This window comes from Microbacterium sp. SORGH_AS_0888 (assembly GCF_030818905.1).
Lineage (GTDB): Bacteria > Actinomycetota > Actinomycetes > Actinomycetales > Microbacteriaceae > Microbacterium.
The window spans coordinates 2,269,101-2,324,376 of record NZ_JAUTAZ010000001.1 but is presented as its reverse complement, the minus strand read 5'-3'; the positions used below and the strand labels follow the sequence as shown (position 1 = coordinate 2,324,376).

Below are 55,276 nucleotides of genomic sequence, written 5' to 3'. Positions count from 1 at the left end.
AAGGTGGTGGAGATGTCGCGGCCCACGAGCGTGTCCCCGAAGCCGAGGCCCCAGACCGTCGCCGCGAGTGAGCCCGACAGGCTCAGCGCCACGACGCGCGACGTGTCGGCGACGGTCACGGGGCGGTCGCCGCCCTGGTCGTGCGAGACCACCTGCGCCGGCAGGCTCTGCGTGCGATCGGCGTCGACGACCTCGACCGCGGCGTTCGAGATGACCGCCGTCGAGGGCCCCTGGTAGGCCTTCGGGTCGGAAAGGACCTGGAGCTCGGACAACGGGGTCGCGTCGACGGGCGCGGCGGTCTGGCCGGCGGGGGTCGCCGCGGTGCAGCCGACGAGGGTCGCCGCCACGACCAGCGCCGCGATGCCCGCGAGCAGCCGCCCCTTCACGACCGGGCTCCGTCGTCACGCGAGTCCGCGGCAGCGACACGGCGCCGAGCCCGCACGACCAGCACCGCGACCAGCCCGCCGCCGAGGAGCGCGGCGACGAGGACGGGAGCGAGCCAGGCCCACAGCGTGGCGACCGGGTCGACCTGCATGTCGTCGGCCACGGCGAGCGCGGTGACGGTCGGCTCCGGCGTCGCCGCCACGGATGCGGACGCCGGCGCAGCGCACGTGAGCCCGATCGTGACCGTCAGCGGGTCGAACGCCGTGCCGGTCTCGTAGTTGGGGAACGCGGCGAAGCCCTGCTCGGTGATCGCGGTCGGGACGGATGTCGCGGACACGCCGGTCTCGGCGATGCTCGGGGGCGAGGCGGCGAGGTCGAGCGTGACGAACGGCACCTGCGCCGAGGTGTGGACGTTGCTCGCGTTGCCGGCGAGCGCGTCGTCCATCGTGACGCCGCTGACGTCGAGGAGCAGCTGGGCCGTTCCGTCGCCGGGGAAGACGAGGGTCGGCTGCGCGATCGTCGTGTCCAGCAGGCCGTTGTGCCCGGTGAAGCGGATCGAGCCGTCGAAGTGGACGGTGCCGGTGCCGGTCGCCGGATCGAAGGTCCCGCCGGCTGCCGGCCAGCCGAAGTCGGGCGTCGTGTAGGTGGCGGGCGCGGTCGGCGTCCATGAGCCGTTCGCGATCGTGCCCGAGATGTAGGAGCGGAACGACTCCTTGAAGCCCCAGCTGAGCTGGCCGCCGTCGACCGTGCAGGACGCGGGCTCGGCCGCCGTCACCGGCGCCGCGACGGCCGGCGCCACGGCGAGACCGGGCGCGAGGAGACCCGCCACGAGCGCCGCGGCGAGGAGGAGGAGAGGACGTCGGCGCATGCGCGACTTCCGATCTGCGAGAGGGACTCGGGAAGGATAGGCAAGCCTAACCTTCTATCGACTTTACCCGAGGCGCAGGGAACGACCCATACCGGGTCAGTAACGAAGCGGCAGGAGGGCGGCGAGGTCGGCGCGCGTGCCGGAGGCGTGGATACGGCCGGTGGCCGCGGCATCCCCCCACGACTCCGCACCGGTCGCGAGCGCGATCCAGGTCTCGGGGTCCAGCTCGACGACGTTCGGCGGCGTGCCGCGGGTGTGCCGCGGTCCCTCGATGACCTGCACGGCCCCGAAGGGCGGCACCCTCACCTCGACCGTGTGTCCGGGCGCCTTCTCGGCCAGCAGCTGCAGCAGGTAGCGCACGGCGGTGGCACGATCCGCGCGGGCCGGGAGTCCACCGGCGTCCCTCCGCTCCGCCAGCGCCGCGAGGGCGCCGCGTCCGTCCTCGGTCGAGATCCCACGCGCCATGGCCTCCACGGTACGCGCGGATAGGCTGGCGGGGTGAGAATCCTGGTCCTCGGCTCGGGCGCGCGCGAGCACGCCATCATCCTCGCCCTCCGCGACGAAGCGGCGCACCACGAGGTGTTCGCCGCACCCGGCAACGCCGGCATCGGGCGCGACGCGACGCTGCTCGAGATCGACCCCGACGATCCGGTCGCGGTCGCCGACTACGCCATCTCCGGCTCGATCGACCTCGTGATCATCGGGCCGGAGGCGCCGCTCGTGGCCGGCGTCGCCGATGCGCTCCGCGAGCGCGCCATCCCAGTGTTCGGACCGGGCAAGGCGGCCGCGCAGCTCGAGGGCTCCAAGGCGTTCGCGAAGCGCGTCATGGACGCGGCGGGCGTGCCGACCGGGCGGGCGGTGCACGCGCACAGCCGAGCCGAGGTCGAGGCGGCCCTCGACGAGCTCGGGGCGCCGCACGTCGTGAAGGCCGACGGCCTCGCCGCGGGCAAGGGCGTGATCGTCACGACCGACCGTGACGCCGCCCTCGCGCACGCCGAGACGTACCTGCCGACCGGGCCCGTGCTCGTTGAGGAGTTCCTCGCCGGCCCCGAGGTGTCGCTGTTCTTCCTCAGCGACGGCGACACCGTGCGCCCCCTGAGCCCGGCGCAGGACTACAAGCGGCTCGGCGACGGGGACGCCGGTCCCAACACCGGCGGCATGGGCGCGTACTCGCCGCTGCCGTGGCTCGACGAGCGGTTCGGCAGCGAGACGGCGTTCGTGGACCTCGTCACGCGCGAGGTCGCGGAGCCGGTCATCCGACAGCTGGATGCCGAGGGCACCCCCTTCATCGGATTGCTCTACGCCGGGCTCATCGTGACCGAGCAGGGCGTCAAGGTCATCGAGTTCAACGCCCGTTTCGGCGACCCCGAGACCCAGGTCGTGCTGCCGCGGCTCGTCGACCCCCTCTCGGAGCTGCTGCTGGCCGCGGCCACCGGCACCCTCGAGGATGCGCCGCGTCCGAGGTTCGCCGACACCGTCGCCGTCACGGTCGTGCTGGCCAGCGAGGGCTACCCGCAGGCCCCCATCGCGGGACGCCCCCTCGGAGGGCTGGACGCGGCTGCGGCGGTCGAGGGCGTGCACCTGGCGCACGCCGCCACGGCGGAGCGCGACGGCGCGATCGAGGCGACCGGGGGCCGGGTGCTCAACGTCGTCGCACGGGGCTCGAGCTTCCGCGAGGCGCGCGAGCGGGCGTACCGGGCGGTGGGGGAGATCACGCTCGAGGGCGGGCAGCACCGCACGGACATCGCGGACCGGGTCGTGTGATCCGCCCCGAGCGGATGCGTCTGCGCCGAGGGGCACACCCCGGCGTCGCGGACACGCCCCTTCGGGACAGTGACGACGGGTGAGCGACTCCCTCGACCCGGGAACCCGCCGGATGCTGTGGCGCTTCGCGCCCATGATCTACGGACCGACGCTGCTGTTCGGCCTCGGCGAAGGAGCACTTCTGCCGCTTCTGCCGGTCATCGCCGCCGGCCTCGGCGCCGATGTGTCGGAGGCCGCGCTCGTCGCCTCCGTCATCGTCGTCGCGCGGCTGATCGGCAACCTGCCCGCCGGGTGGGCGGTGGCCCGCATCGGCGAGCGCTGGACGATGGGCGCCGCAGGCCTTCTCGCGCTCATCGGCGTGGGCGCGACGATCTTCGCCTCCTCGATCGCGATGCTGTGCGCCGCCGTGTTCGTGGTCGGGCTGTGCTCATCGGCCTTCGGGCTGGCCCGCCACGCGTTCATGACGATGCGCGTGCCGCTCGGATACCGCGCCCGGGCGCTGTCGATGCTCGGCGGCGCCTACCGCCTCGGCATGTTCACCGGCCCCTTCGCGGCCGCCGGCCTGCTCGCGCTCTTCGCGTCGCCGCTGGCTGCGGCCTGGTTCTTCGCCGCGTGCCTGGCCGTCCTCGTGCTGCTCGTCGCGTTCGGCACGGACCCGGAGGAGCAGATCGCGGCCGAAGGGCTCACGCCGGTGCCCACCGGCCCGCGGATCGCGGACGACCTGGCCGATGACTCCGGCGAGTCGACCACCGGCTCGATCCCCGCGGCCGAACGCGTGGGCGTCTTCCGTTCGCTGTGGCGCCACCGCGCCGTGCTGGCGCGGCTCGGCCTCGCGGCGGCATCCCTCTCCGGAATCCGTCAGGCCCGCATCTACCTGCTGCCGCTGTGGGGCGTCTCGCTCGGGCTGGACGCCCAGACCATCGCGCTGGTCATCGGGCTCACCGGCGCGCTCGAGTTCACGCTGTTCTACGCATCCGGTCAGATCATGGATCGCTGGGGTCGCCTCTGGGCGTCGCTGCCGTCGATGCTGCTCATGAGCGCCGCCTTCCTGGGTCTGGCGTTCACGCACGACCTCGACGCCCGCTTCGGCTGGTTCGTCGCGGCGGCGACCGTCATCGGGATCGGCAACGGCCTGTCCAGCGGCATCCTCATGACGCTCGGCGCGGACCTCGCCCCGCCCGCCGATCCGGCGCCGTTCCTCGGCTCGTGGCGCACGCTGACGGATGCGGGTGGCGCAGCCGCACCCCTGCTGGTCGCGGGGGCGACCGCCCTCTGGAGTCTGCCGGCCGCGACGGCCGTCATCGGCATCCTCGGGTTGTTCGGCGCCTTGGGGTTCTGGCGCTACGTGCCGCGATACGTGCCCCGCCCGCCGCGGCGCTGAGCCGGTCTCAGCCGCGTCGGCGACCCGCGCTCAGGCTCAGGCTCGATCCGACGGGCCGGACGCGCCGTCGGCATCGGCATCGCCGGTCTCGCCCGCGCCGCGAGGGGTCCCCGCGTCATCCGGCGGGAGCAGCAGGGGGCGATCGATCGTCCGCGTCACGTCGGCGGGATCGACGACGAGCACGAGGAGGGCGATCACGAGCAGCGTCACGATGAACGTGATGCCCGCGACCACGAGCGCGAGCACGAGGGCTCGCTGGATCTCATCGGCGGGGTGGGCTTGGAAGAAGCCCATCGAGACGAGCGTGACGACACCGGCGAACAGCGCCGCCACGAAGGCGAGACCGAGCAGCTGGATCGGGCGCATGAGCGCGCGCCGGGTGGGTTCTGGGGTCATGCGTGGCCGTCCTCGATCGGCGCCGGGTCCCGACGCGGCGAGAACCCGGCGATCGCCAGGTAGACCGCGACGATCGCCGCGTATCCACCGAACAGACCGACCGCGATCGTGATGCCGGTGAGGGTGAAGCTCTGGTGGGCGTCCTCGATGTAGTACTCGAGCGCATATTGGGGCGAGACGAGCAGCGTGCCGAGAGCGAGCAGCACCCCGAACACACCGACAGTGAGTCCGTCGCGGGCGACGCCGCGGGCGACGGAGTGCACGGGGGCGCGCCGGAACGCCCGGAAGCCCGCGATGCCCTCGAAGAGCCCCGTGACGAGTGCCCACACGATCACGAGCACGAAGAACATCACGGTGGAGCGCAGCGGAGGCAGGCCGCCGATCATGCCGGCGGCGGCGGAGAGCACGCCGAGCAGGACGGGCAGTGCCCGGCTGCCGGCGGGATAGACCAGCCAGGCGGCGAGCAGCAGCACGAGCCCGCTCGCGATCGCGAACCCGCTGAACACCGACAGGCCCACCGCGGCCGAGTGATCCGACGAGAACGTCACCATGACGGCTGCGATAGCCGCGAAGAAGGCGCGCGCGAGCTGCACATGGCGCACCTCGAAGGCGCGGGCGGCGGGAGCAGCGGACACAGCGGTTTCCTGAGTGACGGGAAGGATGCCCCCAGTCTAGGTCGTGCGCGCCTGCGCACGCGCTGCACACGACTCCCTCCTGATACCCCTCGGGGGTATGATGTCGCCATGGCTGAACAACGGATCGAGCTCGGACGACCGGATGTCGCGGTCTCCGCGGGCTGCGCATGTCACGGCTCCCACGGAGCCGTGACGACCTCTCCCGCGGTGGACGCGGCGACTGTCGTGACCGACCTTCCGGTCGACGGAATGACCTGCGACCACTGCATCCGTGCGGTGACGACCGAGCTGCGCGCGCTGCCGGGCGTCGACGCGGTCGAGGTCGAGCTCGTCGCCGGCGGGACATCGCGCGTGCGGGTGCACAGCGAGCGACCGCTGGATGCGGCTGCCGTGGCGGGGGCGATCGACGAGGCCGGATACACTCTCCACGCCTGAGGCACCCCGGCGCCCGGCGCCCACACCGCATCAGGCCATGTCGCGAGATCAGGCAGGTTGCCGCGGCTTTCGGCCTGCCTGCGCCACGTGGCCTGATCCGACGACGATCAGCCATCCGGTGACGAGTGTCCATCCGAGACGATCGGCCGATGCCGAGACTCGCGACGGCGGCGCATCCCCATCCGACGCGGCGCCCGCGTACGATCGCAGCGTGGACTTCGCTGGGCTGCACCCGGATGCCGTCGCCTTCTACGCCGAGCTCGCCGGCGACAACTCGAAGCGGTGGTGGGCGGCGAACCGGGACCGGTACGACGAGCACGTGCGCGGTCCGTTCGAGGCGCTCGGCGCGGCGCTCGAGCCCGAGTTCGGGCCGGTCAAGATCTTCCGCCCCTATCGCGATGTGCGGTTCAGCGCCGACAAGACACCGTACAAGCTGCACATCGGCATGGTGACTCGGGCACCGATCGCGCACTACGTGCAGTTCTCGGACGAGGGGCTGCTCACGGGCGGCGGGGTGTACCAGGTTCCGACGCCAGCGCTCGCGCGTTTCCGCCAGATCGCGGACGATGCACGCACCTGGGGCGACCTGGAGGCCACGCTCGACGAGCTGCGCGAGCTCGGCTTCGAGCCCATGCGCGACGACGAGCTGAAGACGGCGCCGCGCGGCTTCACCGCCGCTCATCCCCGCATCCATCTCCTGCGGCTCAAGCGGCTCGCCGTGGGCCGGAGCGAGGAGGCGGCGGATTGGATGTGGCAGCCGGACGCGGCAGAGGCGATCGCGCAGCGGTGGCGCGCGGTGTCGCTCTGGTGCGAATGGCTGCAGGAGAACCTCGAGGAGGAGCTCGCCGAGGCCGCCTCACCGGTGAGGCGCGGGCGAGGCGGCTGAGGGCGAGAGGAGACCGTCATGGGCGAGGACGTCGTGCGCGGGGCGAGGGTGCTCATCACGGGCGGCGCGCGCGGGATGGGCGAGCTGTACGCACGGCGAGCGGTCGCGGGGGGCGCGCGCTCGGTCGCCCTGTGGGACATCGACGCGCCGGCGGTCGTAGCCCTCGCCCGGGACCTGTCGGCGTCGGGCGTGGATGTGCGCGGCTACCGGGTCGACGTGTCGCAGCGGGACGACATCGGCGCGGCCGCGCAGACGCTGCGCGCCGAGCTGGGGGTCCCCGACATCCTCGTCAACAATGCGGGCGTCGTCCGCGGTGCGCCCTTCTGGGAGCACGACCCGGAGCGCGACATCGAGGCGACGATCCGGATCAACACGCTCGCCGCGATGTGGCTGACCCGCGAGTTCCTCCCGGAGCTGATCGCGGACCGCGACCGCGCCAAGCGCATCCTGAACATCGCCTCGGCCGCAGGGACGCTCGCGAACCCGAACATGAGCGTGTACGCGGCGTCGAAGTGGGCCATGATCGGCTGGAGCGAGTCTCTCCGACTCGAGCTGGCGCGCGCAGGCCACCGGCACATCTCCGTCACGACGTTCTGCCCGAGCTACGTGTCGACCGGCATGTTCGCGGGCGCGCGAGGCCCGCTGCTGACGCCGATCCTGACCCCGAGGCAGGCGACGCATGCAGCCTGGCGCGGGATGCTGCGCGGCACGCCGCTCGTCCTGCGTCCGTGGACGGTGAAGCTGGCGATGGCGCTGCGGGGAGCACTGCCGACCCGTGCGTGGGATGCGGTGGCCGGCCGGGTCTTCCACGTCTACTCCTCGATGGACCACTTCACGGGTCGCGCGCACTGACCCCGCACGCAAGGGGCTGCACGCCGGACCCGATGGGTCGTACTGTGGGCGCACAGGTGAGCGGAGAGGGAGACCGTGTTCGGTGAGAGACGGCGCGAGCAGCGCGAAGAAGAGGCAGCGGTCGCCGAGTCGGAGGCGCAGGCTGCCGCGGCTGTCGAGGCGAGCGAGGCGGACGACTCGTCGGTCGACCCCGACGAGGAGCTCGAAGCCGACGAGGAGCCGCTCCCGCGGGAGCGGTGACCGGGGATGACACAGGATGCGGCGCGTGCGCCGAGCGAGGCTGACTGGGCGGCTATCGGCGCGGCGCCGTTCGTGCTGCTCGGCACCTACCGCAAGACCGGTGAGCTCGTGTCGGTGCCGGTCTGGATCGCGCCCGACGGCGACGCGCTCGTCGTGACCTCGGAGCGCGAGACCGGGAAGGTCAAGCGTCTGCGACGCGACCCACGGGTGCTGCTGCAGCCGTGCGGGCGGGCCGGGAAGCCCGCACCGGAGGGCCCTGTCGTGATGGCGACCGGCCGGATCCTCGGCGCCGCCGACGAGCATCCGGCGGCGGGCCGCGCGTTGCGGGCGAAGTACGGCTGGCAGTACGGAGCGATCCTCGGTGTGGAGCGGTTCGTGCGTCGCGTGCAGCGGCGCGCCGGCGATCGCGTCATCCTGCGGATCGAGCGGCTCTCCGCCGAAGAGCCGCCGGAGCGATGATGCCGTGCAGCGGGATGCTGCCGAGCACCGTGAACACCATGACCTCGAGCGAGGCGAACGCCTCGTCGCCGCGATGCCCCAGCGTTCGAGACGGTGAGCGACCACGGACCACAGCGCGACGACCGATAGGCCCGTCAGGAGGATGAGCGGCACGGGGGTGACTTCTTCTCTCGGTGCGTGTCTGTCACCGGCGCACCGCCTCAGAAGGGCGGAGGTCCATCCCGGCCGGTGGCGGTACGGCTCGCCCCGGGCGGCGCTTCTTGATCGTCGGGGATGAAGGTGACGGGGGGTGCGGGGACATCGGTGTACACGCGTCCGGAGGGGGAGGTCCAGTGCAGGGTCCCACCCTCGTGCTGGGTGACGTGCCAGGGGGTGAACTGTTTCATGGAGTGGTGGCGCTGGCACAGGTGGGCGAGGTTGCCCCGGTGCGTCTTCCCCCCTTTGGCCCAGTCCCGGGTGTGGTCGAGTTCGCAGCGGATCGCGGCAAGGCGGCACCCGGGGAACCGGCAGTGCTGGTCTCTGGCGCGCAGGAACCTGTCCAAAGACGCGGGGCGTTGGTACGTGTCGACCTCCACCACCGACCCCGTCACCGGGTGGGTGAGCAACCGCTCCAACGGGTGCGCGGTCGTGCCGAGCAGTCTCCGTGCCGTGACCGGGTCGATCGGTGCATGGCCGGTCAGATCCGCCGGGCCGTCGTCGGTGGCAAGGGCGGTGAGCGCAGGGACTGTGACCTGCACTCTCGCGCGGATCGCGCCCAGCACGCCCGGTCCGTCTCCTTCGCGGGTGGGATCCGCGTACGGGTCACCGGTCAAGAGCATGTCGGTGAGGATGTCCGCCCGGATCTGATCCATCCCCCGCTCGTCCGACGCGACCACATCCGTCGGGACCAGGCTCTCGTAGAACCCGTTCGGAGAACCGTCGCCCGCACCCCCTCCGCTCGCCTCGCCTCCATGCTGGCCCGCACGCTCATCCGAGCGCTGGGCTCTGCGGGCCCGGGCCCGGGTGCGGGCGTCGTCGACCGCCCGACCCTGCGCCGTCAACCGGTCGTACACCGCATGCGCCAACAACGACGGGAGCGTCGCGATGAGCTCCGCCATCCCCTCCCCCACATCCGCCACCCGCACACACCGGGTCTCACGAGCCTGCGCGTGACGTTCCGCGAAGGACCGCGGATGCAACCGCTCCGCCACCACCGCCAACCGCCCCCGGGCACGATTGGGCGTCTCCGCCTCGCACACCCCCACCGCAGCCTCCGCGAACACGAGCCGTGCCGCCGCAGGCAGGGGAGCACCCAGCTCGGTGATCACCGCCACGTGCCCCCGGGTGATCCTGCCCGCTTCCCACGCCGCCACCACATCCGGGTACGACGCCACCAGATCCCCCGCCTCCACGACCTGACGCTGCGCCCACCGATCCGTCACCCGCAACACCCCCGCGACCTCCGCCGCCACACCTCGAAGCGCGATGTCCTGCGCCACGACGGCGACCGGCTCGCCCGCGGTCAGGCGATCGACGAGATCCCCCGCACGCGCCAGCGCCCGCGCACGCGCCGCCTCACCCGCACAGATCACCGCCTGCGCCGACTCCAACTCACGCACGAGCGACGCCAGCTCCGCCCACTGCCCGTCGGTGAAACCGACTCCTGCGCTCCGCGCCATCGCGCGTGCCCCTTCCCTCTGCGTCACCACACCCCGACGGCGCGAGGAACGCGCTCGCCGCCCCGATCCGCCGCGGGCACTCGACGAACCGGAAGGAGGAGCCGGAAACCACCGTCCCCGACCTGCACCCACACTCCCACCAACCACCGACATCGAACCGAGACCCCCGTCCCGGGAGGAGAGCCGGCAGCGCTCCGAGGCCTCACCCGAAGAACGTCTCCGCCACCACCGCCACGGCGAAGAGCAGCAGGACCACCCCGCACGCGAGCTCGACGACGGCGTTCGCCGCCGGACGCGTGAGGAAGCGCCGCATCCGGTCGGCGAACAGCGCGACCGCGGACAGGTAGACGAGTCCGAGGACGCCGTGGATCGCGCCCAGCGCGGCGCCGAGCCAGACGGTCACGGCGCCGGGGCTGAACAGTCCCGGCATGACCGCGAGGTAGAACACCCCGATCTTCGGGTTGAGGAGGTTCGTCAGGAGCCCGGTGAGAAAGGCGCCGCGCGCAGTGGGCGCGGCGCCGGTGATCGTCGGTGACGGCGTGGGGTCCGCCCGTGCACGCCAGGCCCGCCGCGCCGCGCGCAGGCCTCCCATCGCGAGATAGGCGAGGTACCCCGCCCCGGCCAGCGCGACGACGGCATACACGACGGGCAAGCGCGAGAGCACGAGGGCGACGCCGAGGCCGGCCAGCGCGCCCCAGACCACGGGACCGCACACGACCCCGAGAGCCGTGACGAGGGCCGTCCGGGCGCCGGCTCGCAGACTCGTGCGCAGCACCAGGATCGTGTCCGCACCGGGCATCGCGACCACCGCCGCCGCGAGAGCGAGGAACCCGAGCAGGGATGCCGTCACACCGCCACTATGGCGCATCCCGGGGGTCAGCGGTCTGGGTCACGCGCGTTCGACGCTGCCAGACTGTGTGCATGCTCGCCGCACCGCACACCGACCGGGGTCCCGGGATCATCACGCGCTGCTCGGCCGGCGACTGGGAGGAACGACGGCCCGCGCGCCGCTTCGACGAGGCGGGCTCGGACGCGGCCTTCGCGCTCCACCGCACGCACGCCCACCCCGATGTCGAGGTGACAGCGGTTCGCACGCGCCGCTATGCCCTCACACTCGCCCTGACGATCATCAACATCGCCGCGATCGTGATCGGCGGCGGGGCGCTCGCACTGCTGCGCAACGGGGCGGACACCGACCTGTACTGGCTCGTGATCGTGTTCCCCACCGTGGCAGCCCTCGTGACCATCCCCGTGATCTGGGTCGCCGTGCTCATCGTCGCAATCGTCATCTCCGTCGTCTACGCGTCGCTGCAGGCCGTCGACACCGCGTGGTGGCCCCGCTTCTATCAAGCGCTGGCGTGGTGCGGAGTCGGGTCCCTCGCTCTCGGATGGGCCATAGCGGCGGGCTTCGTGATCCTCGCGAGCGTGACGCACGTCAGCTGAGCAGGCTCGCCGCCGCGCCCGGCCGCATCCGCCTCGGGCAGGCTCGCCGAATCAGCCGAAGCGCTCGGTGCGGATGCGCAGAGCCGGGTGGCCGGCATCCACCAGCACGTCGGCGACGTACTCCACGAAGGATGTCGGCCCGCACACGAACACGAGCGGGTGCCGCTCCGGGGGCCACGTCAGCGTCGCGAGCTCACCGGGCCGTACGCGTCCCGCGCCGCGCGCGGAGCGTGCCGGCGCGCGGCGGGTGTAGATCCACTCGACCTCGACGCCGGCGGCCTCGAGCCCCTCGATCTCGTCCCGATACATGGCGTCCTCGGGCGAACGCACCGAGCAGAGCAGCCGGAACGGCTGGTCGGTCCCCGCGACGGCGCGCGCCCGAGCGATCGAGAGCAGCGGCACGACGCCCGAGCCGCCGGCGATCAGCTGCACGGGCGAGGGGTCGGCATCCCGCCAGACGAAGTACATGCCCAGCGGGCCCTTGACCTCCAGGAAGTCACCGGGGCGGATGTCGCGCACGAGGTACGGCGACACCTCGCCGTCGACCACCTCGTCCACGGCGAGCTCGACCCGCTCACCCGGACCGAACCCGGCGATCGAGTACGAGCGCTCGGCCCGATAGCCGTCCTCCGCGGTCAGCCGCACGTCGAGGTGCTGACCCGGGAGGCTTCCCGGCCAGCCGGGGACCTCCAGCACGATCGACCGCGACCGCGGCGTGAGGTCCCGGACATCGACGACGTGCGCAGGCAGCCACGGCGTGCCCGTCACCAGTAGCGCTCCTCGAGCCACGGGTCGCCGTGCATGTTGTAGCCGTTCTGCTCCCAGAACCCGGGGTCGTCGCGCACCTGGAGGACGAGGCCCTGCACCCACTTCGCGCTCTTCCAGAAGTACAGGTGCGGGACGAGCAGCCGGGCGGGACCGCCGTGCTCGGGTGCGAGCGGCGCCCCCTCGAACTCGAACGCGACCCAGGCCTTGCCGCCGAGGAGATCGGCGAGCGGAACGTTGGTCGTGTAGCCGCCGTAGGAGTGCGCCATCGCCGAGACCGCGGCGCTGTCGATGCCGTCCAGCAGCGTGTCGACGGAGACGCCGCGCCAGTGGGTTCTGAGCTTGGACCACCGCGTCACGCAGTGGATGTCGGTGTGCACGTCCTCGATCGGCAGGGCCGTGAACTCGTCCCAGGTCCACGACCGGTCGAGCCCCGTCTCCGTGCGGACGGTGAACCGCCACTCGTCCCGCGTCACGCGGGGCGTCGGTCCTGCCGAGAGCACCGGGAAGTCATTCGTGAGGTACTGACCGGGCGGCAACTCCGGGTTCGACTCGCGGCGACGTCCCCCGAAACCCCTCGTGAACTGTGCCATCGCACCCTCCCTCGGGCGAGGCTACCGGAACCCCGGGCACCGCGGCCGGTCGGTGACGGGGTATTTCCGGCGACAACCCTCGCACCGCATGCGTACATGCGCCACACTGGCCTCATGGCGGGGGACTACACGGACGCACAATGGATCGCTCTCGCCTTCGTGTTCCTCGGGATCACGCTGATCCTCGCGATCGCGGTCCGGCGGTACGTGCGGATCCTCGAGAAGCTGTACATCCCCGCGAGCGTCATCGCGGGCTTCCTCATCCTGCTGCTCGGGCCGCAGGCGCTGGGGGCGCTGACGGGATCGTGGAGCCTGCTCCCGGCGCCCGTCATGGAGGTGCTCGCGCGCCTTCCGGGCCTCATGATCAACGTCGTCTTCGCCGGCATCATGATCGGCAAGAGCCTGCCGTCGGTGCGCACGATCTGGCGCGAGTCCGCACCGCACGTCATTCTCGGCAGCGTCTTCTCGTTCGGCCAGTTCGCCCTCGGCGCGCTCGCGGTCGCGTTCGTGCTCACCCCGTTGTTCGGGCTCCCGGATGCGGCGGGCTCGATCCTGGAGCTCTCGTTCGCCGGCGGTCACGGCACGATCGCCGGAATGGGCGCCCTCCTCGACGACGCGGGAGCGCCCGAGGTCATCGACATCGGGCTGGGACTCGCGACGATCAGCATGATCACGGGCGTCGTAGGCGGGTCGCTGCTGGTGAACTACGGCATCCGCAACCCCCGCATCGACGTCGCGCGGACGCGCCCGGTCACGAGCGTCGCGATCGACCTGCGCGACATCGCGCCCAACAGCGGCGACACGCGGGAGAAGGATGTCGGGCTCGGCTCCGTCAGCCGCAGCTTCGGCGCGATCGCGCTGGCCGTGGCGGTGGGCCTGCTCATCCTCGAGCTGCTGCGCTCGGTCGCGCACGTGTTCGGGTCCGACGTCTTCGACAGCTTCCCGCTCTTCCCGTTCACGGTCATCGGCGGCTTCCTCGTGCAGCTGGTCCTCACCGCGACGCACCGGGAGGAGCTGGTCGAGCGGCGAACGGTCAACGACATCACGGGGCTCTCGCTCGACATCCTCATCGCCTCCGCGATCGGCACGATGTCGCTCGCCGCGCTCGGCGCCAACATCCCGAGCCTCGCGATCCTCACCGCCATCGCGTTCGCCTGGAGCGTGGTGGGGATGCTCTGGCTCGGTCCCCGCATCCACCGCACCGACTGGTTCGAGCACGCCATCGCGGACTACGGGCAGTCGCAGGGGAACGTCGCGACGGGATTCGTGCTCGCCGACATGGCCGACCCGGCGCGCGAGACGACCACGGCGCGCGCCTACGGCTACAAGCAGCTCACGTACGAGCCGCTGCTCGGCGGGGGCCTGCTCACGGCCTTCAGCGTGCCACTCATCGTCGAGATCGGATCCGCGTGGTTCGGCGCGATCTGCGTCGTGATCACGGCCGCGCTCATCGCGTGGGGGATGCTGCGAGACCGGCGCCGTGCGCCGGGACGACAGGAAGGAGCCGTCTGATGTGGCAGCAGAGCACCGACCCGCTGGGATCCCTCTGGTTGTCGGCGCTGACCGCGGCGCTGCCGATCCTCGTGTTCCTGGCGTGCCTCGTGGTCTTCCGGCTCAAGGGGATCATCGCCGCCCTCATCGCCCTGGCGGTCCAGATCGCCTTGGCCCTGTGGGGTTTCGGGATGCCGCTCCCCTCCGTCGCGGGCGCCGGGCTCCTCGGCGTCCTCACCGCGCTCTGGCCGATCGCATACATCATCGTGATGGCGGTGTGGCTGTACCGCACGGCGGTCGCGAGCGGGCGCTTCGACGTGATCCGGTCCTCGATCAGCGTCGTGTCGCCGGATCAACGCATCCAGGTGCTGCTGATCACGTTCGCGTTCGGCGCGTTCCTGGAGGGTGCGGCCGGGTTCGGCGTGCCGATCGCGATCTGCGCCGCCCTGCTGGTGCAGCTCGGGTTCCGGCCGGTGAAGGCGGCCATGATCTCGCTCGTGGCCAATGCGGGCGCCGGGGCCTACGGGGCCATCGGCATCCCGGTGCTCGTGGGGGCGCAGGTCACGGGGATCGACGTCATCGAGCTCTCCCGCGCGATGGTGCTGCTGCTGCAGCCGCTGACGCTGCTCATCCCGTTCCTCCTCGTCGTGATCCTCGACGGGTGGCGAGGACTGCGCGAGACGTGGCCGGCGACCGTGACCGTGACGATCGTGTTCAGCGGCATCCAGGCGGGTGTGCTGTGGTTCCTCGGTCCGGAGCTCGTCGACCTCGGGTCAGGACTCGGGGCGATGGCGGCGCTGTTCGTGCTCGGCCGCGTCTGGCAGCCGAAGCGCGTCTATCGCGAGGCGGGAGCGCCGGTGCCCGCGATCGAGCGCCCGTCGCTCCGGGAGACGATCGCCGCGTGGAGCCCGTTCTACATCCTGACCGCGTTCATCCTGATCTGGAGCCTCCCCGTGTTCAAGGGGCTCTTCGCCGCGGACGGGCCGCTGGCGGCCACCGTCCTCACGGTGCCGATCCCGAGCGTCACGAACGCGATCGTCGGCGCATCGGGGACCCCCGTGACCGCCGCGTGGAGCCTCACCCCGATCAACGCCACCGGGACGGCGATCCTGCTCGCGGTGTTCGCGTCGTTCTTCACGACGCGCGCGCTGACGGCCGGGATCCTGTGGCGGGAGCTGCGCGGCACCGTGAGGGATCTCGCCGCGGCGCTCGCGCTCATCACGCTGATCCTGGTCCTCGCGAACATCGCGAACTACTCGGGCGGGTCGGCGTCGATGGGCACGGCTCTCACCGCCGTGGGGCCGCTGTTCCCCCTGCTCGCCCCGATCATCGGCTGGATCGGCGTCTTCCTCACCGGCTCGGTCGTCAACAACAACACCCTGTTCGCTCCGCTTCAGGTCGCCACCGCCCACGGTCTGGGAGTCGACCCGGCGCTGCTCGTCGCCGCGAACACGGCGGGCGGCAACACCGGGAAGGTCATCTCCCCGCAGTCGATCGCGATCGCCGCGGGCGCCGTGGGGCTCTCGGGGCGCGAGAGCGAGATCCTGCGCGCGTCGATCCTCTACAGCCTCGGGATGCTGGGCTTCATCTGCGTGTGGACCTTCGTCCTCTCGCTCCTCCCGCACTGACGTCCCGGCTCGGCGGATGCGGTCAGGCCCCCGTCCGCTCGAGTCGGCGCCAGAGCGCCTTCAGCACCTCGATGACCAGGAAGAGCGCCACCGCGCAGGCGATCATCAGCAGCCACGAGGATGCCGCGATCGGCGCCGAGCCGAACAGGTCGTTCATGAAGGGCACGTAGGTGTAGAAGGCCTGCAGCACCACGAGAGCAAGCGCGGACCACCAGATGACGGGGTTCCCGCGGAGGGCGTCGAGCGTGAGGCTGGAGCGCGAGAGCACACGGCAGTTGAACAGGAACGCGAGCTGACCCAGGGCGAGCATGAGCACGGCGTCCGTCCGCGCGGTCTCGAGCGACGCCCCTTGGGCGATCGCGGCGTAGAACACGGCGAGGGTCGCACCGCCGATGAGCACCGAGACGATGAGCACGAAGCCCAGCTCCCGACCGGAGATAATCGAGCCGCCCGGCGGGCGAGGGGCGCGGCGCATGATCCCCCGCTCGGCGGGCTCGTAGGCGAGCGCCAGCGACAGCGTGACCGCCGTGATCATGTTGACCCACAGCACCTGCACGGGCGTGAGCGGCAAGGCCAGGCCGAACACGACGGCCACGAGGATCACGAGCGACTGCGCCCCGTTGGTCGGGAGGAGGAAGACGACCGACTTGCGCAGGTTGTCGTAGATCCGGCGCCCCTCGCGGATGGCGGAGCGGATCGTGGCGAAGTTGTCGTCCGCCAGGACGATCTCGGCCGCCTCCTTCGTGGCCTCGGTCCCCTTGATGCCCATCGCGATGCCGACGTTCGCGCGCGTCAGGGCGGGGGCGTCGTTGACACCGTCGCCCGTCATCGCGACGACCTCGTTCCGAGCCTGCAGGGCACGCACGATCCGGATCTTGTGCTCCGGACTCGTGCGCGCGTACACGTCGACGTCCTGGACAACGGCGGTCAGCTGCTCCTGGCTCATGGCCTCGAGCTCTGCGCCGGTGAGCACGCGCGGCTCGTCCGCGATGATCCCCATCTCGCGGGCGATGGCGACGGCGGTGCCGGCATGGTCGCCCGTGATCATCTTCACGTGGATCCCTGCCGTGTGGCAGTCGGCGATCGCCTCGACGGCCTCGGGCCGAGGCGGATCGACGATCCCCCAGAGCCCCAGGAACTCCAGGTCACGGATGTCGTCGACGTCGAGCTCGTCCCTCCCGGCATCGACCCGGCGGCGTGCGGCGGCGAGCACGCGGAGGCCCTCGCCGCTGAGCTCGTCGACCGCCGCCTCCCAGCGACCGCGGTCCAGCGGCTCCGTGCCGGCGACGCCGCGCTGCGCCGTCGCCCGCTCGAGGAGGCGGTCCGGGGCGCCTTTGACCAGGAGGACGCGAGAGCCGTCGTCGTCGGGATGGAGCGTGGCCATGAACTTGTGCGCCGAGTCGAAGGGCAGCGTCGCGAGCCTGGACGCGTCGGAGTCGTCGACACCGCCCTTGAGCGCCGCAACACGCAGGGCGCCCTCGGTGGGCTCTCCCACGAGGTGCCACCGTTCGCCGTCACGGGTCAGATGGGACTCGTTGCATCGGGCCGCGACGGCCAGCAACGCGTCGAGATCGGGGCCCGCGGCATCCGTCTCGGTCCCCGCGTGCACGATACGACCGGCGGGGTCGTACCCGAGCCCCTCGACCTCGTACGCGGCGGCCGGAGTGACCATCCGGCGCACCGTCATCTCGTTCTTGGTGAGCGTGCCGGTCTTGTCGGAGCACACCGAGGTGACCGAGCCGAGGGTCTCCACGGCGGGGAGCTTGCGCGTGATGGCATTGCGTCGCGCCATCTGCTGCACGCCGATCGCGAGGGTGATCGTCACGAGCGCCGGCAGCCCTTCGGGGATCGCCGCGACCGCGAAGCCGATCGTTGCCGAGATGAGGTCGGCGAACGGCATCCCGTGCAGGAACCGGCCGATGGCGAGCATGACCGCGGCCATGCCGAGGATGACGAGGGTCAGGACCTTGCCGAAGGCGGCGAGCTGCTGGGTGAGCGGGGTGTCGAGCGCGCCCGCTTCGCCCACGAGGGTCTGGATCCTGCCGATCTGGGTCGCGGCACCGGTGGCGGTGACGACGCCGATCCCCTGGCCGGACGAGACGATCGTGCCGGAGAACAGCATCGAGGTCCGGTCTCCGACGCCGGCCTCGGGCGGGACCGGGTCGGTCGACTTGGCGGCGGGAACCGACTCGCCGGTCAGTGCCGACTCGTCCACCCGCAGCTGCGTCGCGTGCGTGAGCCGCAGGTCGGCGGGCACCTTGTCGCCGGGCGCGAGCTGCACCACGTCACCGGGCACGAGATCGGCGGCGGGGATCATGCGCCACTCACCGTCCCGCCGCACGCGCGCCTCGCTCGAGAGCATGCCCTGGATGCCGGCGAGCGCCTTCTCGGCGCGTCCCTCCTGGACGAACCCGATGACAGCGTTGATGATCGCGACCGACACGATGACCCAGAAGTCGAGCCAGTCGCCCATGACCGCCTTGATCGCGGCCGCGCCCAGGAGGATGTAGACGAGCGTGTCGTCGAAGTGGGAGAGGAAGCGGAGGATCGCGGGCTTGCGCGCCGGCTCGGGCAGGACGTTCGCGCCGAAGCGGCCCCGCCTCTCGTCCGCCTCGGCGGCCGTCAGCCCCTCCGCGCGCGTGCCGAGCCCGCGCTGCACCTGATCAGCCGGCAGGCTCCAGGGACGGTCCTCGTCCGTGACCGCCGTGTCCGTGCCACTGTTCGTCGTCACTCGTTCCCCCATCAGAACGGGCGGGAAGCTCGTCGCTTCCCGCTTCCGAGCCATCGACCGGCACCCTTCCGGCCGATGAGCGATTCCCCCGCAACGCAGCGGTCTCGGGTCCACGCTAGCCCTCCGCCCGCGGCGGCGTGTCATCGGGTCTCGCTAGCCTTGCCCGCGTGACGGATGTGACCACCGCCTACGCGGACCGCGCCGCCGAGTACGCCGAGGCTCTCGGATCGATGGACGCGGTGCATCCGAGCGACCGCCAGCTCGTCGAGACCTGGGCGGCGAACGCGCCCGGGCGGCTCCTCGACGCGGGCTGCGGCCCGGGGCACTGGACGCATCACCTCTGTGGCCGCGGCGCCGACGTCCGCGGCGTCGATGCGGTGGCGGAGTTCGTCGCCCACGCGCGAGCGCGATATGCGGGGACGCGGTTCGACCTCGAGAGCATCGAGGCGCTGAGCGACGCCGACGGTGCACTCGGCGGCATCCTGTCGTGGTTCTCGACGATCCATCACGCCCCCGCGCAGATCGCCGCGCCGCTCGCCGAGTTCGCGCGCGTCCTGCGACCGAGCGGGCTGCTGTTGCTCGGCCACTTCCACGGCGAGCGCGTCGAGTCCTTCGATCACGCGGTCGTACGCGCCTACCGCTGGCCGACCGCGGAGCTGACGGGCGTCGTCGAGTCGGCGGGGTTCGCGACCGTCGAGACGCATCTGCGCACGGAACGCGGCCGGCGGCCGGTCGGGGCGATCCTGTGCGAGCGGGTCTGAGGCGAGTACCCGCTCGAGGCCGGGCGGCGTCAGCCGGTGCCGGCCTGGTCCGTGGTCTCGCCCGCGATGGACTCGGCGAGCTGCTGCCGCCGCTTCGCGATCGCGGCATGGCCGGCGGTCCACGCCATGACGACGGCGACCGCCCCCGCCCTGCGACGGAGATGCGGCTGCTCCCCGCCGCAGGGCTCGTCAGTCGCGAGCGACGATGCCCAGCGCCTGCGCGAGCGCGACGGCGTGCTGCTCGGCCTGGCGCTCGCTGATCGTGGCTCCGGCGAGGCCCCGCACGTCGGTGAACGCGAGCGCCTCGAGGCCGCGCAGGTCGACGTCCCGCGCACGCAGGCTCCGGGTCTCGACCTCGTCGGCCCGGGACCCCTCGAACCGGACGCGGGTCAGGGCGGCCTGCGGCACATCGAGCGTTCCGATGACGCAGTCGACGATCAGCAGGTCGGAGACATCCGCGGAGGGCAACGACAGGTAGTCGATCCGCAGGCCCCGCAGGGTCACGCCGTCCCATTCGGCCCGCAGGGCGTCGAGCGTTCCGATGCGACCGCCGTCGACGACGACGTTGCGCCACCGACTCTCACGGGCCACGACCTCGACGGCGCCGAGCCCATCGACCGCCACGTCGACGAGGGTCGCACCCGTCAGGTCGAGCCGCCCGAGCGAGGATGCGGCCATGCGGGACTCGGAGATGTCGCTGTGCGCGGCATCCACGTCCGCACCCGTCAGCACGATCCGCGCGCCGTCGACCTGCATGCGCGAGGACAGGCGGGCCCGGTCTTCGAGGATCGGCGGGATATCGGGTGCGTGGTCACGGGGCGAGGTCAGGGTGTCACGACGACCGGCCATACCGCGAGTGTAGGCGGAGGCGCGGACACCGCCGGGGACTCCGTCTCCCTGGCGCCGGGATCACGCGGCGTGCTCGAACGCGCCAGACCGATGAGCACGACCATGTCGCCGGGACCGCCGCGAGGACGACGTCATGGAAGGAGATGTTGCCGTTGCGCCGGGGCCCTCGTCGGTCGCCATCCGTTCCTCATAGGCCGCCGGACGCGGACGCGGTCGTCGCTCGGGCGAGCCCGTCGAGGATGACCCGGATGCCGAAGTCCCGGCGCGCATGCTCGTCCGGACCCGTCAGGGCCGCCGCAAGCCCGGCGACCCGTGGATACGTCGCGGCGTCCGCACTGCCGTAGATCGTCCTGGCCCGCTCCCGCTCCGCGGTCCCGTGGTCGGCGGCCGTCCGCTCGATCGCGGTCGCCGCCGCGAACTGGGCGAGGAGGTCGATCCCGAGTGCCGCCGTCCGCTCCTCGATGCCGCCGAGATGAAGGAGCGTGAGCTCGTGCTCGGCGAGGCGCAGGGCTCCGGGACGGGTCGGGATCGTGACCAGCGCCACCGCGCCGAGACCCGGGTACGACTGGAGCGTCTCGATCGTGTTGACGACCGTGTCGGTCAACGCCCGCTGCCAGCCGCCCTCGCTCGGGTCGACGAGCACGACCTCGGCGTAGGCGTCGTCCAGGACGTGCTCGAGCAGCACATCGCGATTGGCGAAGTAGGCGTACAGCGACGCCGGTCCGGTCTGCACGGCGTCGGCCACCTGCCGGAGCGAGACGCCGTCCACACCGCGGGCGCGGATCAGCTCCTTGGCGGCCGCGAGGATCGACTGCCGCGAGAGCGGGGCCTTCGCAGGACGATCCCGGCGCGACACGGGTTCGGAGGTCGCGGACATGAGCCCACCCTACCGGGTTGACACGATCGATGTTCTAGACGAACATTGTTCGCGAACAGTGTTCGTCTAGAACGCGTGAAGATGAAGGAGGAACCATGTCGGTCCTGGTTGTGGGAGCGAGCGGTGCCGTGGGCGGCGCAGTCGTCGAGCGGCTGCTGACAGGCGGCGAGCGCGTGCGAGCGACGAGTCGCGACCCGCAGAAGCTCGAGCTGCCGGACGAGGTCGAGACGTTCGCCGCAGACCTGGACGACCCGGCGTCCTTCGGCCCGGCATCGGCGGGGGTGGAGCGCGTCTTCCTCTACGCCGACCTCGAGGATCCGGGCGCTCTCGTCGCTCAGCTCTCAGAGTCGGGCGTGCGGCACGTCGTGCTGCTGTCGTCCTCGTCGGTCACGTTCCCCGGCGCCGAGGACGACTTCAACGGCTCGCGTTTCCTGCGCGTCGAGCGTGCGATCGAGCAGTCGGGCCTCGCGTACACGTTCCTGCGTCCGGGCGGCTTCGCCAGCAACGCGGCCCGGTGGAGCTGGAGCGTGAAGTCGGACAGCGCGGTGCCCCTGCCCTACCCGGATGCGGTGCAGGCTCCGGTCCATGAGGCCGACATCGCCGATGTGGCCGCCGTCGCGCTCACCGGAGACGCACTGCTCGGGGCGACGCCGATCCTCACCGGCCCGGAGCGGCTGACCCTGCGGGAGCAGGTGGCGACGATCGGCTCGGTGATCGGGCGATCGGTGTCGGTGATCGAGCAGACGGAGGCCGAGTCGTTCGCGCTGTTGTCGCAGTACGTGCCCGAGGTGTGGGCGAGGCAGATCATCGGGGACTGGCGGGAGGCGGTCGGGACGTCGCCGGCGATCTCGGACGAGTACACCCGCATCACGGGCCGCACGGCTCGGAGCTTCCGCACCTGGGCCGAGGATCACGTCGACTTGTTCCGCTGAGCGGCATCAGCCGCGCTCCGCGGGACGCCCGGCGAGGACGCGCTCCATGACGACGACGCCCGGTCGCCCGGCATCGGACGATTGCGCCACGAAGCCCGCGCGGACGTACACGCGGATGGCGACGAGGTTCGTCGAGATCACGTGCAACCGCAGGCGCTCTGGGGTGAGACGACCCGCTTCCGCGGCCGCGAGATCGACCAGGTGGCGCGCCAGGCCGCGGCCGCGTCGCGCCGGATCGACGATCACCCTGCCCAGCCAGGTGACGGCGCCCTCGACGCGGAGGTCGAAGTGTCCGACGAGATGCCCTTCAGCGTCCACGACGACGTAGGCCGCAAGCGCGTTGGCCTCCGTCACAGCCCGCAGCTGCGCGACGGTGAGAGGCCACGACAGGCGAGCGCCTGAGAAGAGGAGCAACGCGTCGGCATCTGCGATCCAGCTCACCATCCGCTCGAGATCGTGGTCCTGCCGGGGTCTCACGGTGAGCTCGGGCGGACTCTGCATGTCGTCGACGGTAGCGGTGGAAGGGCCCGAGAGCCGCGGAGAGACTCGCCTGCCGGGTCGCCGAGCCCGACCAGGCCCACGCGTCATTCCCAGGTCGCCGTGTCCGGATCGACGCCCTCCGCACGTGCGCTCTCGTCGATGGCCCGGCTCAGCCACGCGGCCAGCCCCGGCCGCACCGCGTCGTAGTGCGCCGTGAAGCGGGGGTCGGCGGCGTACATCCGCCCCAGGCAGACCTGCATCCGGCGGGTGATCGGGAAGTACTGCGAGAACAGTCCCCGGTGACGCTCGACGAGACCGTTCGCCACGGCATCATCCCCAGGTTTCGCCCCCTCCTCGACAGCGGCGGCGAGGTCGGCCTCGAAGGCTGTCATCGCCTGCGTCAGCGCCGCCCAGTCGTCGGCCGAACGTGCGGCCGCGCGCTCGGCGTACTGCTGCCACTGCGTCGACGCCCCGTAGGCCTCGCGCGCCTGGGCGGGCCAGTCCGCGTCCCACTGAGCGCCGAAGATCGCGCGCTGCTCGTCCGAGGAGAGCAGGATGCCGCGTTCTTGCGCCTCGATCATGCGAGCGAGATCGTCGTCGAGATCGTGCAGCTGAGCGATGCGCTGCGCGAGCCGAGCGCGCTGGACCCGCAGCTGCTCGGCGACATCGCCCGACGGTTCGTCGACGATCGCGCGAATGGCCTCCAGGTCGAGGCCGAGCTCCCGGTAGACCACGATGCGCCGCAGCCGTTCGAGGTCGGCGTCCGTGTACAGCCGATACCCGGCGGGCGAGCGTTCGGCCGGGCTCGCGAGACCGATGTCGTCCCAGTGGTGGAGGGTCCGCACGGTCAGGCCGAGGCGCGCCGCCGTCTCGCCCACAGGCACACCGTCGTCAGACATGAGACTCATTGTCGTCGGCGTCGATCCCCACCGCGCGCAGGTTTCGTCCCTCGACGCTGTCGGGGTCGAACACCTTCGCGGCCGTGAAGATCACGCGTGCGTTCTCGGGCGTGATCACCTCGATGTCGCGCGTGTTCCACGCCGTGTCGCGCGGTTCAACATCTGCACCGACTGCCCGCAGCGCCTCGGCGATCGGCTCGATCTGGTCGAGCACGCACGCGAAGCTGACGCTCACGGCGGGGGCGGTCGCGGACCGCGGACCGGCGACGAGGAGGACGTCTTGGAAAGCCCACCGCCTCAGGTGCATCATCTGCCCGGGGATGCCGAACAGGTCGAAGAAGCCCAGTCCGCGCGTCCAGAAGTCGACGGATGCCGGGAGATCCGCCGTGGGGATCGTCACGAACATGGGCATGCCGTAGATCCCGCGGAACACCGGGGGAGCGACGGCGTCGGGCCCCGGAGCCGGGACGGGGCTGATGTGGAAGGCGGCAGGAAGGTCGTTCATGAGCCCAGGATCGAGGCTCACGTCGCGTGAGGGTCAACCCGGCTCCCTCAAGGAGGGCCGCGGCACCGGCGGCCCGCTCGTGACCGCGCTCACAGTCGCGGTGGTGGAGGCGGCCGAGGAGCTGGCGGCACGGTCGGCCGGCGGACGTCTGAGCACACCGCTCCTCGGCGTGCTCGACGAGGCCGCGAACGTCTGCCGGTGGCGCGAGCTTCCGAACCTCTACTCGCACCATGGCTCGCGCGGGATCGTCCTGATGACGATACTGCAGCTGCCAGTCGAGCTCGACGTCGACATCGTCGGGCCGCTCGATGCTGACGGCTTTCACGGCGTAGGCTGCCGCGCCGAGCGCGTGCGCACCCATGTGCGCGACGCCCGAGGCCTGGGCGGCGGCACTCGCGGCAGCGATCGCGCCGGGCGACGTGACCGAGGCAGCCGCGCGGCCCGCGACGAACCGACGCCGGATCTCGCCCGCCGAGTCGAGCTGACCGCGGGCGTAGGCGCGCGCCCTCGCGATCGCGTCGCGCGGACGGTCGTCGTTCGGGGCCTCGCGGCGGTCGCATCGACGACGTCGTGTCCCACGGAGCGCGGGCGATCTGCGGTCGGCGCGCCCTCACAGCGTGTAGGTGGCGAACTCGACGAGGTTCCGGTCGGGGTCGCGGACGTAGACGCTGTCCATGGGCCCCTGCGCGCCGTTCCGCCGGACGGGACCGACCTCGATGGCGACGCCGGCCGCATCCACTTCGGCGATGATCCTGTCGATCGTGTCGTGGACGATGACGCAGAAGTCGCCGCTGCCCGGCGTGGGGTGCGCGGCGAACGGCGGCAACGGCTTCGCGACGGGGTGCAGGTTGATCTTGTTCTGTGCGAAGCGCACGGAGTGCCGTCCGTCGTGCTCGATGTACTCGAACCCGAGCCGGGTGTAGAAGGCCACGGAAGCATCGACGGACTCGACGGTGAGGACCAGATGGTCGAAGTGTGCGAACTGCATGCGGTGACGTCCCTTCGGTTCTCCGGTCTGTGATCGGCGCGATCCCGGCTCCGTCGCGACCGCCTCAGCGGCGCCGTGTCGCTGGCCTGCCGCGATCGTAGTCTGCCGCCCGGACCCCGAGCGGCTCCGGGCACCGGTGGCCGACGACGGATGCGCCGGCATTGAGGACGAGCGAGATACGGCGTCTCGCCCCCTCCAAGGGGACCCGCGGTCCTCGGCATGCACCCACAGCAGATCGACGGATTCCACTCCCAGCCGTTCGAGGGTGCCCGCCAGGCCGGAGGCGATCGCCACCGCCGAGAGCCCTCCGGCGGACTCGGGCCACCGGCGCGCGACCGTGGGTTTCTGCCACACCTTCGTCGCGATCCCGACCCTGCTCCGGATGCCGGACGTCGGCGCAGCCACTCGCCGATGACCCGTTCAGTGGCCCCTCCGACGGGCGGCGGCTCGAGCCGGGGAGAGTGGACCTCCCCTCGCTGATCAGTGTCACGTCCGCCACCACTGAGATGCACTGAGAGTTCGGGCCCGGAGCATCGGTACTGACGGCCGTTCCGCCCCGCGGAACACCGAATTTTCGCGATATTCGGGCACTCGAGAGGCCGGCCCCGCAGCGGTCGGCGTACAGTTTCGCCGAGTCGGGCTCGCTCGACTCCGCCGCACTTGAAGGGGGAAGACCATGACCGAAACACACGAAGCCACGTCCCGTCGCCGTCGGCGCACACCCGCCAGAGGGCGCGCGAAGGGCATCCTGGCGATCGCGGCCGGAGCCGCTCTGATCGTCGGCGGCGGCTACACCTACGCCTCTTGGTCGACGTCGACCACGCTCACCGATTCCGCGGTCCAGGCCGGTGACCTCAACCTCCAGCTCGGGACCGGGAGCTGGACTATCGACGGTGTGATCACGGATCCCACGCCGATCACCGGCTCGCTCGAGAACGTCCGCGTCGTGCCGGGAGACGTCCTGACCCTCACGCAGCCGCTGACCGTCACCCTCGTCGGCACGACGATCGCCGCCGACCTCTCGACGAGCTTCGACTCCGCGATCCCCGCCGAGCTCGCGCCCTACGTCACCGTCGGCTTCTCGGCGACAGGTTTCGGCGCGGCGCGGGCGGGAAACGTCTACCGGATAACGCCGGCAGCCGGCAACGCACCGATCGCCGGCACGGCGACCGTGACGATCACGTTCTCCGGTGACACCCCCGACCGTGTGGGCGTCACGCAGACGATCAACCTCGACAAAGTGGCCTTCAACCTCACGCAGGCCTCTTCCTGACCACGGCGGTGGGATCGGGGCGCCGCCGCCACGAGGGCGCAGGCATCATGCATACCGTCCGGATCGGCGCTGTCCTCGGCGCGGCTCTCGCCGTCTTCGCCGGGGCCGCTGCCGCGAACGCCTTGTGGGGCGTGCAGCGGGGGATTCCGGCGACGGCGACCGCGACGGGAGACCTGTCGGTGTCGGCTGGCTGGAACGGGGCCGCGCCGAGCTGGACGAACGCGATGCCCGGCTCGAGCTCGACGGCCGCGACCCTCCGCGTCGTCGTCGAGGCGAAGGGAGACACCCTGCGCTGGGCCCTCAAGGTGCAGCTGGGGGTGGCGCCCGAGTTCACCGACTGGGTCACGATGACCGCACGGGTAGGAGACTGCAATACCGGCGCGATCGTGCCGTCGACCGGGACCGGGTACGTTCCGCCGCAGGGGGGACTCGCACCCGGCGCCACCATCGACGTCTGCGTCCGGCTGTCGCTGAGCGCGAACGCTCCCTCTTCCCTCGCGGGCAAGGAGATCTCGCCGGGAGTGACGGCGATCGTGGAGCAGCGGAGCGGGTGACATGCTCTCGAGACGTCGTCCTCGCGCGCGGTTCTACATCAGCGCGTTCCTCGTCGGCGCGCTCGTGGGAGGAATGCCCCTCGCGGCCGACGCCTACTGGCGCGCCACATCGACCGCTCCCTCGTTCTCGGCGTCCACGGCGTCGCTCCCGGTGCCGAGCGTGTCGTGCAGCTCACAACCCGGCCTCCTCGGGCTCACCCCTTATGCGCGAATCTCGTGGACGACGAACGCCGCCGCCGCGAGCTACACCCTGATCGCGAGCAACGACGCGAACCCGCCGGTCGTGATCAGCCGCGAGTTGAGCGGGCCCCCGTTCGAGATGCGCGGGAGTCTGCTCTCCGCCCTCGCGGGCACCTTCCACGTGACCGTCGTGGCCCACTACGGCACGTGGACGTCGGCGCCGAGCAACTCCGTCGCGGTGGTGCAGTCCGACCCGCTCCTCGGGTTCCTGGTCGGCGGTGCGAAGTGCGCATGACGACAGCGACTCCCGCCCTGCGTCGAGAGCGACGCGGCGGCCGCCGGAGAACACGAGGGCAGCGGCTGTGGTCGATCGTCACGAGCACCGCGCTCGGCGCGCTGGTGCTCCTCGCGATGCTCACGCAGGGCGTGCCCCTCGCACTCGGCGCACAGCCGTACTCCGTGCTCACCGGCAGCATGCGCCCCGGGATCCCTCCGGGGTCCCTCGTCGCCGTGCGCGCCGTGCCCTTCGACGACATCCGCATCGGCGACATCGTGACGTATCAGCTCGAGTCGGGTGAGCCGGCGGTCGTCACGCACAGGGTCGTCGGGCGCAGCGAGGCCTCAGACGGCGAGCGGATGCTGACGACCCGAGGCGACGCGAACAACGTCGCAGACGCCGCTCCCGTCCGTGAGGTGCAGGTGCGCGGCATCGTGGTCTATGCGGTCCCTCTTCTCGGCTATCCCGGCAGCATCCTGAACGGACCCACCCGATCGGGCATCGTCGTCGGCGCCGGCGGCGCCGTGGTCCTCTACGGCCTGTTCGTCCTGGGTCGGAGCACGCGCCGCGGCCGAAAGCGGGCCGCGGCCGTCGTCCTCGCCCTCGTCGGCGTGGTGACCCCGTGGGCGGTCGTCACTCCGGCCCCCGCGAGCGCCCGCCGCGGCCGACGATCCGCTTCTCGTGAGCTCCGACGGGCAGAACTGGGTCGCCGACGGGTCTGTGACGATCGTCGACGAGAACGTCCGGCTCGCGCCGGGGGCCGCGGCATCCGGTCAGTTGTGGGTTCGCAACGACAGCTCCGATGACGCGACTGCCACGCTCGAGGTGAGCGTGCGCCCGGCGTCCGAGAGCCCCGCCGACATCGCCGCCGCCGAGGACATCAGGATGTCGGTCGACGACGCGCCCGTCGAGCCGGGGCGGGCCACCGCCCCGATCCGCGTCGAGGCGGGAGGCGAACGCCGGCTCGAGATCGAGGCGATGCTGGATTGGACGTCGCAGAACGACTCTCGGCGCGGCAGGGCGCTCGTCTCCGCGACCGTCCGCCTCACGCAGGCCGGCGAGCAGAGCCCTCCGCCCTCCGACGGTGACGGAGGCGGGACCGACGACGGCCGTGGGGATCGGGGCGCCGCCGCGCGCGGCGGCGTGCTTCCGGCGACGGGCGGAGCTGGATCGGCGTTCGCTCTCCTCGGTCTCGCAGGCGCGAGCGCGATCGTCCTCGGCCTCGCGCTCCATGGGTCGTCGCGCGCGCGCCGGCGGTAGTTCAGGGCGCCTCGGTCTGCTCCACGCCGTGGTGCGCGCGGGGCACGAGCGCGTCGCGCTGGTCGCAGTGGCGAGCACTCGACGCCGCCGCCATGCTCCGACGGCGCCGGCACAGGATCGGGCGGGCGATAGAGTACCCGCATGGAGGAGGTCGGGACGCGGCAGCAGATCCTCGTGCAGGCGGCTCGACTCTTCGGCAAGCACGGCTACTACGGGACCACGACCCGCGAGATCGCCGACGCCGTCGGGATTCGACAGCCGTCGCTGTTCTACCACTTCGCCGCGAAGCACGTCATCCTCGCCGAACTGGTCGATGCCGACCTGACGCAGACCTTCGGGCGCCTCAGAGAGGCGCGCGCCCTCGACGCCTCGTGGGCGGAGCGCTTCCACTTCTTCCTGACGATCAGCTCGCACGACTACTTGACTCTTCCGTACGATGCGCGCGGCTACTACAGCGACGCGATCTTCACGGAACCCGAGTTCGAGGGGCAGCGGCACGAGATCGCGCGTTTCCACGAAGAGGTCCGGTTGATGGTCGAGCAGGGCATCCGCGCGGGTGAGTTCATGCCGATCGATGCCGAGTTCGTGCAGCGTGCGATCACCGGACTGCAGTTCGAGGGAATGCGCGAACGCGAGACCAGTGCGTCGGCGCCGGTCGCGAATCGTCCTCTGCAGGTGTCCGACTTCATCCTCCGCGCCATCCTGGTTGACCCGTTCCGCCTGGATTCCGTCCGCGCCACCACGCAGTCGCGTCTGGATGGCACCGTCGCCTTCGCCTCCTGAGAGCGGCTCGTCCGACGCGAGCCGACGGTGTCCCGCGATTCTTCTCTGGCGGGACACCGCCGTGAAACGCGGCCGAAACACCTCCCGCCTATCAATTGATAGACGCACCACCTATCACTTGATAGCTTGCTCCGCCCGGCACATCCAAGGCGACGGAGCATCGAGCATCGACGGAGACCTCCATGCACACCATCACCCGCACCGCCGTGGCCACCGTTGCCGTCGGCATCGCCGCCCTCGGCCTGGCCGCCTGCAGCTCGGCCACCGCACCGGCCACGGATCCGGCATCCGCCGTCGCCACCGTCGCACCCACGGCGCTGCGCGCTCCGGGCACGCTGTCGATCTGCACCACCAACCTGGGGTCGCCGCCCAACATCACCACCGACGAGTCGGGCACCCTCATCGGCAGCGAGATCGATCTGGCCAAGGCGATCTCGGGTCGGCTCGGCCTCACTCCCGACTTCGTGACCGTCGACTTCTCGGCGCTGATCCCGAGCCTGCAGGCCAAGCAGTGCGACGTGATCATGGCCTCGCTGTACATCAAGCCCGAGCGGAAAGAGGTCGTCGACTTCGTGCCGTATCTCACCTCCGCGACGGGCGTCGCGGTGAAGGACGGTGCGAACAACGGCATCACGGGCCTCGACGACTCGCTGTGCGGCAAGAAGGTCATGGTCACGGTGGGCACCACCGCACAGGACCTCGCGGACACGCAGTCGACCGCCTGCACGACCGCAGGCAAGAAGCCTCTCGACATCAGCACGAACAACCAGGCCACCGTGGGCTTCCAGCAGCTGATCAGCGGTCAGCTCGACGCGTACATCGATTCGGCCGAGCTCATCGGCTACTACCAGAGCCAGGGCACGGCGGGCATCTCGCTGGTGGGGACGCCCTCGTCGCCGATCGACATCGGCGCGGCCACCCTCAAGGGCAACACCGAGCTGCACTCGGCTCTGCAGACCGCGTTCGACGACCTCGTCGCCACCGGGGACTACACGACGATCCTCAGCAAGTGGGGACAGCAGTCCCTCGCCTACACGGGAAGCAAGTGACGGTGAACTTCGACTGGGGCTTCTTCTGGAAGAACCTGCTCACACCGGGCGTCCCGTTCCTGCAGGGACTGGCGCTGACCGTCATCATCTCGGTGCTCGCGATGGCGGGCGCCCTCGTCGTCGGCCTCGTCATCGCGATGATGCGCCGGTCGACGTTCGGCCCTCTGCGGGTGGTCGCGAGCCTGTACATCTGGCTCATCCGCGGGACGCCCCTGCTCGTGCAGCTCGTGATCATCTACACCGGATTCGCCGCGGCGAACGTGTTCCGCTTCCAGGACGTCGACCTCGGCGGGATCCTGGTCAAGGCGGCCATCCAGGCGGCGATCGTCGGGTTGATCATGAACGAGAGCGCGTACATCTCGGAGATCATCCGTGCGGGTCTGGACTCGGTTCCCGTCGGACAGGCCGAGGCGGCACAGGCGCTCGGCATGTCGGGGATGTCGGCGATGCGCTGGATCATCCTGCCCCAGTCGTTGCGCCTGATGGTTCCGCCGCTCGGGAACTCGTTCAACGGGCTCATGAAGAGCACCTCGATCCTCAGCGTCATCGGCGTCTCCGAGATGTTCCTGGTCACCCAGAGCATCAGCGCCGCCACCTTCCGCACCTTCGAGATCTTCGCCGTGGTCGCGATCTACTACCTCGCGCTCACCACCATCTGGACGGTGATCCAGAGCGCGATCGAGAAGAAGCTGAACGCCCGGGCCGGCATCGTCTCGACGGCCTCGACGTGGCAGCGGCTGTTCGGGGGCCGGCGCGCCACGCCCCTGAACCCGCTCGCCCCGCTGCCCGCACAGGAGTCGTGAGTTGACCAGTCAGAGCATTGCGCCGATCGTCAGCGCGAAGAACGTCACCCGAGCGCTCGGCGGGCGCCAGGTGCTCAACGACGTCTCCTTGGACGTGCAGCCGGGAGAGGTCGTCGTCCTGGTCGGCCCGTCGGGAGCCGGCAAGACGACCTTCCTCCGCACGATGAACGGGCTCGAGAGCATCGACGGCGGCGAACTGGCGATCGCGGGCCAGCCGATGGGCTACCGGGTCACGCCGGGCGGTCGCCGCCTCGCCGCCACGCGCTCCGCGCTGCGGCGTCAGCGGCAGGAGATCGGGTTCGTCTTCCAGCACTTCAACCTCTTCCCGCACATGACGGCGCTCGAGAACATCTGGCACGCCCCCGTCCGGGTGCGCGGCGTCGACAAGCGCGACGCCGTCGCGCAGGCCCAGGCGCTCTTGGAGCGCGTCGGCCTGGGCGACAAGGGCGACGCGCGTCCGAGCAAGCTCTCGGGCGGTCAGCAACAGCGCGTGGCGATCGCACGAGCGCTCGCGATGAAACCCCGTCTGATGCTCTTCGATGAGCCGACCAGCGCCCTCGATCCCGAGATGATCGGCGAGGTCCTCGACGTCATGAAAGAGCTCGCCGCCGACCACATGACCATGGTCGTCGTCACTCACGAGATGGGCTTCGCCCGCGAAGTGGCCGATCGCGTCGTGGTGATGGATGCCGGAACGATCATCGAGATCGCGCCTCCGAGCCGTCTGTTCACCGCCCCCGAGCATCCCCGAACGCAGGCATTCCTCTCGAAGATCCTGTGACCGCCGGGCCGCCGTCGCGCGATCACCCCCTGCACTGACGCCCCACCTGCACCACCACCGAGGAAGACCCATGTCTCGTAAGCCTTTGACCGGCGCCATCGCCACTCCGCACGCCGATGCCACCCGCTCCGCGGAACGGGCCTTCGCCCGCGGCGGCAACGCGATCGACGCCGCCCTGGCCGCGGCGGCGACGCTCAGCGTGGTCTACCCGCACAACGTCAGCATCGGCGGCGACCTGATCGCGCTCGTGCGCGATCCCTCGGGGCGGACGCGCTGCGTGAACGCCTCGGGCCCGGCGGCCTCCACCGTCGACCGCGCCGCGATGCGCGAGGCGCACGGCGACGTGCTGCCGTACCGGGGCATCGACACCGTGACGGTTCCGGGTGCCATCCGCGGGTGGGACGTGCTGCGCCGGCTGGGTGGCCTGCGCCCGTGGGGCGAGATCTTCGAGGATGCCATCGCGGCGGCGCGCGAGGGCGTGCCGGTGTCACGCTCGCTCGCCGCGGCGTTCCGCGAGGAGGAGTCGGCGATCGGATTCGATGAGGGATTCCGCGACACGTTCCTCGCCGACGGCATCCCGGCCGAGGGTGACGCTCTGGTTCAGCCGGTGCTCGCGCGGACGCTCGAGACGATCGGCGACGGCGGGGCCGCGGCCCTGTACGACGGCCCGCTCACGGCGCAGTTCGTCGCGGGTCTCGAGCGGCTCGGGTCTCGCATCGGCGCGGCGGATCTCCTGCTCTTCCATCCCGAGCTGGTCGAGCCGCTGACGACCTCCTTCGGGCCGTATCGGGTGCTGACGAGCCCACCGAACACGCACGGTTTCGTCCTGCTGCGCGTGTTGCGCGATCTGGAACGGCGGAGGATCGCCGACCCGCTGGGCGCGGGCTTCGGGCGCATGATGGAGCGCTTCTTCGCGGCGAACCTCGTGCGCGACGAGCTGCTCGCCGATCCGCGGGTGACGTCGGGGGACGTGAGCGATCATTCTCGACGGCGACGCCGGGGCGCGGGGCGACGAGCCCGTGCTGCCCGGTTTCCGTCGTCCGCGTGGCGACACGGTCGGCATCGCGGTGTCGGACTCGTCGGGGTGGTCGGTCTCGCTGATCCAGAGCGTGTACCACGCCTTCGGGGCGGCGGTCGTCGAGCCGTCCACCGGCATCCTGCTGCACAACCGCGGCACCGGCTTCTCTCTCGACCCGTCGTCGCCGAACGTGCTCGCCCCGGGCAAGCGTCCGTTGCACACCCTCATGCCGGTCATGGTGACCGACGAGCGGGGTCTGCGGTTCGTGTCGGCGACGATGGGTGGACAGGGGCAGCCGCAGATCCATGCGCAGACGTTGCTGCACGCGATGTCGGGGGCTTCGGCGCAGGAGGCGGTGTCGGCTCCACGCGCCATCGTGGGGCCCCAGCGCGACGGCGACAGCCCGTCGAACGTCTATGTGGAGCGCGACCTCCCGTCGCTCGCACGCGACGCTCTCACGCACACGACGTTGCACGTCATCGAGACCCCGGATGCCGATGAGCTCGTCGGCCACGCCAACCTCGTGGCCGTGGCCCCCGACGGCGAGCTGGATGCCGGGAGCGACCCGCGCTCGGACGGCTCGGCGAGCGTCCGCACGTACCGCGACTGACGGCGGCCAGCCGGTTCCTTCTACCGCATCCAACGCGGCGGGCGTCGTCGTGTCGTCGGTGCTGCCTGGCTCGATGACGTTGAGGGGGCTCGTCGTTGACGATCTCCGAGGCTCGGACAGTGATGGAAAGAGGGGGAGCCGGCACCGTCAGGCGCGGGCGAGGAACGGGTCCATGACGGCCCAGGTCGCCTGGGGAGCCTCGAGATGGGGCAGGTGACCGGCGGCGGCGACCTCGGCGAACGAGGCGCCCGGGATCGCCGCCGCAACGGCGCGACCGTACGCCGGTGTGACGATCCGGTCACTGGCTCCATGGACGACGAGAGCGGGCACGCTGATCGCGCCCAATCGTCCGAGCAGCGTTGCGTCGCTCATCCCGACACCGGCCACGGCGGCCATGGTCTGCCCGTTGGCCTGTTGCATGGCGCGTTGCTCGTCCGTCAGCGTGGCGGGGTCGATGTAGCCGCGCTCGGCATCATGCCAGGCAGCCTGAGCCAGACCTCGAGCATCGAGCGCGAAGAAGTCCGCGATCGGCTCCCCCTCGACAACCACTCCGACACCATCGATGTCGACGACCGCGCCCACGGCGCTCGCGTACCGCTCGTCACCAGCGGACTGCACCGCCATCTCGAGCGCGATCCACCCGCCGATCGAGGATCCGATGAGCACGACGTCGCTGTCGCCCTGCTCGCGCAGCTGATCCAGGTAGAACGTGGCGAGATCGGCGACGGAGGCGATGCCGTCCGGACGAGGCGTCCCGTTCCAGCCCGGGTGGGTCGGCGCGACGACATGCATGGTCGCGGCGAGGTGGTCGACGAGAGGCGCGACCGTCCGCGGGCCGCCGCCGCCGTGGAGGACAAGGGCGGTACGCATCGGAGGCTTCACTGTGGTCACCTGCATCCTCGATTCAACATGTTTATATAAGTATGCTGATACGATAGCACGATGACGACGGACCTCGAACTGCTCGGCCGCACGATCAAGCAGGCGCAGTACCGCAACCATCGAGCGATGGACATCGCCCTCCGCGATGTCGGGGTGACGCTCGTTCAGTGGGACGCGCTCCGCGCGATCGAACGGATGCCCGGCGCGTCCGGACACGCACTGGCCGCGGCGACCTTCCAGAGCGACCAGGCATTCGGCACACTCGCGCAGCGGATGCACGCCCGCGGGTTGATCGTGCGCTCCGCGGGACACGGGCGCCGCATCGACCACTCGCTCACGGATGCGGGGCACGACGCTCTCGCGGCGGGACGCCGGATAGTCGCCACCGTGCTCGACACGCTCTTCGCCCCACTCGACGAGCCCGAACGCGCCCTGCTCGCCCGGATCCTCACTGCCGTGGTCGGCGACGAGACGGCACCGTGAGCCGTCTCGCTCGGCTACTGTGAGGCTTCGAGGAGGTTTCGTGGTGAGTAACTACGACGACCGAGCCAAGCCCGTCGGGATCACAGACGTCGCCCGTGCGGCCCAGGTGTCGGCCACCACCGTCTCCCACGCATTGAGCGGCCGCGGTCAGGTCGCGACCGCAACGCGCGAGCGGGTTCGACGCGTCGCCGAAGAGCTCGGGTACTCACCCAATCGCCTGGCCAGCGCGCTACGCAGCAGGAGATCCAACATCCTCGGCTTCGTCTCCGATGACATCGCGACGACGCCGTTCGCGACGCGCGTCGTGCTTGGTGCACAAAGTGTCGCGAGAGAGCGCGGGCAGTTGCTCGTTGTGGTGAACTCCAACCACGACGCCGAGGCCGAGGCCGACCAGCTGGCGGGCCTCATATCGGCACAGGTCGACGCGATTCTGTATGCGCGGATGTTCCACCAGGCTCCGGTAGACCTACCGGAGCCGCTGTACTCGATCCCTTGCGTACTCATCGACGCCACCGACGCAGCAGGACGGGTCGGATCCGTCGTACCCGACGAGGTCGCAATTGGGGAGTACGCGACCCGCACACTCATCGAAGCAGGCCACCATGACATCGCGCACACCACGGTCTCGCGACCGGGTCCGGGCGCCAATGGACGGGTCGAAGGATACGAACGTGCGATGCGGGATGCGGGACTCCGGCCCCGGATCGTCATGGGCGGAGATCCCCCGGACGCACGCGCCGGCCGAATCGCGGTTTCCCGCCTCCTCGCGTCCAGCGAGCCACGGCCAACGGCGCTCTTCTGCTTCAACGACGCCATGGCGATGGGCGCCTACCAGGAAGCAGGCGCCGCAGGGCTGTCCGTACCCCACGATCTGTCGATCATTGGCGTTGACAACTTCGAGCCGATTGCCGCCGGATTGCTGCCGGGCCTTACGACGATCGCCCTCCCCCACTTCGAGATGGGGGCATGGGCTGTGAACACTCTCCTCGACGCGCTCGAGGGCGGCTTCACCCCGGCGAGCCCCCCCGTCGTCGCGATCCCGGGACGCCTGGAGACGCGGGGCTCCGTCTGTCCGCCGGCGATCCGATGATCTGAGACCCCCGCTCGACTCGGCGGATCGTTATGTCGCCGTTACCGAAATCGTTTTGGGCTTTGCATCGCGCGTGGATATGCTGACCCCGCACGCCTCAAAACGATTTGGGTCCGTGCCCTTACATCGGAGTAGAGGAGAGAATCAATGAAGCTTCGAAGCAGTCTCGGCGCCGTGGCGACACTTGCCCTGGGGGCGGTGGTTCTCGCGGGCTGCAGCTCGTCGACACCGAACGACCAGACATCGGGGTCGACGGTCACCATCATGGGCGCCTTCACCGACGCGCAGGCGACGGCATTCCAGGCGGACCTCGATGCGTGGTCCAAGAAGAGCGGGGTCACGGCGAAGTACGAACCGAGCTCCGACTTCCAGACCGCGATCATCGCGCGCGCCGCAGCTGGGAACCCGCCCGACATCGCGATCTACCCGCAGCCGGGCGTGCTCAAGAGCCAGATCAACCAGCTTTACCCGCTCGAAGACATCGGGGTGGATGTCGCGGCCATCACAGCCGACGAAGCGAACGGACTGGGGACCATAGCCCAGAACGACGGGAAGACCTATGGCCTCCCGTACTCCATCAACGTGAAGTCGCTCGTTTGGTACAACCCGAGCGCCTTCGCCGCGGCAGGCTTGTCGGTACCCACGACGGACGCCGAGATGACCGCGCTCGAGAAGAAGATCGTCGACCAGGGCCTCGGGTACCCGTGGTGCGTGGGGCTCGAGTCGGGTGGCGCGACCGGCTGGCCCGCCACCGACTGGCTCGAGGAGTACGTGCTTCGCTACGGCGGGCTCGACGAGTACGACAGCTGGATCGCGGGCGACGTGAAGTTCAACAGCAGCCTGGTCACCAAGGCGGGCGACAAGGTCGCCGCCGAGCTGCTCGCCCCTGGGCAGATCAACGGTGGCGGTCCCGCTGCGGCCACCACCTCGTTCCAGACGGCGGGCAACCAGCTCTTCGTCGACGGCAAGGCCAACGGCCAGTGCTTCATGATGCGTCAGGGATCGTTCGTGGCCGACTTCTTCCCCGACAGCGTCAAGGCGCAGATCGCGAAGGGCGACCTGAGCAACATCGACTTCTTCCAGCTGCCCTCGCCGGAAGGAACGGACAATGCCATGCTCGGCGGCGGTGACCTCGTCGGCGCGTTCAGTAAGACCGAGGCGACCAAGAAGGTTGTCGAGTACCTGACCGGCAAGGACTTCGGCACGAACGGTTATGCGGGTCAGGCGATCTTTCTCTCCCCACACGGAACGTTCGATACCAGCGCCTACACGACCCAGTTCCAACGGAAGGCACAGGAGCTCCTCAAGGAGGCGAAGGTGTTCGGTTTCGACGCGTCGGACCAGATGCCGGGCGAAGTCGGGGCCGGAACGGAGTGGACGCAGCTGACCAGCTGGTTCGCCGGGCAGACCACGATGGCGGACGCCTTCACCGCGATCGACGCGTCCTGGCCGAAGCGATAGTGACGCCGGGGCGGGCCACCGAGAGACGGTCGGCGGCCCGCCCCGGGTCGGCTCCATAAACCCACGACCATCTAGGGGGTGCCCTCATGGCAATCGTCAGCGCGCTCGCGTCCGTGACCATCGGTCTCGGCGTCTCATTTCTCATCTTCTGGCTGCTCAACTGGGCGATCGGTCGCGCGCCCCGGCGATGGCGGCCCCGACTCATTCCTTACGTGTTCCTCACCCCGGGGATCCTGCTTGTGGCGGTGTTCCTGCTCTATCCGGCCATCCGCACGATCGTCGAGAGCTTCACGAGGGCCAGCCAACGGCGCGGCGAGGGTGCGTCGTTCGCGGGACTCGACAACTACATCGATCTCTTCGCGAGCCCCAGCTTCATCGGAACCTTGGTCAACAACGTTCTCTGGGTGCTGGTCGTGCCGGCGGGCGCCGTCGTGGGAAGGTCTCATCGTCGCCGCACTCACCAACCGTCTGGGGCGAAAACGCGAGGCGACGTTCAAGGCGATGATCTTTCTCCCGATGGCGATCTCCGGAGTGGCGGCCGCCGCCACGTGGAGATTTGTCTACGACTACAAAGCTCCCGGCCTGCCGCAGACCGGGATGCTCAACGCACTCTGGACAGCTGGCGGCGCCGATCCGGTGCCATGGATGACCGTGGATGCCGGTCGGCTCAACAGCTTCCTCCTCATGGTGATCGCGATCTGGCTGCAGGTCGGGTTCGCTATGGTCCTCCTGTCGGGCGCCATCAAGGGCGTGCCAGAAGAGACGATCGAGGCGGGGCGCCTCGATGGCGCCAGCGAACGCCGCATCTTCCTGACGATCATCGCTCCGCAGATTCGAGGAACGATCCTCGCCGTGTTCGTGACGATCGTGATCTTCGTGATGAAGATCTTCGACATCATCTACGCGATGACCGGCGGCCAGTACGACACGAGCGTCCTCGCGGTCGAGTTCTACAACCAGATGTTCAGCTTCCAGAACCCCGGCAAGGCGGCCGCCGTGGTCGTCGTGCTGATGATCGCGATCGTGCCGCTGATCGCATACCAGATCCGTAGCTACCGGGCACAGGAGGAACTCCGATGACCGAGACCCCGGCAATCCGCGACTCCCGCCCACACACGAGGAGCGCTCGAAGCGCCGTCCGTGGAACGACCGCGACGCGCTCGCACCCTGCCCTCACCGTCGTGACGGGGAGCATCGCCGTCTCGTGGCTGCTTCCGCTGCTGGGCATTCTCGTGACGAGCTTCCGCTCCAAAGCGGACGTCGACGCCACCGGATGGTGGAGCGCCCTCGCACACCCGCTCGGACAGTCCTGGACGTTTGACAACTTCTCACAGGCTTGGGATTCGCTCGACGTGGGCACGTCGCTGTGGAACACCGTCGCGGTAGCGATTCCGGCAACGGTGCTGCCGATCCTCGTGGCCGCGATGGCGGCCTACGCGTTCACATTCTTCAGCTTCCCAGGCAAAGAGGTCTACTTCGCCATCGTCTTGGGCCTCATGGTCGTTCCGATCCAGCTGGCGATCATACCCGTGCTTCAGTTGTTCGTCTGGTTTGGCAACATCACCGGCATCCAGATCGTCGGTGAGTACCCAGCGGCATGGATCGTACACGCGACCTTCGCATTGCCGCTGGCGATCTACATCTTCCGCAACTACATGTCGACGCTGCCGAACTCTCTCATCGAGGCGGCGCGCGTGGACGGAGCGAGCCACTTCCAGATCTTCTGGCGGCTCGTGGTCCCACTGTCCGTGCCGGCACTCGCGTCGTTCGCGATCTTCCAGTTTCTGTGGGTATGGAACGACTTCCTGGTCGCGGCGATCTTCATACAGTCCGGACCGCACGCCGTGCTCACACAGGGACTCTACGGACTCCTGGGCCAGTACGGACAGGGGTGGCCGCGAGTGGCCGCCGGCTCGTTTATCACTCTCGTCGTCCCGCTCGCCCTCTTCTTCGCGCTGCAGCGCTACTTCGTGCGCGGCCTGACCGCAGGCTCGGTGAAGTAGCTGCCGCGGCACGACATCACTCCCCGCCATACACGACATCACCTCGGATGCCGTCGCCTCGCGCGACAGGAATGGAATCACCGTGAACGCCGTCAGACCGTGCGCCATCCCCGCCGTCCGAACACGGCCCGTCGCACACCTCACCGCCCACGACACATGGTTGAACGACCCGAACGGACTGGTCTACGTCGACGGGGTGTACCACGCGTACTACCAGAACAACCCGCTCGGCACCGCATGGGGCAACATGTCGTGGGGCCACGCGACCTCGACGAATCTGACCGATTGGACCGAGCACGAAACAGCGATCCTCTTCACCGAGGACGAGCAGATCTTCTCGGGCAGCGTGGTGGTCGACAAGGCCAACACGGCCGGCTTCGCCGGAGCGGGCCAAGTTGCACTCGTCGCGATCTACACGAGCGTGCGCTCAGGGGATGTCGGTCGGAGCGAACGACAGGCACAGGCTCTTGCGTACAGTCTCGATGGAGGGATGCGGTGGACGAAGTACCCGCACAATCCGGTGCTCGACGTCGGGTCGGACGCCTTCCGCGACCCAAAGGTCTTTTGGCACGGCGACACCCAAGCCGGACGATGGGTCATGGTGGCGGTGGAGGCAACCGACCACCGCGTCGTCCTCTACACGTCAACGGACCTGATCCATTGGGAGTTCGCATCCGACTTCGGTCCCGCCCACGCATGCGGCGGAGTGTGGGAATGCCCCGACCTCTTCCCGCTCGTGGTCGACGGGTCACGGGAGACCAAGTGGGTCCTCGTCGTGAGCCTCAACCCCGGAGGGATCGCAGGGGGATCGGGCACGCAGTATTTCATCGGCGACTTCGACGGCCGCACGTTCGTGCCGGACCGACTGTCAACCAGCGCCAGCCTCGAGACATTCGACTGGCTCGACTACGGCCCCGACTACTACGCGGCCGTATCGTTCAGCAACGTTCCGGAGGATCGACGCCTGACGCTCGGCTGGATGAACAACTGGGAGTACGCCGAAGCCACTCCAACCTTTCCCTGGCGCTCGGCGCTGACACTGGTGCGCGAGCTCTCGATGTCAGGTTCGCCGGGCAGCTACGTCCTTCGACAGCGCCCCGTCCTGCCATCACACATCGACGGTCTCACCATCGTCCGCCTTCGGGTGTCGACTGAGTCCACGTCACACAGCGTCGTCGAGATCGGCGACGGGGATGCCGCGGCGCTTACCTTCACCTTCGACGGCCGCGCACGCCAGATCCGCATCGTACGAACCGACGCCCATGGCGGCGACTTCCGTGCGGGCTTCGCAAGACAGTACGACGCGCCACTGCCGCGCGGGCAGAACGGTCTAACGGACGTGCTCTTCGTGATCGACGCGACCTCCGTCGAGGTGTTCGTGGATGACGGGGCCGTCACGTTGACACAGCAGATTTTCCCGAGAGCGCCTCTCACGCACGTCGCGGTCGATGGCGACGCGAACGTTCACGGTTAAGGCGTGCGTGTCGAACGCACGCCTTAGCGCGAAACCGGCGGACCGCACGCTCGTGGGGATCGCTGCTCGGATCGTGACGAAGAACTATCCCGACGACCCGGAATCGAGACTCGACGAGCCTGGCCGGTTTCGCGTCAACATCCACGTCGGCGGCGACCGCGCACCACAGATCGTGGATGACGAGGCGAGCGCTGCTGATCCCGACGTGTTCGTTTGGCACCCGCTATACGGTGGGGCCGGATGGGTGTCGGTGGTGAACCCGGCAGAGTCGACGTCGGAGAAAGTCATCTCGCTGTTGCACGACGCGCACGAAGCAGCGCGAGCTCGCGCCTCACGTCGTTCCGGCACGTCGTGACGGGGTCACCGCAGGCACTGAGCGCGAGCGACCGGCGGGCCGTGGCGGGGTGGGCAGCGGACTGCGCCGAACGAGTCCTCGCGATCTTCGAGGCGGAGTCGCCGACCGATCCGCGGCCGCGAGACGCGATCGCTCGCACCCGCGCCTTCGCGCGGGGAGAACTGGATGCCGCTGGCGAGATCCGCCGCCGTTTCGTTGCGGGACGCGCGGCACAGGTCGTCACGACCCCGGCGGCCATCGCGGCCGCGCGCGCAGCGGCGCAGGCCGCCGGCGTGGCCCACATGGGCGCCCATGCACTCGGGGCCGCCGCGTATGCGGCCGAGGCTGCGGGACTGTCCAGACCCGACCAGGTCGACGCGATCCGCAACGAGATCCATTGGCAGCTTCGACAGCTGAGCCCGGAAGCCAAGGCAGCGTTGCGACAGCTGCCACTCCTCGGCGAAGACACGGCCGGCCCGCTCGGACCCGGGCTCCTCAGTCGAGGCATTCTCGCGACCAACATCCGCGCCATCCAAGCGGGCCTGGCGTAGCCGCGTTCTTCACCGACGTCACGACGGAAACAGCCGCGGGGTTCGGACACGACGTTCCACATGCGGCGATGTGCCAAGCCCACCGTCGCTCTGAAGCGCTCTTCGGCGGGCTCACGCGAGGAGGACGGACCAAGAGACGCGCGGCTGCCGCTGGTGCGGGTCCGGCGGAAAGTCGATATGGACACAGATCGGTTCCGGTGAGAAATGTCCCCTATGACTGTTCAATCGGTCGCGGGATGCTCGAAGAGGCGCGAAGCGTGAGGCTCACCTTCACTCGTTCGGACTCGGCGCTGGGAGCGTCACCGCCACCAGACTATTCTGGCGCTAGAATACCCTGGTGTTGACTCCTGCTGAACTGACTGTGCTGGGTTTGATCGTTGAGCAACCACGGCACGGTTACGACCTGGAACAGGTGATCAAGGAACGGGGCATACGGCAGTGGACAGATATCGGCTTCTCATCGATCTACTACGTGCTCGGCAAGCTGGAGCAGCGCCACTTCATCGAGGCTGCCGAGGGCCGTTCTGGCGGGAAGTCTCGGCGGGTGTTCCACGCCACGACGGAGGGGCGTCAGATCGCAGCAGATGAAGCAGTTGCGGTCATCGCTGATCTTCAGGCGGTGCCGCATCCGGTCCTGGTCGGACTGGCCAACCTGACGCTGGTGACGGAGCACGCCTACGACGAGGCACTTCGCAGCAGGCTGGCTCAGCTCGAGGCCAGGATCGCATCGGTCAAGGAAGCCGAGCGGTCGCAAGCCCCCCTCCCGCGCCCCGCGCGGGAGGTCTTCTCCTACTCCCTCAGCCTCCTGGAGGCGGAAAGGTCGTGGCTCGCCGGACGAGTCCAGGTATCCGATGAGTGATGAGCCCAGGCCTGTGGGGCCCCACAAGACGACCATCGACAGCGTCTCCACGGCCGGCGGCGCGCACTGCGAGACGACCGCGCTCGGCGTGCTCCTGAGCTCGACCGGACTCGACCTTTCTGAACCGATGCTCTTCGGGCTGGGGAGCGGGCTGTCCTTCATCTACTGGGACTCGAAGCAGCAGGGGCTGCCCTTCCTCGGCGGAAGGGTGAAGCCCTTCCACCTCACCCAGAACCTGGCCCAAAGGCTGGGGCTCGAACTGCGCGTGCAGGAGACCACCTCACCACGAAAGGCCTGGGATCGGGTCCGATCCTCCATCGACGATGGGATCCCGGTAGGGCTGCAGCTCGACAGCCATGACCTGGAGTACTTCGGATCGCGCGTGCACTTCGCCGGTCACATCGTCGCCATGTACGGCTACGACGCCGAGCGGGCATATCTCGTCGACACCGCACAGCAGGGCGGAGCGGTGTCCACCAGCTTGGAGAGCCTGGCGAGAGCACGAGCGGCACGCGGCCCGATGTCAGCCCGCCACCGGTCATTCACCGTGAAGGTGACGGCATCGAACCCGGATGACGGGCAGGTCGTCTCGGCGATCGTTCCCGCGATAACGTCGTGCGCCCAGGACTTCCTCGCGCCGCCGATCGCCAACCTCGGCAGTCGAGGAATCAGCACAGCCGCTGAGCGGGTGCGGACGTGGTTTGATCGAGTCGAGGACCCCGAGCGCGACCTCGCCGTCATCGCCATGCTGATGGAACGCGGGGGCACCGGAGGCGCACTGTTTCGCAACCTGTATCGAGACTTCCTGACGGAGTGCCGGGGACTTCTCGAAGGTGTACCGGGGACCGACCTCGTGGAGCAGGGACGAGATCTCTTCGCCGAGTCCGCACTGCTCTGGACGAGCGTCGCCGACCTCATCGAGAAGGCGGGAGTGACGGGCAGCCCGGACAATCTGACCGAAGCGAGTCAGCTGCTTGATGACATCGCGACGATCGAGACCTCCGCGATGACTGCCCTCAGCTCCCTGACGAAGTCGACGTCAGACCCCTCCTTACGGCGCTCCTAACCGCGTCTGTCGTATTCGGTCGGCGGCGCCTTCTCGAAGCGATTGCGGTCCTGACTACGTCAAGGCGCCTCGTCTGTGGTGGAGTGCTGCGCTGGTCGCGCACGTGGCAGACATGTCAAAAGTGTCATCTCCGGACAAGTTCTGTGGATTCCGCCGACAGATGTCCGGATTGGGCCGGGTCTAATGGGGTAGGTGTGCCAGGATCTCCGCCCCGATTCCGGCGAGAGATGTCTCAACCGGGGCACCGCGTAGCCGCCGCCTGTGGAGCTCGGGTGCGGACGGATCGCTCTTGCGTCCTCTGGCGGCTGCTCGTCTTTTGCAGGTAGACCAGCTCGACTCCTGGGTGGAGGGTTACCTGGCGAGCGCGGGAGTACCCCTCTCGCTCGTATAGGCGGATGTTGGCTTGGCTCAGGTGTCCGGTGAACAGCTCGAAGTGTTGCGCGCCGCTCGTGCGTTCCGCCTCGCGGAGGAGAGTTGTTCCAATGCCACGACCTTGCAGGTCGGGAGCAACGACAAGACGGCCGATGTGTGCGGGCATCGGCCTTCGTGAACGTGTCGAACGTGAACCGCTCGCGGGTGAGGACGGTGGCGATGTCGGGCTGGGTTCGGGAGATGAGAGTGACCATGTTCAGGAGTCCTTTCTGGGTTGGCTCGGAGGCGCGCGCGGCTACGCGCAGGGTGTTGAAGGGAGAGGGGCGGCTTGGCGCCGGGTGATGTTGCACCCGGCGCCAAGCCATCAGGGTGCTGAAGGTCACTCGGCAGCGGCGCGCGCAGCAGCCGCAACCTCGTGATCCTGCTCAGGTGAGGCGCCGCCGGCGCCGATGGCGCCGATGACGGTACCGTCCGCGTTGGTGATCGGCACCCCTCCAGCGACGAACGCATAGTCCGCGTAACGGGTGCCGAGCGCGAACAGCGGCCCACCTGGGCTGACTGCGGCTTGGAGATCCCGAGTGGGCTGCGCGAAATGGGCGGCGGTGATCGCCTTGGCGTAGCTGGTGCCGATGGACGCGAGAGCGGCCCCGTCGTCCTTGACCTGAGCGACGAGATTGCCTCCACCGTCCACGACGGCGATGGTGAACGGGATGCCGAGTTCCGCGGCCTTCGCAAACCCGGCGTCGAGAGCTGCATGAGCTTGCGCCCGCGTGAGAGAGACCGGCGAGATGATCGGTGTTGCCATGAGGGAAATGCGCTCCTGTTGATGAGGTGGGAAAGCACCGGCGCGGAGTGCGCCGGTGCTGATCAGAAGGTAGGTTTGCGAACATACTTACCCGCAAGGGCTGTTACTTCCTCAAGGGAATTCACGTGTGATTCCTGCGATCTCCAAGGAGATTCATGTCCCTGCATGACGGGCTGCGGCTGGCAGAGATGACCGAAACACGCGGCGATGTGTACTCGGCGGACTGCCCGTGCCGGGACCTGCTTGACGTGGTCGCGAACAAGTGGTCGGCTCTTGCGATCGGCGCGCTCGAGGACGGTCCCGTGCGGTTTGGAGCACTGCAGCGACGTCTTGAAGGCGTCTCACCGAAGGTCCTCACCGCGACGTTGCGCCGTTTGGAGGGTTTCGGGCTCGTCCATCGCGAAGTGATCCCGGCTGTGCCTTTGCACGTGGAGTACACGCTCACGGACGCAGGGCGCAGCGCGATCCGACCTGTTTTCGCGCTACGGGAGTGGGCAGAGTGCAACTACCAGCTCGCCAAGGCCCAGGCTGGGACCGACGCAGCTACAGCTCCTGATGACCGCGCAGCAGGCCGCTGACTTCCCCCACGCCTTTCCTCCGGGTAACTAACCCCCCTTGCGGGTAACCGCATCCCAATCGATACCGTCACCTTCAATGTGCCCGCGCTCGCTGAGCCACCACGGAACGGAGACGAAAACTCATGGCGGAGAATGCTCAGTCGATCCCCGCAGTCATCAACCGGGCAGGCGGCCCCGTGGATGCTCCCGACAGTCTCATAGATGCCAAGATCCCTTCCCCGCCCGCACCCGGCGGAAGGGATCTGCTCGTTGAGGTACGAGCGGTGTCGGTGAACCCAGTGGATGTGAAGGTGCGCGCGTCTGGCAATCGTGCCGGCAAGGACCGGGTACTCGGCTGGGATGCTTCCGGCATCGTCCTCGCGGCAGGCGATGAAGCGACTCTCTTCCGCCCGGGCGACGAGGTCTACTACGCCGGCAGCCTCGAGCGGTCTGGCAGCTACGCCTCACAGCAACTCGTCGACGAACGTATCGTCGGCGCCAAGCCCGCGACCCTCACCCATGCAGAGACGGCGGCCCTACCGTTGACCGCTATCACCGCGTGGGAAGCACTGTTCGACAAGCTCCGCCTGACCGCCGACACCACGGGCACTCTCCTTGTCCTCGGCGCAGCGGGTGGCGTCGGATCGATCCTCATCCAGCTCGCCAAGGCTCTCACCGGCGTCAAGGTGATTGCGACAGCATCCCGGGCAGAGTCGCGCGCGTGGGCGGAACATCTCGGCGCCGACGTCGTCGTCGACCACACGGACCCGGACCTTGCCCGCAGCATCCTGAAGATCGCGCCGGGCGGAGTGGACTTCGCGTTCACCTCGCAAAGCAAGGGGCGTATCCCTCTGTTCACGAACGTCCTCCGCCCCTTTGGGCAGATCGTTGCCATCGATGACGAGCGTGACCTCGACTTCTATGCACTCAAGGACAAGGCCATCTCCTGGCACTGGGAGTTCATGTTCGCCCGCCCTCGCCACGGCTGGGACCTCGAAGCCCAGCACCACCTCCTGAACCGCGTCGCCGAGCTGATCGACGCCGGACGCATCCGCACCACACTCACTCAGACCCTCGCCCCCCTGAATGCGACGAGCCTTCGCGAAGCGCATGCTCTGGTCGAGACCGGGCACGCGACGGGCAAGATCGTCGTCGCCGAGAGCAGCTGAGCGAGAGCACTCGCGCTGGCAGGCGAACGGCGGGAACGGCCCGACCACTCGCATCGTGGGACTCTCGCCGGCTCCGTGCGGCCGTGCTAGCGCGAGTGCCGTGCCCAGCCTCCAGAGGGACAGCCACACCGCGGGTGCGAGAGAACCTACGACCGCAAGACCGGCCGCCACCGCCGAGCGAGGCCGACGTCGAGCGTCGAGCTCGCGGAGGGCGCTGACCGGCGGCGAGCGCCCTCCCTCATTCGAGGTCGGGCGCTCGCGTCTTCGGTTCGCTCCGGCGTGTCAACAGGCACCACAGAATCCGACAAAGAAGTGACCTCCGCCGAGCCACTTTCAACGGTTCTGGAGCTGGAGACATACCCGTAGAAGTCGCCCGCTGACGGCCACTGGCGCGGAGTTCGAGCACATCCGCGTCGCAAACGAGCACGGATAGCCGTCTGCTCCCTCAAGACAAACATATCGCGGTCGGATGAGGGTCCGCTTGGCGACCCGAAATGTCCATATGGACACGTAGTGGACATTTCATCTGCGAAATAGACAACTTCGAAAAAACCTACAACGATGTAGATTCCAGCCGAAGGTGTCCCGGATAGGCGGGTTGGGCGCCCCTAAATGTCCACGATCGGCGCGCGATTCCGAGGAGACATGTCCCAATCGGGGCACACGTAACAGTGCTCGAGGACTTGAGTGCAGACCGATCGGTTTCGGACCGATAGTCGACGCCGGCGTGCCGCGCCGATAGCCTTCTGCCCATGCGTCGAATGACTTCAACCTGGTGGCCGCGATAGCGGCCTTCGACGTACTTCGTTCCCGGCTGCTCGACAGCCGGGACATTCCGGGACAACTGACGCGCAGCCCCACCCACGAGAGGCCGCACATGTCCCAGACCACCCCTTTCATCGCGCGTCCGCTTTCCGTGTCCGATGCGGGAGAACTCCTGACCTTGCAGCGGGCGGCTTACGCCTCGGAGGCGCAGATCTACCGCGACCCCTTCTTGCCCGCGCTCACGCAGACACTCGACGAACTGCGCCGTGAGCTTGCTGCTCCTGGTCTGGGCATCCGTGATGACGGCCGACTGATTGGCGCGGTTCGCTGGACGGTCGACGGTGACACCGCACACATCGGCCGTCTTGTCGTTGCTCCCGACCTGCAAGGTCGTGGCATTGGAACAACTCTCCTCCGCGAGGCGGAACGCACGAGCGGCGCGCAACACTTCGAGCTGTTCACCGGACACCTGAGCCAAGCCAACATCCGCCTATACGAGCGAGAGGGGTACTCCCGCGCTCGCCAGGTAACCCTCCACCCAGGAGTCGAGCTGGTCTACCTGCAAAAGACGAGCAACCGTTAAAGGGCAAAATCGATCGGTTCGGTGCCGCTGGACGCCCCGAGACATTTAGGACGAGAAATTGACATCTTGCGTGGGAATTTACAACTTCGTGTAAGTGCCGCGGGCAGATGTCACATATCAGGTCGTTTCCCGGGGTAAATGTCTCTGGGTTGCGGCTCGGGTTCCGGCGAGAAGTGTCCAACCTGGCGCATCAGCCGGCCGCCGCGGCGGCGGGCCGGAGTTGTGTCGCGGCACGAATGAATCCGGCAAGGGCGCGAGACGTGCTGTGCGGGGGCCACGCTACGACGGTCGTGACCGGCGGCGCGTCCGAGACGGGAACGGCTGCGTGGCCGTCGTGAAGCTGCGCCCGGATTGACTCGGGTGCGACAGCGCAGGCCCGCCCGAGCGCGATCAGTTGGAGTAGTTGTGTGTGGTCGCGCACTTGTGGTCCAGGACCGTCTTGGTAACTGCCGTCGGGTTCTGGCCAGCGCGGTAGCGGCAGTTCCTTTAGTGAGTCGACGTCCGCCATCGAGATGTGAGGCTGGCGGGCGAACCGGTGGCCAGCGGGAAGGATCAGTACTTGTTCCTCGGTATGCAAGTCTTCGGTGTCGAATCCGGCCGTTTCGTCGTATGGCCGGTGCAGCAGGGCAACGTCCGCACGTCCGGTGCGCAGCAGCGCTTCCGGCTGCCCCGGCCCTACTAGCGTCACCTCGATCGCGGCAGCCCCGGGCATCGCGGCGTAAGCATCGAGCAGGCTTGTGAGCAGTTCGCTGGATGCCCCCGCTTTAGCCGCCAACACGAGCGCGGGTCGATCACTCGCAGCCCGGCGAGTACGGACCTCGGCGGCTTCGACCGCGTCGAGCGCGAGACGGGCCTCGCGAAGCAGCACCGTTCCTGCGGCGGTCAATGAGACGGCACGGGCAGTGCGGTGCAGCAGAACGACCCCCAGTCGTCGTTCGAGTTGCTGGATCGCACGCGACAGCGGTGGCTGCGCGATCATCAGTCGCTGCGCCGCCCGCCCGAAGTGCAGTTCCTCGGCGACGGCAACGAAGTACCTCAACTCACGGGTCTCCACCGTGCCAGCGTATCCCTTCTGACCTGCATAAATACCCCCGCGGTATCGCTCAGCACCTCATCGGTCTTGGACGGTGTCCGTTACCCGACCAGAGGATGAAGACAACATCACCGAGCAGATCGAGGACACGAGCCACCCATGACGAACGAACAAGTCCGCTGGATGTTGAAGGTCATTCAACCCGAGCGGACCCTTGCCTCTCTTCCCGGGGGTGCCGCGATGGATCAGAGTGCCCATGCCTCTCTCCTCGGCCTCTCCGAAGAGGTCTATGCGACCGAACTCGGTCGCATGCGCGAGGAGGCCTCAGATGCGGCGGCGGAGCTGCTGGCCGATCCTGCCGTTGCTGCCATGGTCGACCGCCTTCCCCTCGAGCAGGGCGCGAAAGTCGTGGCGTTTGGGGACAGCTTGACCTCCGACCCGCAGTCGTGGGCGGTGATCCTGAGGGAGGTGTTGGCGAAGCGTCGCGGTAGCGACGACATCGCCCTGACCATCAACGCGGTTGCGGGAGAGACCACGACCCAGGGACTCGTGCGCATCTCGGGAGCAATCGACGCGCAACCCGACTGGGTGATCTTCCTCTTCGGCACCAACGACGCCCGCACTCAGGGTCCGAGCCCGACCAAGACGCTAGTCCACCATGAGGAGACCGAGCGGAACATCGCTGAACTGCGACACCGTATATCCAGCGAGACTTCTGCTGCAACCATCTGGGTCACTCCGCCGGCTATCGATGAAGCGAAAGTGGCTAATCACTGGGGCCTTGCGAGATTTGGGGTGCGCTATCGAAACGAGGACCTGGCAAGGGTCGCAACGATCATTCGGGAGAGCGGCGAGCCCGTCGTTGACGCGGCTGACTTGCTGGGGACAGCCCCTGACTCGGAAGTACTGATCGGGGACGGACTGCATCTCACGGTCGAAGGCCAGAAGCGGGTGGCACTCGAAGTAATCCGCCGGTGGAGCAACCTCGCGTGAGGAACCTCGTCTTCGGCGCCACGGGCAACATCGGCTCCCGGGTAGCACACGGTCTCATTGATGCCGGCTCGCGCCCTGCGATCTTCGCTCGCGACCCCAGCAGAGCACGAGACCTCTTCGGTGATCGCGTCGACATGCACACAGGGGATCTCGAAACGCCGGACAGCTCGCTTGCCGCAGCGCTCGACGGCGTAGACGGAATCTTTCTACTGACGGATGGGCCGAACCTCGGAGTCCAGGATCGAGCTGTTTCCGACGCAGCGCTTACGGCCGGCGTCCAGCACATCGTCAAGCTCTCCACGCTGGACGTCCTCACCGGAGTAGGCACGGGGCCCTGGCACGCGGCAGGAGAGGCGGCTGTCCGGGCGAGCGGAGTCCCATTCACGTTCATTCGGGCTGCCGGATTCATGTCCAACGCATTGAGTTGGTCGTACTCGATCCGCAACGAGGGAATCCTGCGATCGTCAACTGGTGAAGGCAAGATCGCCTTCATACACCCCAACGACATCGCTGCCGTCGCAATAACGACTCTTCTCACACGCGAGCCTCGCGACCAGGCGCTTGTGATTACGGGCCCCGAAGCGCTGTCGTACAGGGATATGGCGGCCATCATCGCGCGGAGGATCGGCAGGTCAATCGGCTTCGAGGAGATTTCCGACGAACAGGCGTACGCCCGCGCGGTCGGATGGGCCGGAGAAGGCCCCTACGTCGACGCTCTTATCGACATCTGGCGCGCCGTGCGTGAGGGTCGGGTCGCCACAGTGACAGATGGGGTACAACAGGTCATCGGTCGAGAACCGATCTCCTTCGCCCAGTGGGCCGCCGAGAACGCCGCATCGTTCCAGTAGGTGAGCCAAGGCCTGCGCGGGGTGCGCTACGCGGCAGACATGTCAAAGACGTCATCTCTGGACAAGTTGGCTGGGAATTGGACATAATCAGCCGGAATTTACACGACTGTAGGAACCGCTAAGAGATGTCCAGCCGCCCACACCATAAAGCCGTTGACAGAGGCGAAATGTCCACCCCCGGGTCCAGGTCGCGTGCCTTGAAATGTCCGCCGGGCATCAAGTCGACCGGTCGGCGTCGGATTTAGCCGGGCAAGCCACGACATCTGAACGAACGGGTGCGCCTACCTGCTAGTCTGCATACACGGGGGTCGGAGATAGACTCCGCTGCTTCAAGACCAGCGATCCCCACAGAACTAGGTCGACCCGGGTTCGAGTCCCGGCCCAGCCCAGCTGGCGTAGCTCAATAGGACAGAGCCCCTACGTTTCTAGTCCATCCAGCGAGCCCGACTCCACATGCCAAGCTCGCGAGATGCCACCTCGAGCGACGCTTCCGTGATTGCCAAACGTGCGTAATTCTGCCGGCTGTAGCCGAGCAGTGAGCGTCGCCAGCCCGAGGAGTTCTTGGGCTTACGTGTTTGATCCGCAAAGTCGGTCACTACCACCTTCGCCCACTCTGCATCCGTCAAGCTGTCGGACAGAGTCTCGTTGATCGCGCGCCCCAACCGCTTCGTGACTGCAAACGCGGTGAAAATCAGTTCAGCACTCAAGACGACCGAACCACCCTGCACGATCGATTCCGGGCTGGCCCCAAGGTTGATCCCTGCCCATCCTGCCCGAGCGTTCGCCCCCATGGCCGCAATGAGATCGGTGAGATCAGAGCTGGCTTCGCCTCCAGCATGCGTTATGCAGTTACGAAGTTCTCTCAGCACATGAAAGGACTGCATCCACTCCGCAGGCTCAGCTGCTCCGCATGTCTCGAACAGGATGGTGTGCATGTTCCACGCGCGAATCTGCTTCCCATGAGTCGTCAGCGAGCGGCCATTGGACTTGAGTAGCTGAAGCGCGCCTGTGACGTAGTCCTCGTGAGTTGCAAGTGCGTACGGAATCGCGACAGACGCGAGGTGGTGATCCGCGTCGAGCAGGAACGACCTAGCGTCATCACTACGCAAGTTGAAGCGAGAGATGTGCTCGACCGCTGGGAATACGTCCTTCAACGTGTGGGACGAACCAGCCGTCAATTGGAGAGTATGAGCGGCCAAGCGCGCTCCCGCCAGGAGAGCCGTCATGGCGTCGTTGACTTCGACGCGGCTCCTGACGTAGCTCCTGTATGCGGGATACAAAGTCTCAGACACGGTTCATGCTTAGCAGTCCGCACTCGACGACACCGTTTATGCGAGCAGGCCGCACTGGCGGAAGTGTCCAAGGGCCCTCGGCAAGCGGGCCAAATAAACGCGGGCAATGCACCGGCTATGCAGTCGTAGCGTCCTCGCCACCCGTCGTGCTGTCGCTCGAGGCCGAGCGGCGGGCGCGGTAATCGTCAAGATCGATGACACCGACAGGCGTGTCGATGGTGGTCGCGGATACATCGGCAGCGGCAACCGGGAAAGCGACTTCTCCGGTCGTGGTCGGTTCGGCGGCCGTCTTGCGCGAACCTCGCCCAACCCGGCTGGCCACCCATCGGCCGAAGCGCTGCACGTCCTCCTTGCCACGCGCATCCCAGTACTCCTGAGCGATGGGCGCGACTACTTCGCGCAGGACCCACAGGATGCCATCCGCGGTTTGCTGTGCGCGGCGATCGTATGCCGCCTGATCCTCCGCTTCGTCGCGCCGAGTCCGAGCCTCGCTCTCGCGATTGAGCCAAGCATCGAACTCGCGGCCGTCGAGTGCTGGCATCCCACTACCCCTACAGCGGTGACTCGCATGGGACCGACCGGCACACGACGCACCGACCACGAGCGAATGACGGAGTGCCACTACTACACGGCCACACGCACTCACGCGATCACGGGCCGCGCGGCCACGAGTTCCACGTCGGCGTCGATGCCCACGACTTCACTCCCATCCGTCTCTCCGTCATCGACGAGTGGCTCCGCGGACTCCCCTGCGTCAAGAACCACCAGCCGCGGGATCAGACATAACGTTCTACATGCGTCGACGTGCCGCGCGCGCCCTAACCGTGAAGCCCCGCCCACATGAGAGAGGTCGGACCACGAGACGACCCGCTGCCGGTGGTTCAGGTCCAGCGAGAACGTCGCCGTGATCTGAAACCGAAATCTGCTTGCATGTTTGTTGAAAATTGCTTGCACTTTTGGCGCAATAGTCTTCGAAGATTAACGTTGATGCGATCCCCGATCCCGGCAGAATTACTCTCGAGGGCAACAAGCAGCTCGATCTGCTCTACCGGTGGCTCGCGCGGCGGGGCCGAGCACGTCACTGTCCGAAGTTGCGGAACGGCTCGGGAGCGGAGGTCGCGCGCGAGTCTGCTCAGTTTCGACGTCAGAGGAGTACTGAGGTGATCGGACCGCCAGCGACACCGGGCTCGAGGGTGATCGCTGGCCGGTAGCGGGGGCCGCTGATCGTGTCGCCGTCCCATTCGTAGGCGATGGTGCGGAGTGTGTTCAGGTACCGCCCGACAAGCACGGCCATGGGGAAGGGCCCGTGGAAGGCGAGATGCACTTCGGCTCGCCCGTGATCTGCGGACACACGCTTGATGTGCTGGGCCACGGCTTGGCTGAGGCGGCCCGCTTCCTGCGGATCGATCCGATTGGAGTTCGTGACGGAGACGATCTGTACGCTGGCGAACCCATCGGCGGACTCGCGCACGAGGCGCTCGAACGCGGTGAGGTCTGGGTCTGAGGTGAGCGTTACGAAGACTGCGACTCTGTTCGCCGCGTTGCTTGGCTGAGCGACCTCGATGGGGAGCGCCTCCACGTTGAGTTCGGTGACACCCGGATCGTTGCTCGCGGGTGAGGACTCCCATGCGTTGTTCTGCACATCGAGTACCGCGACGTTGCCGACTTTGGTTTCAGGCAATGCGGCTCCGAGCGCGAGTCCGATCGAGAGGTGTGCGCCGCCGGAGATCTGCACGCGCTTCGCGCCCGCTGCGAACACGGCGTCGCCCGTGAGCGGGAGCGTCCGCGAAAGCAGTTCGAGGCCGTCGTGCGCCGGGAGCCGTCCTTCGTTGGCCTCCTTGATCCGAATGTGAAGGTCGTCGTCGTCGGCATCTACGGCGAACGGGGCAGGGCGGCTTTGAACGCGAATGGTGAAGTCCCGGTCCGCAGCGCGGATCTCAGGTCGGCGTCGTTCGATACGGTGCATCAGGAGATCGCGAACGATTTCGAGCTCACCTGCGGGATCGAGCACGTTGGCCTGCTTCTTGTCGGCGAGCGTTCGTGCCGGTGCGAGTCGCAGCAGTCGGTCGGGGGCGTCGTAGTCGCATTTTGATTCGCTTCCCGGTCGTGCGATCTTGTTGGCGATGCACAGGCTGAACGCGGCGTACTCGTCGAGCATGAGCAGCCGGGGGAGTTCGCGTTCGCGGACGATCTCGCTGTCGACGATGTCGGGAGTCACGACGAGCACTCCTGCCGAAAGCCCCTCGGTGAGCGCCTGCTCGAGCCGGTCGGTAGTCGTCCCTGGTCTCAGGTCGACGCGGTCTCTCCACACGACGAGACCCGCCGCTCTGAGCAAGTTCTCCAACGACTCCGCTTGCGGGGTCCCGTCGGACTGGCGGTAGGAGATGAACACGGGCCCATCACTGCGTACTGCGCCATCGGGAAGCGGGCCTAGCTGACTGAATCGTGGCGGGGGGATGGTCACATGCGCGTCTCGCGTGACGACTCGGCCGAGTCGCTGACGTTGTGCGATCAGGCCGAAGTACGCGCCAGTGTCGCCGGGCGTGAACACGAGGAGCGCGACGGGTCCGTCAGCGGCTTTGGCGGCGGCGCGCATTGCGTTGCGGTCGATTGTGCTCGGGCCCGACAGTGCGGGATGGCTGTGCCACTCTCCGACGTAGCCGATCGGGTCGTCCTCTGCTCTATCCGAGAGGAACTCTGCGAGCCGTTCATTCGCCCCAACGTCGTCGCGGACGTAACGGTCCTTTGTCGCGCCACCGCCATCAACCACGAGAGCGTGAGTGACCACGACGTTGCCCATCTCGCGGTACCCGAGGAGGATGCCGCCGGTTTCAAGGGGTAGCCGTTTCGCGGTCTCGGATGCGATCGTCTCGTGCGCGTCAGCACGCACGTTGACGCTCGGAGCGGATCGAGTCATTGGGCAGTCCTTGCTAGGTCGACGAGGTTTCGTACTTCCCCTGAGGAGTGGACGGGACTTTCGGTGAGGAGACCGATGACGTGACGGACGGTCGCAGATGCCGCCTCGACCGCGACGTGGGGTGGTGTTGGCGAGATCGGGCTGCCGCATCCGACTTCGAACGCTGCGGCCGGCCGCTGGACGACGTCGACGCTCGAGCTCGGAAGCGGGTCGGCGCCCTCGAGTGGCGGGAGTACGTCGACGCGGTAGGT

The 55,276-nt window shown here is 68.7% G+C and carries 61 protein-coding genes and 3 pseudogenes (2 of these 64 only partly in view); 39 read left to right on the top strand and 25 right to left on the bottom strand.

Going from position 1 to position 55,276, the window contains the following annotated elements; genetic code table 11:
- The 3 genes from QE381_RS11315 to QE381_RS11305 form a co-directional block, all read right to left on the bottom strand.
- Window positions 1-386 carry the beginning of a hemin ABC transporter substrate-binding protein gene (locus QE381_RS11315; RefSeq protein ID WP_307218239.1) on the bottom strand. 718 nt of this gene lie to the left of the window's left edge, so only the first 386 of its 1,104 coding nucleotides appear in the window; it begins with the start codon at window positions 384-386; its stop codon lies off the left edge, out of view.
- Complete coding sequence (locus QE381_RS11310) at window positions 383-1,252, bottom strand: HtaA domain-containing protein (RefSeq protein WP_307218238.1); 870 nt, start codon at window positions 1,250-1,252, stop codon at window positions 383-385. Before QE381_RS11310 ends, QE381_RS11315 begins: the two co-directional genes overlap by 4 nt.
- 96 nt (window positions 1,253-1,348) lie before the next feature.
- Window positions 1,349-1,717 carry a sterol carrier family protein gene (locus QE381_RS11305; RefSeq protein WP_307218237.1) on the bottom strand — a complete coding sequence of 123 codons (369 nt, stop codon included), beginning with the start codon at window positions 1,715-1,717 and terminating at the stop codon, window positions 1,349-1,351.
- 33 nt (window positions 1,718-1,750) lie between these two features.
- Between QE381_RS11305 and purD the strand changes: the two genes are divergently transcribed.
- Window positions 1,751-3,016: a phosphoribosylamine--glycine ligase gene (gene purD, locus QE381_RS11300; protein WP_307218236.1), complete on the top strand. Its 1,266-nt coding sequence runs from the start codon at window positions 1,751-1,753 to the stop codon at window positions 3,014-3,016.
- Between the two features lie 79 nt (window positions 3,017-3,095).
- Window positions 3,096-4,397, top strand: a complete 1,302-nt coding sequence (locus QE381_RS11295) for an MFS transporter (protein WP_307218234.1) — start codon at window positions 3,096-3,098, stop codon at window positions 4,395-4,397.
- Window positions 4,398-4,433: 36 nt separating this feature from the next.
- Here the strand turns inward: QE381_RS11295 and QE381_RS11290 are convergent, their stop codons facing one another.
- Window positions 4,434-4,793 (bottom strand): amino acid transporter, encoded by a 360-nt coding sequence (locus QE381_RS11290; RefSeq protein WP_307218232.1) that lies wholly within the window; start codon window positions 4,791-4,793, stop codon window positions 4,434-4,436.
- Window positions 4,790-5,428, bottom strand: coding sequence for an acyl-CoA synthetase (locus QE381_RS11285; RefSeq protein WP_307218230.1), 639 nt, complete (start codon window positions 5,426-5,428; stop codon window positions 4,790-4,792). Before QE381_RS11285 ends, QE381_RS11290 begins: the two co-directional genes overlap by 4 nt.
- Window positions 5,429-5,536: 108 nt before the next feature.
- Between QE381_RS11285 and QE381_RS11280 the strand changes: the two genes are divergently transcribed.
- The 5 genes from QE381_RS11280 (at window position 5,537) to QE381_RS11260 (ending at window position 8,300) form a co-directional block, all read left to right on the top strand.
- Window positions 5,537-5,863 carry a heavy-metal-associated domain-containing protein gene (locus QE381_RS11280; protein ID WP_307218228.1) on the top strand — a complete coding sequence of 109 codons (327 nt, stop codon included), beginning with the start codon at window positions 5,537-5,539 and terminating at the stop codon, window positions 5,861-5,863.
- A 211-nt stretch (window positions 5,864-6,074) separates the two neighbouring features.
- Window positions 6,075-6,749 carry a DUF2461 domain-containing protein gene (locus QE381_RS11275; protein WP_307218226.1) on the top strand — a complete coding sequence of 225 codons (675 nt, stop codon included), beginning with the start codon at window positions 6,075-6,077 and terminating at the stop codon, window positions 6,747-6,749.
- Window positions 6,750-6,767: 18 nt separating this feature from the next.
- Entirely contained in the window at window positions 6,768-7,601 is an 834-nt protein-coding gene (locus QE381_RS11270; RefSeq protein ID WP_307218225.1) for an SDR family NAD(P)-dependent oxidoreductase, read from the top strand.
- A gap of 75 nt (window positions 7,602-7,676) precedes the next feature.
- On the top strand, window positions 7,677-7,841 hold the full coding sequence (locus QE381_RS11265; protein WP_307218223.1) for a hypothetical protein: 165 nt from the start codon (window positions 7,677-7,679) through the stop codon (window positions 7,839-7,841).
- 6 nt (window positions 7,842-7,847) lie between these two features.
- Window positions 7,848-8,300: a PPOX class F420-dependent oxidoreductase gene (locus QE381_RS11260; RefSeq protein ID WP_307218221.1), complete on the top strand. Its 453-nt coding sequence runs from the start codon at window positions 7,848-7,850 to the stop codon at window positions 8,298-8,300.
- 200 nt (window positions 8,301-8,500) lie between these two features.
- On the opposite strand, the gene QE381_RS11255 is transcribed toward QE381_RS11260, so the two are convergent.
- Window positions 8,501-9,958, bottom strand: coding sequence for an HNH endonuclease signature motif containing protein (locus QE381_RS11255; protein WP_307218220.1), 1,458 nt, complete (start codon window positions 9,956-9,958; stop codon window positions 8,501-8,503).
- Window positions 9,959-10,160: 202 nt separating this feature from the next.
- Window positions 10,161-10,808, bottom strand: a complete 648-nt coding sequence (locus tag QE381_RS11250; protein WP_307218218.1) for a LysE family translocator — start codon at window positions 10,806-10,808, stop codon at window positions 10,161-10,163.
- A gap of 71 nt (window positions 10,809-10,879) precedes the next feature.
- Between QE381_RS11250 and QE381_RS11245 the strand changes: the two genes are divergently transcribed.
- On the top strand, window positions 10,880-11,401 hold the full coding sequence (locus tag QE381_RS11245) for a hypothetical protein (protein ID WP_307218216.1): 522 nt from the start codon (window positions 10,880-10,882) through the stop codon (window positions 11,399-11,401).
- A gap of 51 nt (window positions 11,402-11,452) precedes the next feature.
- Here QE381_RS11245 and QE381_RS11240 read toward each other — a convergent pair whose 3' ends face one another.
- Window positions 11,453-12,169, bottom strand: coding sequence for an FAD-binding oxidoreductase (locus QE381_RS11240; RefSeq protein ID WP_307218214.1), 717 nt, complete (start codon window positions 12,167-12,169; stop codon window positions 11,453-11,455).
- The gene (locus tag QE381_RS11235) at window positions 12,166-12,759 is read right to left on the bottom strand and encodes a sulfite oxidase-like oxidoreductase (protein ID WP_307218212.1); all 594 of its coding nucleotides are present in this window, start codon (window positions 12,757-12,759) and stop codon (window positions 12,166-12,168) included. The genes QE381_RS11240 and QE381_RS11235 overlap by 4 nt, the downstream gene beginning before the upstream one ends.
- A 114-nt stretch (window positions 12,760-12,873) precedes the next feature.
- Here QE381_RS11235 and QE381_RS11230 point away from each other — a divergent pair, with 114 nt between their 5' ends.
- The gene (locus QE381_RS11230) at window positions 12,874-14,271 is read left to right on the top strand and encodes a sodium/glutamate symporter (protein WP_307218209.1); all 1,398 of its coding nucleotides are present in this window, start codon (window positions 12,874-12,876) and stop codon (window positions 14,269-14,271) included.
- Window positions 14,271-15,878 carry an L-lactate permease gene (locus QE381_RS11225; RefSeq protein WP_307218208.1) on the top strand — a complete coding sequence of 536 codons (1,608 nt, stop codon included), beginning with the start codon at window positions 14,271-14,273 and terminating at the stop codon, window positions 15,876-15,878. Before QE381_RS11230 ends, QE381_RS11225 begins: the two co-directional genes overlap by 1 nt.
- A 22-nt stretch (window positions 15,879-15,900) precedes the next feature.
- On the opposite strand, the gene QE381_RS11220 is transcribed toward QE381_RS11225, so the two are convergent.
- Entirely contained in the window at window positions 15,901-18,621 is a 2,721-nt protein-coding gene (locus QE381_RS11220) for a cation-translocating P-type ATPase (protein ID WP_373426988.1), read from the bottom strand.
- A 155-nt stretch (window positions 18,622-18,776) separates the two neighbouring features.
- Between QE381_RS11220 and QE381_RS11215 the strand changes: the two genes are divergently transcribed.
- A complete protein-coding gene (locus tag QE381_RS11215; protein WP_307218204.1) occupies window positions 18,777-19,370 on the top strand; it encodes a class I SAM-dependent methyltransferase in 594 nt (197 codons plus the stop codon).
- Window positions 19,371-19,559: 189 nt separating this feature from the next.
- Here the strand turns inward: QE381_RS11215 and QE381_RS11210 are convergent, their stop codons facing one another.
- Both QE381_RS11210 and QE381_RS11205 read right to left on the bottom strand, forming a co-directional pair.
- A complete protein-coding gene (locus QE381_RS11210; protein WP_307218202.1) occupies window positions 19,560-20,219 on the bottom strand; it encodes a hypothetical protein in 660 nt (219 codons plus the stop codon).
- A 187-nt stretch (window positions 20,220-20,406) separates the two neighbouring features.
- Entirely contained in the window at window positions 20,407-21,096 is a 690-nt protein-coding gene (locus QE381_RS11205; protein WP_307218200.1) for a TetR/AcrR family transcriptional regulator, read from the bottom strand.
- Window positions 21,097-21,191: 95 nt separating this feature from the next.
- Between QE381_RS11205 and QE381_RS11200 the strand changes: the two genes are divergently transcribed.
- Window positions 21,192-22,028: an SDR family oxidoreductase gene (locus tag QE381_RS11200; RefSeq protein WP_307218198.1), complete on the top strand. Its 837-nt coding sequence runs from the start codon at window positions 21,192-21,194 to the stop codon at window positions 22,026-22,028.
- Window positions 22,029-22,034: 6 nt separating this feature from the next.
- Here the strand turns inward: QE381_RS11200 and QE381_RS11195 are convergent, their stop codons facing one another.
- The 3 genes from QE381_RS11195 to QE381_RS11185 form a co-directional block, all read right to left on the bottom strand.
- A complete protein-coding gene (locus tag QE381_RS11195; protein ID WP_307218196.1) occupies window positions 22,035-22,529 on the bottom strand; it encodes a GNAT family N-acetyltransferase in 495 nt (164 codons plus the stop codon).
- 83 nt (window positions 22,530-22,612) lie between these two features.
- Window positions 22,613-23,407, bottom strand: a complete 795-nt coding sequence (locus QE381_RS11190; RefSeq protein WP_307218194.1) for a MerR family transcriptional regulator — start codon at window positions 23,405-23,407, stop codon at window positions 22,613-22,615.
- Window positions 23,400-23,912: a VOC family protein gene (locus tag QE381_RS11185; protein WP_307218192.1), complete on the bottom strand. Its 513-nt coding sequence runs from the start codon at window positions 23,910-23,912 to the stop codon at window positions 23,400-23,402. The genes QE381_RS11190 and QE381_RS11185 overlap by 8 nt, the downstream gene beginning before the upstream one ends.
- Window positions 23,913-23,961: 49 nt before the next feature.
- Here QE381_RS11185 and QE381_RS11180 point away from each other — a divergent pair.
- A pseudogene (locus QE381_RS11180) lies at window positions 23,962-24,180 on the top strand (TraM recognition domain-containing protein); the annotation flags it as partial.
- A 51-nt stretch (window positions 24,181-24,231) separates the two neighbouring features.
- Here the strand turns inward: QE381_RS11180 and QE381_RS17900 are convergent.
- Together QE381_RS17900 and QE381_RS11170 are read right to left on the bottom strand one after the other, a co-directional pair.
- Window positions 24,232-24,426: pseudogene (locus QE381_RS17900) on the bottom strand (putative immunity protein); the annotation flags it as partial.
- Between the two features lie 96 nt (window positions 24,427-24,522).
- On the bottom strand, window positions 24,523-24,900 hold the full coding sequence (locus QE381_RS11170; protein ID WP_307218188.1) for a VOC family protein: 378 nt from the start codon (window positions 24,898-24,900) through the stop codon (window positions 24,523-24,525).
- A 676-nt stretch (window positions 24,901-25,576) separates the two neighbouring features.
- Here QE381_RS11170 and QE381_RS11165 point away from each other — a divergent pair.
- From QE381_RS11165 to QE381_RS11115, 11 genes and pseudogenes are all read left to right on the top strand, one after another.
- Window positions 25,577-26,173: an alternate-type signal peptide domain-containing protein gene (locus QE381_RS11165; protein WP_307218186.1), complete on the top strand. Its 597-nt coding sequence runs from the start codon at window positions 25,577-25,579 to the stop codon at window positions 26,171-26,173.
- A gap of 47 nt (window positions 26,174-26,220) precedes the next feature.
- Window positions 26,221-26,727, top strand: coding sequence for a hypothetical protein (locus QE381_RS11160; protein WP_307218184.1), 507 nt, complete (start codon window positions 26,221-26,223; stop codon window positions 26,725-26,727).
- A 1-nt stretch (window position 26,728) separates the two neighbouring features.
- Window positions 26,729-27,202 (top strand): hypothetical protein, encoded by a 474-nt coding sequence (locus tag QE381_RS11155; RefSeq protein ID WP_307218182.1) that lies wholly within the window; start codon window positions 26,729-26,731, stop codon window positions 27,200-27,202.
- Window positions 27,199-27,990, top strand: coding sequence for a signal peptidase I (locus QE381_RS11150; RefSeq protein WP_307218180.1), 792 nt, complete (start codon window positions 27,199-27,201; stop codon window positions 27,988-27,990). The genes QE381_RS11155 and QE381_RS11150 overlap by 4 nt, the downstream gene beginning before the upstream one ends.
- A gap of 19 nt (window positions 27,991-28,009) precedes the next feature.
- Entirely contained in the window at window positions 28,010-28,444 is a 435-nt protein-coding gene (locus tag QE381_RS11145; RefSeq protein ID WP_307218178.1) for a hypothetical protein, read from the top strand.
- Window positions 28,445-28,585: 141 nt separating this feature from the next.
- Window positions 28,586-29,227: a TetR/AcrR family transcriptional regulator gene (locus tag QE381_RS11140; protein ID WP_307218176.1), complete on the top strand. Its 642-nt coding sequence runs from the start codon at window positions 28,586-28,588 to the stop codon at window positions 29,225-29,227.
- Window positions 29,228-29,409: 182 nt separating this feature from the next.
- The gene (locus tag QE381_RS11135) at window positions 29,410-30,276 is read left to right on the top strand and encodes an ABC transporter substrate-binding protein (protein ID WP_307218174.1); all 867 of its coding nucleotides are present in this window, start codon (window positions 29,410-29,412) and stop codon (window positions 30,274-30,276) included.
- On the top strand, window positions 30,273-31,079 hold the full coding sequence (locus QE381_RS11130; RefSeq protein WP_307218173.1) for an amino acid ABC transporter permease: 807 nt from the start codon (window positions 30,273-30,275) through the stop codon (window positions 31,077-31,079). Before QE381_RS11135 ends, QE381_RS11130 begins: the two co-directional genes overlap by 4 nt.
- A gap of 1 nt (window position 31,080) precedes the next feature.
- Complete coding sequence (locus QE381_RS11125; protein ID WP_307218172.1) at window positions 31,081-31,860, top strand: amino acid ABC transporter ATP-binding protein; 780 nt, start codon at window positions 31,081-31,083, stop codon at window positions 31,858-31,860.
- Window positions 31,766-32,764 (top strand): annotated as a pseudogene (locus tag QE381_RS11120) (gamma-glutamyltransferase); the annotation flags it as partial. The gene QE381_RS11125 and the pseudogene QE381_RS11120, both read left to right, overlap by 95 nt.
- A 115-nt stretch (window positions 32,765-32,879) precedes the next feature.
- Window positions 32,880-33,488, top strand: coding sequence for a gamma-glutamyltransferase (locus tag QE381_RS11115; RefSeq protein WP_307218170.1), 609 nt, complete (start codon window positions 32,880-32,882; stop codon window positions 33,486-33,488).
- Between the two features lie 147 nt (window positions 33,489-33,635).
- On the opposite strand, the gene QE381_RS11110 is transcribed toward QE381_RS11115, so the two are convergent.
- On the bottom strand, window positions 33,636-34,379 hold the full coding sequence (locus QE381_RS11110; RefSeq protein ID WP_307218169.1) for an alpha/beta fold hydrolase: 744 nt from the start codon (window positions 34,377-34,379) through the stop codon (window positions 33,636-33,638).
- A gap of 51 nt (window positions 34,380-34,430) precedes the next feature.
- Between QE381_RS11110 and QE381_RS11105 the strand changes: the two genes are divergently transcribed.
- The 10 genes from QE381_RS11105 to QE381_RS11060 all read left to right on the top strand — a co-directional run bounded on the left by QE381_RS11105 (window position 34,431) and on the right by QE381_RS11060 (window position 43,691).
- On the top strand, window positions 34,431-34,853 hold the full coding sequence (locus tag QE381_RS11105; protein WP_307218167.1) for a MarR family winged helix-turn-helix transcriptional regulator: 423 nt from the start codon (window positions 34,431-34,433) through the stop codon (window positions 34,851-34,853).
- Window positions 34,854-34,896: 43 nt separating this feature from the next.
- Window positions 34,897-35,943 carry a LacI family DNA-binding transcriptional regulator gene (locus tag QE381_RS11100; protein ID WP_307218165.1) on the top strand — a complete coding sequence of 349 codons (1,047 nt, stop codon included), beginning with the start codon at window positions 34,897-34,899 and terminating at the stop codon, window positions 35,941-35,943.
- Window positions 35,944-36,090: 147 nt separating this feature from the next.
- Window positions 36,091-37,404, top strand: coding sequence for an ABC transporter substrate-binding protein (locus QE381_RS11095; protein ID WP_307218163.1), 1,314 nt, complete (start codon window positions 36,091-36,093; stop codon window positions 37,402-37,404).
- 318 nt (window positions 37,405-37,722) lie between these two features.
- On the top strand, window positions 37,723-38,484 hold the full coding sequence (locus QE381_RS11090; RefSeq protein ID WP_373426937.1) for a carbohydrate ABC transporter permease: 762 nt from the start codon (window positions 37,723-37,725) through the stop codon (window positions 38,482-38,484).
- Window positions 38,481-39,407, top strand: coding sequence for a carbohydrate ABC transporter permease (locus tag QE381_RS11085; RefSeq protein WP_307218159.1), 927 nt, complete (start codon window positions 38,481-38,483; stop codon window positions 39,405-39,407). The genes QE381_RS11090 and QE381_RS11085 overlap by 4 nt, the downstream gene beginning before the upstream one ends.
- A gap of 82 nt (window positions 39,408-39,489) precedes the next feature.
- On the top strand, window positions 39,490-40,881 hold the full coding sequence (locus QE381_RS11080; RefSeq protein ID WP_307218157.1) for a glycoside hydrolase family 32 protein: 1,392 nt from the start codon (window positions 39,490-39,492) through the stop codon (window positions 40,879-40,881).
- A 7-nt stretch (window positions 40,882-40,888) separates the two neighbouring features.
- Complete coding sequence (locus tag QE381_RS11075; RefSeq protein WP_307218155.1) at window positions 40,889-41,236, top strand: DUF6194 family protein; 348 nt, start codon at window positions 40,889-40,891, stop codon at window positions 41,234-41,236.
- On the top strand, window positions 41,233-41,766 hold the full coding sequence (locus QE381_RS11070; protein WP_307218153.1) for a putative immunity protein: 534 nt from the start codon (window positions 41,233-41,235) through the stop codon (window positions 41,764-41,766). The genes QE381_RS11075 and QE381_RS11070 overlap by 4 nt, the downstream gene beginning before the upstream one ends.
- 337 nt (window positions 41,767-42,103) lie before the next feature.
- Window positions 42,104-42,625 (top strand): PadR family transcriptional regulator, encoded by a 522-nt coding sequence (locus QE381_RS11065; RefSeq protein WP_307218151.1) that lies wholly within the window; start codon window positions 42,104-42,106, stop codon window positions 42,623-42,625.
- Window positions 42,618-43,691 carry a BtrH N-terminal domain-containing protein gene (locus QE381_RS11060; RefSeq protein WP_307218149.1) on the top strand — a complete coding sequence of 358 codons (1,074 nt, stop codon included), beginning with the start codon at window positions 42,618-42,620 and terminating at the stop codon, window positions 43,689-43,691. The genes QE381_RS11065 and QE381_RS11060 overlap by 8 nt, the downstream gene beginning before the upstream one ends.
- 232 nt (window positions 43,692-43,923) lie before the next feature.
- Here QE381_RS11060 and QE381_RS11055 read toward each other — a convergent pair whose 3' ends face one another.
- Window positions 43,924-44,229 carry an N-acetyltransferase gene (locus QE381_RS11055; protein ID WP_307218147.1) on the bottom strand — a complete coding sequence of 102 codons (306 nt, stop codon included), beginning with the start codon at window positions 44,227-44,229 and terminating at the stop codon, window positions 43,924-43,926.
- Between the two features lie 213 nt (window positions 44,230-44,442).
- Window positions 44,443-44,868: a heme-binding protein gene (locus tag QE381_RS11050; RefSeq protein WP_307218145.1), complete on the bottom strand. Its 426-nt coding sequence runs from the start codon at window positions 44,866-44,868 to the stop codon at window positions 44,443-44,445.
- Between the two features lie 155 nt (window positions 44,869-45,023).
- Between QE381_RS11050 and QE381_RS11045 the strand changes: the two genes are divergently transcribed.
- From QE381_RS11045 to QE381_RS11035, 3 genes are all read left to right on the top strand, one after another.
- Entirely contained in the window at window positions 45,024-45,446 is a 423-nt protein-coding gene (locus QE381_RS11045) for a helix-turn-helix domain-containing protein (protein ID WP_307218144.1), read from the top strand.
- A gap of 122 nt (window positions 45,447-45,568) precedes the next feature.
- Window positions 45,569-46,594 (top strand): zinc-binding alcohol dehydrogenase family protein, encoded by a 1,026-nt coding sequence (locus QE381_RS11040; RefSeq protein WP_307218142.1) that lies wholly within the window; start codon window positions 45,569-45,571, stop codon window positions 46,592-46,594.
- An 877-nt stretch (window positions 46,595-47,471) separates the two neighbouring features.
- On the top strand, window positions 47,472-47,942 hold the full coding sequence (locus QE381_RS11035) for a GNAT family N-acetyltransferase (RefSeq protein WP_307218141.1): 471 nt from the start codon (window positions 47,472-47,474) through the stop codon (window positions 47,940-47,942).
- A 190-nt stretch (window positions 47,943-48,132) separates the two neighbouring features.
- Here QE381_RS11035 and QE381_RS11030 read toward each other — a convergent pair whose 3' ends face one another.
- A complete protein-coding gene (locus QE381_RS11030) occupies window positions 48,133-48,996 on the bottom strand; it encodes a LysR family transcriptional regulator (protein ID WP_307218140.1) in 864 nt (287 codons plus the stop codon).
- Between the two features lie 138 nt (window positions 48,997-49,134).
- Here QE381_RS11030 and QE381_RS11025 point away from each other — a divergent pair, with 138 nt between their 5' ends.
- Together QE381_RS11025 and QE381_RS11020 are read left to right on the top strand one after the other, a co-directional pair.
- Entirely contained in the window at window positions 49,135-49,968 is an 834-nt protein-coding gene (locus QE381_RS11025) for a GDSL-type esterase/lipase family protein (RefSeq protein ID WP_307218138.1), read from the top strand.
- Window positions 49,965-50,816 carry an NmrA family NAD(P)-binding protein gene (locus tag QE381_RS11020; protein ID WP_307218136.1) on the top strand — a complete coding sequence of 284 codons (852 nt, stop codon included), beginning with the start codon at window positions 49,965-49,967 and terminating at the stop codon, window positions 50,814-50,816. Before QE381_RS11025 ends, QE381_RS11020 begins: the two co-directional genes overlap by 4 nt.
- A gap of 425 nt (window positions 50,817-51,241) precedes the next feature.
- Here the strand turns inward: QE381_RS11020 and QE381_RS11015 are convergent, their stop codons facing one another.
- The 4 genes from QE381_RS11015 to QE381_RS11000 form a co-directional block, all read right to left on the bottom strand.
- Window positions 51,242-52,108 (bottom strand): hypothetical protein, encoded by an 867-nt coding sequence (locus QE381_RS11015; RefSeq protein WP_307218134.1) that lies wholly within the window; start codon window positions 52,106-52,108, stop codon window positions 51,242-51,244.
- A 115-nt stretch (window positions 52,109-52,223) separates the two neighbouring features.
- Window positions 52,224-52,649: a hypothetical protein gene (locus QE381_RS11010; RefSeq protein ID WP_307218132.1), complete on the bottom strand. Its 426-nt coding sequence runs from the start codon at window positions 52,647-52,649 to the stop codon at window positions 52,224-52,226.
- 603 nt (window positions 52,650-53,252) lie between these two features.
- Window positions 53,253-55,025, bottom strand: coding sequence for an SAVED domain-containing protein (locus QE381_RS11005; protein ID WP_307218130.1), 1,773 nt, complete (start codon window positions 55,023-55,025; stop codon window positions 53,253-53,255).
- On the bottom strand, window positions 55,022-55,276 hold the 3' end of the coding sequence (locus QE381_RS11000; protein ID WP_307218129.1) for a ThiF family adenylyltransferase. The gene runs 1,209 nt beyond the window's last position; 255 of the gene's 1,464 nt are visible here — the last part of the coding sequence; its start codon lies beyond the right edge, outside the window — the gene reads right to left on this strand; the stop codon is at window positions 55,022-55,024. Before QE381_RS11000 ends, QE381_RS11005 begins: the two co-directional genes overlap by 4 nt.

Bases quoted from the DNA above. Each gene is read 5' to 3' on its own strand.
- QE381_RS11230 (WP_307218209.1), top strand. From the start codon at position 12,874: ATGGCGGGGGACTACACGGACGCACAATGGATCGCTCTCGCCTTCGTG.
- QE381_RS11140 (WP_307218176.1), top strand. From the start codon at position 28,586: ATGGAGGAGGTCGGGACGCGGCAGCAGATCCTCGTGCAGGCGGCTCGA.
- QE381_RS11305 (WP_307218237.1), bottom strand. From the start codon at position 1,717: ATGGCGCGTGGGATCTCGACCGAGGACGGACGCGGCGCCCTCGCGGCG.
- QE381_RS11055 (WP_307218147.1), bottom strand. From the start codon at position 44,229: ATGCCCGCACACATCGGCCGTCTTGTCGTTGCTCCCGACCTGCAAGGT.
- QE381_RS11050 (WP_307218145.1), bottom strand. From the start codon at position 44,868: ATGGCAACACCGATCATCTCGCCGGTCTCTCTCACGCGGGCGCAAGCT.
- QE381_RS11310 (WP_307218238.1), bottom strand. From the start codon at position 1,252: ATGCGCCGACGTCCTCTCCTCCTCCTCGCCGCGGCGCTCGTGGCGGGT.
- QE381_RS11165 (WP_307218186.1), top strand. From the start codon at position 25,577: ATGACCGAAACACACGAAGCCACGTCCCGTCGCCGTCGGCGCACACCC.
- QE381_RS11235 (WP_307218212.1), bottom strand. From the start codon at position 12,759: ATGGCACAGTTCACGAGGGGTTTCGGGGGACGTCGCCGCGAGTCGAAC.
- QE381_RS11085 (WP_307218159.1), top strand. From the start codon at position 38,481: ATGACCGAGACCCCGGCAATCCGCGACTCCCGCCCACACACGAGGAGC.
- QE381_RS11135 (WP_307218174.1), top strand. From the start codon at position 29,410: ATGCACACCATCACCCGCACCGCCGTGGCCACCGTTGCCGTCGGCATC.
- QE381_RS11060 (WP_307218149.1), top strand. From the start codon at position 42,618: ATGAGTGATGAGCCCAGGCCTGTGGGGCCCCACAAGACGACCATCGAC.
- QE381_RS11260 (WP_307218221.1), top strand. From the start codon at position 7,848: ATGACACAGGATGCGGCGCGTGCGCCGAGCGAGGCTGACTGGGCGGCT.
- QE381_RS11045 (WP_307218144.1), top strand. From the start codon at position 45,024: ATGTCCCTGCATGACGGGCTGCGGCTGGCAGAGATGACCGAAACACGC.
- QE381_RS11220 (WP_373426988.1), bottom strand. From the start codon at position 18,621: ATGGGGGAACGAGTGACGACGAACAGTGGCACGGACACGGCGGTCACG.
- QE381_RS11280 (WP_307218228.1), top strand. From the start codon at position 5,537: ATGGCTGAACAACGGATCGAGCTCGGACGACCGGATGTCGCGGTCTCC.
- QE381_RS11210 (WP_307218202.1), bottom strand. From the start codon at position 20,219: ATGGCCGGTCGTCGTGACACCCTGACCTCGCCCCGTGACCACGCACCC.
- QE381_RS11155 (WP_307218182.1), top strand. From the start codon at position 26,729: ATGCTCTCGAGACGTCGTCCTCGCGCGCGGTTCTACATCAGCGCGTTC.
- QE381_RS11245 (WP_307218216.1), top strand. From the start codon at position 10,880: ATGCTCGCCGCACCGCACACCGACCGGGGTCCCGGGATCATCACGCGC.
- QE381_RS11270 (WP_307218225.1), top strand. From the start codon at position 6,768: ATGGGCGAGGACGTCGTGCGCGGGGCGAGGGTGCTCATCACGGGCGGC.
- QE381_RS11195 (WP_307218196.1), bottom strand. From the start codon at position 22,529: ATGCAGAGTCCGCCCGAGCTCACCGTGAGACCCCGGCAGGACCACGAT.
- QE381_RS11095 (WP_307218163.1), top strand. From the start codon at position 36,091: ATGAAGCTTCGAAGCAGTCTCGGCGCCGTGGCGACACTTGCCCTGGGG.
- QE381_RS11025 (WP_307218138.1), top strand. From the start codon at position 49,135: ATGACGAACGAACAAGTCCGCTGGATGTTGAAGGTCATTCAACCCGAG.
- QE381_RS11190 (WP_307218194.1), bottom strand. From the start codon at position 23,407: ATGTCTGACGACGGTGTGCCTGTGGGCGAGACGGCGGCGCGCCTCGGC.
- QE381_RS11200 (WP_307218198.1), top strand. From the start codon at position 21,192: ATGTCGGTCCTGGTTGTGGGAGCGAGCGGTGCCGTGGGCGGCGCAGTC.
- QE381_RS11160 (WP_307218184.1), top strand. From the start codon at position 26,221: ATGCATACCGTCCGGATCGGCGCTGTCCTCGGCGCGGCTCTCGCCGTC.
- QE381_RS11040 (WP_307218142.1), top strand. From the start codon at position 45,569: ATGGCGGAGAATGCTCAGTCGATCCCCGCAGTCATCAACCGGGCAGGC.
- QE381_RS11225 (WP_307218208.1), top strand. From the start codon at position 14,271: ATGTGGCAGCAGAGCACCGACCCGCTGGGATCCCTCTGGTTGTCGGCG.
- QE381_RS11010 (WP_307218132.1), bottom strand. From the start codon at position 52,649: ATGCCAGCACTCGACGGCCGCGAGTTCGATGCTTGGCTCAATCGCGAG.
- QE381_RS11290 (WP_307218232.1), bottom strand. From the start codon at position 4,793: ATGACCCCAGAACCCACCCGGCGCGCGCTCATGCGCCCGATCCAGCTG.
- QE381_RS11255 (WP_307218220.1), bottom strand. From the start codon at position 9,958: ATGGCGCGGAGCGCAGGAGTCGGTTTCACCGACGGGCAGTGGGCGGAG.
- QE381_RS11185 (WP_307218192.1), bottom strand. From the start codon at position 23,912: ATGAACGACCTTCCTGCCGCCTTCCACATCAGCCCCGTCCCGGCTCCG.
- QE381_RS11005 (WP_307218130.1), bottom strand. From the start codon at position 55,025: ATGACTCGATCCGCTCCGAGCGTCAACGTGCGTGCTGACGCGCACGAG.
- QE381_RS11170 (WP_307218188.1), bottom strand. From the start codon at position 24,900: ATGCAGTTCGCACACTTCGACCATCTGGTCCTCACCGTCGAGTCCGTC.
- QE381_RS11105 (WP_307218167.1), top strand. From the start codon at position 34,431: ATGACGACGGACCTCGAACTGCTCGGCCGCACGATCAAGCAGGCGCAG.
- QE381_RS11035 (WP_307218141.1), top strand. From the start codon at position 47,472: ATGTCCCAGACCACCCCTTTCATCGCGCGTCCGCTTTCCGTGTCCGAT.
- QE381_RS11150 (WP_307218180.1), top strand. From the start codon at position 27,199: ATGACGACAGCGACTCCCGCCCTGCGTCGAGAGCGACGCGGCGGCCGC.
- QE381_RS11205 (WP_307218200.1), bottom strand. From the start codon at position 21,096: ATGTCCGCGACCTCCGAACCCGTGTCGCGCCGGGATCGTCCTGCGAAG.